Source organism: Longirhabdus pacifica (assembly GCF_004115085.1).
Classification (GTDB): domain Bacteria; phylum Bacillota; class Bacilli; order Paenibacillales; family DSM-105158; genus Longirhabdus; species Longirhabdus pacifica.
In genome coordinates this window covers 173015-230685 of sequence record NZ_QXJP01000004.1, presented here as the reverse complement: position 1 = coordinate 230685, position 57671 = coordinate 173015, and the positions used below count along the sequence as shown (strand labels likewise).

General features: G+C 37.6%; 32 protein-coding genes (2 of these 32 running past the window's edge). 27 read left to right on the top strand and 5 right to left on the bottom strand.

Going from position 1 to position 57671, the window contains the following annotated elements; translation table 11 throughout:
• Positions 1-490, top strand: partial view of a hypothetical protein gene (locus D1Z92_RS04940; protein ID WP_128894550.1) — the 3' end only. 1292 nt of this gene lie to the left of the window's left edge; only the last 490 of its 1782 coding nucleotides appear in the window; its start codon lies off the left edge, out of view; its stop codon occupies positions 488-490.
• A 163-nt stretch (positions 491-653) separates the two neighbouring features.
• On the opposite strand, the gene D1Z92_RS04935 is transcribed toward D1Z92_RS04940, so the two are convergent.
• Complete coding sequence (locus D1Z92_RS04935) at positions 654-1334, bottom strand: hypothetical protein (RefSeq protein ID WP_128894549.1); 681 nt, start codon at positions 1332-1334, stop codon at positions 654-656.
• Positions 1335-1694: 360 nt separating this feature from the next.
• On the opposite strand from D1Z92_RS04935, the gene D1Z92_RS04930 reads away from it, so the two are divergent.
• Positions 1695-2366 (top strand): tetratricopeptide repeat protein, encoded by a 672-nt coding sequence (locus D1Z92_RS04930; RefSeq protein WP_128894548.1) that lies wholly within the window; start codon positions 1695-1697, stop codon positions 2364-2366.
• Between the two features lie 226 nt (positions 2367-2592).
• Complete coding sequence (locus tag D1Z92_RS04925) at positions 2593-3336, top strand: amidohydrolase family protein (RefSeq protein WP_128894547.1); 744 nt, start codon at positions 2593-2595, stop codon at positions 3334-3336.
• A 35-nt stretch (positions 3337-3371) separates the two neighbouring features.
• Here D1Z92_RS04925 and D1Z92_RS04920 read toward each other — a convergent pair whose 3' ends face one another.
• A complete protein-coding gene (locus tag D1Z92_RS04920) occupies positions 3372-3650 on the bottom strand; it encodes a DUF2627 domain-containing protein (protein WP_128894546.1) in 279 nt (92 codons plus the stop codon).
• A 269-nt stretch (positions 3651-3919) separates the two neighbouring features.
• Between D1Z92_RS04920 and lpdA the strand changes: the two genes are divergently transcribed.
• The 4 genes from lpdA to D1Z92_RS04900 all read left to right on the top strand — a co-directional run bounded on the left by lpdA (position 3920) and on the right by D1Z92_RS04900 (position 9112).
• Complete coding sequence (lpdA, locus tag D1Z92_RS04915) at positions 3920-5347, top strand: dihydrolipoyl dehydrogenase (protein ID WP_128894545.1); 1428 nt, start codon at positions 3920-3922, stop codon at positions 5345-5347.
• 383 nt (positions 5348-5730) lie between these two features.
• Complete coding sequence (locus tag D1Z92_RS04910; protein ID WP_128894544.1) at positions 5731-6744, top strand: thiamine pyrophosphate-dependent dehydrogenase E1 component subunit alpha; 1014 nt, start codon at positions 5731-5733, stop codon at positions 6742-6744.
• A gap of 35 nt (positions 6745-6779) precedes the next feature.
• Entirely contained in the window at positions 6780-7763 is a 984-nt protein-coding gene (locus tag D1Z92_RS04905) for an alpha-ketoacid dehydrogenase subunit beta (RefSeq protein ID WP_128894543.1), read from the top strand.
• A gap of 11 nt (positions 7764-7774) precedes the next feature.
• Positions 7775-9112, top strand: a complete 1338-nt coding sequence (locus tag D1Z92_RS04900; protein ID WP_128894542.1) for a dihydrolipoamide acetyltransferase family protein — start codon at positions 7775-7777, stop codon at positions 9110-9112.
• Positions 9113-9224: 112 nt separating this feature from the next.
• Here D1Z92_RS04900 and prli42 read toward each other — a convergent pair whose 3' ends face one another.
• Positions 9225-9332, bottom strand: a complete 108-nt coding sequence (gene prli42, locus D1Z92_RS17220) for a stressosome-associated protein Prli42 (protein ID WP_164931457.1) — start codon at positions 9330-9332, stop codon at positions 9225-9227.
• A gap of 227 nt (positions 9333-9559) precedes the next feature.
• Here prli42 and D1Z92_RS04895 point away from each other — a divergent pair, with 227 nt between their 5' ends.
• Both D1Z92_RS04895 and D1Z92_RS04890 read left to right on the top strand, forming a co-directional pair.
• Positions 9560-10687, top strand: coding sequence for a M20/M25/M40 family metallo-hydrolase (locus D1Z92_RS04895; protein ID WP_128894541.1), 1128 nt, complete (start codon positions 9560-9562; stop codon positions 10685-10687).
• Between the two features lie 139 nt (positions 10688-10826).
• A complete protein-coding gene (locus tag D1Z92_RS04890; protein ID WP_276318862.1) occupies positions 10827-11273 on the top strand; it encodes an NUDIX hydrolase in 447 nt (148 codons plus the stop codon).
• Positions 11274-11315: 42 nt separating this feature from the next.
• Here D1Z92_RS04890 and D1Z92_RS17215 read toward each other — a convergent pair whose 3' ends face one another.
• Together D1Z92_RS17215 and D1Z92_RS04885 are read right to left on the bottom strand one after the other, a co-directional pair.
• Positions 11316-11492, bottom strand: coding sequence for a hypothetical protein (locus D1Z92_RS17215; RefSeq protein WP_164931456.1), 177 nt, complete (start codon positions 11490-11492; stop codon positions 11316-11318).
• A 142-nt stretch (positions 11493-11634) separates the two neighbouring features.
• Positions 11635-12024 carry a hypothetical protein gene (locus tag D1Z92_RS04885; RefSeq protein ID WP_128894539.1) on the bottom strand — a complete coding sequence of 130 codons (390 nt, stop codon included), beginning with the start codon at positions 12022-12024 and terminating at the stop codon, positions 11635-11637.
• A 191-nt stretch (positions 12025-12215) separates the two neighbouring features.
• On the opposite strand from D1Z92_RS04885, the gene D1Z92_RS04880 reads away from it, so the two are divergent.
• The 18 genes from D1Z92_RS04880 to D1Z92_RS04795 form a co-directional block, all read left to right on the top strand.
• Positions 12216-13484 carry an MFS transporter gene (locus D1Z92_RS04880; RefSeq protein ID WP_128894538.1) on the top strand — a complete coding sequence of 423 codons (1269 nt, stop codon included), beginning with the start codon at positions 12216-12218 and terminating at the stop codon, positions 13482-13484.
• Between the two features lie 104 nt (positions 13485-13588).
• Complete coding sequence (locus tag D1Z92_RS04875; protein ID WP_128894537.1) at positions 13589-20620, top strand: non-ribosomal peptide synthetase; 7032 nt, start codon at positions 13589-13591, stop codon at positions 20618-20620.
• A 24-nt stretch (positions 20621-20644) separates the two neighbouring features.
• Positions 20645-28276: a non-ribosomal peptide synthetase gene (locus tag D1Z92_RS04870; RefSeq protein WP_128894536.1), complete on the top strand. Its 7632-nt coding sequence runs from the start codon at positions 20645-20647 to the stop codon at positions 28274-28276.
• Between the two features lie 111 nt (positions 28277-28387).
• The gene (locus D1Z92_RS04865) at positions 28388-35932 is read left to right on the top strand and encodes a non-ribosomal peptide synthetase (protein WP_164931455.1); all 7545 of its coding nucleotides are present in this window, start codon (positions 28388-28390) and stop codon (positions 35930-35932) included.
• A gap of 104 nt (positions 35933-36036) precedes the next feature.
• A complete protein-coding gene (locus tag D1Z92_RS04860; protein WP_128894534.1) occupies positions 36037-36774 on the top strand; it encodes a response regulator transcription factor in 738 nt (245 codons plus the stop codon).
• A complete protein-coding gene (locus D1Z92_RS04855) occupies positions 36752-37879 on the top strand; it encodes a sensor histidine kinase (protein WP_128894533.1) in 1128 nt (375 codons plus the stop codon). Before D1Z92_RS04860 ends, D1Z92_RS04855 begins: the two co-directional genes overlap by 23 nt.
• A gap of 220 nt (positions 37880-38099) precedes the next feature.
• Positions 38100-40820, top strand: coding sequence for an alpha-mannosidase (locus tag D1Z92_RS04850; protein WP_128894532.1), 2721 nt, complete (start codon positions 38100-38102; stop codon positions 40818-40820).
• Positions 40821-40856: 36 nt separating this feature from the next.
• Entirely contained in the window at positions 40857-42182 is a 1326-nt protein-coding gene (locus D1Z92_RS04845; RefSeq protein WP_370741215.1) for a glycoside hydrolase family 125 protein, read from the top strand.
• A 261-nt stretch (positions 42183-42443) separates the two neighbouring features.
• Positions 42444-45104: an endo-beta-N-acetylglucosaminidase gene (locus D1Z92_RS04840; RefSeq protein ID WP_240666572.1), complete on the top strand. Its 2661-nt coding sequence runs from the start codon at positions 42444-42446 to the stop codon at positions 45102-45104.
• 103 nt (positions 45105-45207) lie between these two features.
• Positions 45208-45807, top strand: coding sequence for a YesL family protein (locus D1Z92_RS04835; RefSeq protein WP_128894530.1), 600 nt, complete (start codon positions 45208-45210; stop codon positions 45805-45807).
• A 53-nt stretch (positions 45808-45860) separates the two neighbouring features.
• Positions 45861-48995, top strand: coding sequence for an alpha-mannosidase (locus D1Z92_RS04830; RefSeq protein ID WP_128894529.1), 3135 nt, complete (start codon positions 45861-45863; stop codon positions 48993-48995).
• Between the two features lie 180 nt (positions 48996-49175).
• On the top strand, positions 49176-50906 hold the full coding sequence (locus tag D1Z92_RS04825) for a sensor histidine kinase (protein ID WP_164931454.1): 1731 nt from the start codon (positions 49176-49178) through the stop codon (positions 50904-50906).
• Positions 50907-50911: 5 nt separating this feature from the next.
• A complete protein-coding gene (locus D1Z92_RS04820) occupies positions 50912-52456 on the top strand; it encodes a response regulator transcription factor (RefSeq protein ID WP_128894527.1) in 1545 nt (514 codons plus the stop codon).
• Positions 52457-52646: 190 nt separating this feature from the next.
• The gene (locus D1Z92_RS04815) at positions 52647-53585 is read left to right on the top strand and encodes an ABC transporter permease (RefSeq protein WP_128894526.1); all 939 of its coding nucleotides are present in this window, start codon (positions 52647-52649) and stop codon (positions 53583-53585) included.
• A gap of 65 nt (positions 53586-53650) precedes the next feature.
• The gene (locus tag D1Z92_RS04810; RefSeq protein ID WP_370741222.1) at positions 53651-54526 is read left to right on the top strand and encodes a carbohydrate ABC transporter permease; all 876 of its coding nucleotides are present in this window, start codon (positions 53651-53653) and stop codon (positions 54524-54526) included.
• A 32-nt stretch (positions 54527-54558) separates the two neighbouring features.
• Positions 54559-56025: an ABC transporter substrate-binding protein gene (locus tag D1Z92_RS04805; RefSeq protein ID WP_128894524.1), complete on the top strand. Its 1467-nt coding sequence runs from the start codon at positions 54559-54561 to the stop codon at positions 56023-56025.
• 142 nt (positions 56026-56167) lie between these two features.
• Entirely contained in the window at positions 56168-57592 is a 1425-nt protein-coding gene (gene gmuD / locus D1Z92_RS04800) for a 6-phospho-beta-glucosidase GmuD (RefSeq protein ID WP_128894574.1), read from the top strand.
• A gap of 16 nt (positions 57593-57608) precedes the next feature.
• Positions 57609-57671, top strand: the 5' portion of a protein-coding gene (locus D1Z92_RS04795) for an ROK family protein (protein WP_128894523.1). Its footprint extends 885 nt past the window's final position; the window shows 63 of its 948 coding nt (coding positions 1-63); its start codon is at positions 57609-57611; its stop codon lies beyond the right edge, outside the window.

Here is a 57671-nt window from a genome sequence, read left to right as displayed (position 1 = left end):
TATGGTTATGTACCCTGTTTCCATGAGAGACCAGGGGGAATTCGTATATATTACACTCAAAGACGAAGCGATGAACGACGTTCATTACATGTATGATTGGTCAGAAGACAGTATCACACCAATGACCTTTCCCATTCCATATGACGATCACATTGATTTCAGTGCTTCGAGTGATGGGAATTATACACTTTATCAAGCTGATTTCAGCGAGTGGCAATTGTTTGAAGCAAATGAAGCAGGGGAAACGTTGTTAACGGCGTTTTCTTCTTACAGAAATGCACCACCGCTTTGGATAGAAGGGACATCACAGTTTGTTTATATGATGGAGACTGAACAAGGGCTAGCCATGAAAGTTTTTGATGCCCAGAATAAAGAAGAGTCTATATTGGACAATTATTTTTTTGAAAAGTCTAATTATAATAGTTTTGCTTTTATTTTGAGTGCGAATGAACAATACGCATATGTGGTAGAAACCGTTTCAGAAAAATAATGATACTGATTTATGAAAAAAATGCAGTTGGTAGGCACAAAGTTTTTCCACCCCAATGATCGAAATAGGGGTGGAATCTACTTTATGTAAAATTATCAAAGATATGCTGATCACTTCATTCATGCGTAAGATGAATGATAGAAAATCATACACAAGTAAGTTGTTATTCTTTTACTGTACCGTCTTCAAACACACGATATTCTTTCACTTCGCCATTGTTGTTATAGTAGATTGTAAATGTACTTATAGCCCCTTCGTTCCACTTCACAAATAACTGGGCTTCCATATCTCCATTCATAATACCCTCTGTATCTACCGTATCAACAACTTGATTTTCTCCGTCTACTAGCGGGTCAGTGTACGTGTAACCTTCCGTAAGGGTGAAATCATAACGCCAAGTGTCTGTATCATTCATTGCATCTTTACCTATTGCATTTGGATCAGATAGTAATGTTGTTACTTCTTCTTCCGTCATGCCGATCCATAAACTATTTTTCAAGAAATAGAACGGTGTATTTTCTTCGTCTGCTACTTCTTCATTAGCCAAATCTTCTAAAGTATCATCCAAAGTGTTTTCTTCCATGCTATCTTCCGTAGTCATATCCTCTTCCATATTTTCATCCGAATTTAGATCAGTTCCTTCTTCGGTTTCTTGTTCCTCATTCATGGCTTCATCTTCAGTCATTTCTTGCTCAGCATCTGTATTGTTCTCTTCTACAGATTGTTCAGTATTTACAGGAATCGTTTCCTTATCTTCCATTGTGTCTTTTTCATTAGCACATGCCGTTAAAATAATGGCGGACATCGCTAATAAATAAAATGGTTTTCGCATTTGTTTTTTCATTTAAAAATCCCCTTTTTCTTCTGTTTTCTATTGATCTCTAGTTGGTAGGCATCTATTCATTGCTTTGCATGAGATGCTTTGAAAGAGTATAGCAAATGGAAAAAACGAAGTCAAATTGGCAATTAACAATAAAAATACGTATACAGTAAAATAAAATGATGAACATGTCATGCCAAATATGAATGCATGACAATTTATTTGTATTTTTTTTCATATGACAATATAATATGGAATGAACATCTCCTCTTTCCAGCAACTATATAAGTTAAATGAACTTGTTCAACCAACTTATTACCACTAAGCATAAGATGGAGAATTCACACTAACATATGAAATAACACAATGAGAAAGGATGTAAATATGAGTAAAAAAAGTTTTAATGTATTGTTGTTTAGTAACGCCATCATAAGTTTTTCTTTAAGTTTCTTTCTTCTTCCTGCGTTATCTATTGAATCCAGTTGGGTGATATTTTATTTTATTATCTCCACTGTGTTACTTTTTTTTGTTTTTTTCTATACAAATCTAGCTATATTTCCTACTAATGATATGGAAAAAGTGGAACGTATAATTAGAAAAAGATGTGAACCTTTATACATGGCCTTGAACGCTATTGAAAAGGGGGATTTACAAGAGGCAAAACATTATTTGCAACAAATAGATGAACAGAGTATCGATATGTATAATAGATATTCGATATTAGCATGGATACACGTAATGGAAAGTAATTATGAAGACGCAAAAACAATAGCAAAAAAATTGCCCTCCCGATTAATTAAGTATTATGACATGATCATACATATGGTAAAAGGAGAAAAAGAGCAATATCAACAAATGAAAACGTCAGTGAAAAACAAAAAGATGCTGTTTCAATTGGACATGGCAGAAGCCGCGTATGATGGAAACATAGATAAATTAAAAGAAGGATTAAATTCATATAAAGGAATGGAAAGATATGCATTCCTGAAGACGATGAATTATGGCATAAAACATTTTAAACATCATAAAGAAGCTATAAACGTGACAAAATCATGAAAAACGTTTCATTAAAATTATTTTTAACAAACTATATTCAATTGGCAATGTTAACGATACTTTTATACGTAATCTTGGGATCATCTCCAAACACCTCTTTACCTTTTATTCTTATTTTAAATTTGCCAATAACAGCTATCATTCTTTTTACAGGATTGGATGAAAAGTTAAAAAAGCATTTACCTTAAAACCAAAGAGTTAATCCCATGGGAGGTAAACCACTAACATGAAAGTATTTGATGCACATTTTCATATTATTGATCCAAGATTTCCTTTAGTAGAGAACCAAGGATATCTACCTCCTCCTTTTACCGTAAATGATTATGTTACACGCACGCATCACTTTGATATGGTGGGAGGGGCTATCGTTTCCGGCTCATTTCAGGCACTTGATCAACGTTATTTAGTAGATTCGCTTCAGCAACTAGGAAATTCATTTGTGGGTGTCACACAATTACCTGCTACGGTTTCTGACGAACAAATCCAGACATTGCATGAGCATGGGGTTAGAGCTATTCGCTTTAATGTAAAACGAGGTGGGTCAGAACATATATCCCAATTAGAGTATATGGCGAAAAGAGTACACGATATCGCGGGATGGCATACGGAATTGTACATGGACGCAAAAGAAATATGTAATATTTCATCCATGCTTTCTAACGTTCCTTCTATTTGTATAGATCATTTAGGACTGAGTAAAGAAGGTTTTCCTCTTCTATTGAAATGGATAGATAAGGGAGTGCGTGTGAAAGCGACAGGATTTGGGAGAGTAGATTTTAATATAAAGGAAGCATTAAAGTCTATTGTGAGCGTAAATCCTAATGCTTTAATGTTTGGTACAGATTTACCTTCTACGAGAGCTCCTATTCCGTTTCAGGATGAACACATTCAGCTCATAATAGAGACACTAGGAGAAGATCTAGCTAGTAAGGTGTTGTATAAAAATGCAATGGATTGGTACAAAAAATAAAATAACAAATAATAAATAACAACGATTAATGAAAACTAATCGTTGTTATTTTTTTGAAATCTAGGTTGTAAATAATTGCGTTTTTTATCGCGAAAAAAAATCCATCCCCCGATAAATCCGACACCAATGGCAAATAATACGAAGCCAAACAAAAATTGAAGCCAATCAAATGAAGGTGAAATAATGGATTCGTCTCCAAATTGAGAGAAATAATCAAATGTACTATTTTTCATTTTTAGAAAACCCCATGTTGCGGACAAACCAGGGATGACTAGCAGCAATATCGCAATAAATCTTGACGCTGTATGCTTCATAGGATGTAAACCTTCCTTTTGTTCTAATAGATAAGTTGAATGAACAAGTTCAGTCAACTTATTACCTCTATACATAAGATGGAGAAATTACAATATCACAACCTTTACGCCTGGCTACTGAGGCGTATACTTGTATTCCATCATTTTTTCATCTTATATAGCTTTTTTTATTTTAGCCTATATTTGTGCAAAGAGAAAGGCTACAATAGAGATAGTTGTGATTTTTTTTGTCATAATATAGTGATTAATTTTTGGGGGTGTAGGATGATATGTCAGTTGAAAATTATGATATTGTCATTTTAGGCGGTGGTATTGGTGGGTATACAGCAGCAATAAGAGCATCGCAACTCGGCAAAAAGGTGGCACTGGTGGAAAAAGAGAAGCTAGGTGGCACTTGTTTACATAAAGGATGTATTCCTAGTAAATCTTTATTGCGGAGTGCAGAAGTATATTCAACGATAAAACAAAGTGAACAATACGGTATTGTAACAGAGAGTGCCACTTTAGACTTATCACTTGTTCAAAAAAGAAAAAATGATATTGTGGACAAATTGTATACAGGACTACAGTCATTGATGAAAAAAAATGAAATACATATATTTGAAGGTTCAGGTCGTATTATCGGTCCTTCTATTTTTTCACCAAAAAGCGGTGCAATTGCAGTGGAATTACCAGATGGAGAATCTGTAACATTAGTTGGAGAATATACTATGATTGCCACAGGCTCCACTCCACGTACGATCCAAGGTTTAGATATAGATGGTGAAACCGTGATGACGAGTGATGAAGCGTTAGAAATGGATACACTGCCTAAATCGATTATCATTGTTGGTGGTGGTGTCATTGGCATTGAATGGGCTTCCATGTTAAGTGATTTTGGTGTGCACGTGACAATCATAGAGAGCTCAGATCGTTTGCTCATACATGAAGACAAAGATATTTCTCGGGAAATAACCAGATTACTTAAAAAGAGAGGAATAAAAGTTTTAACCAATACATCCATAGATTTTTCTGAAACAATAGTAGAAAAAGGGAAGCAAGTTACTCTCTTCATGACAAAAGGAGAGAAAAGAACGGAAGTACAAGCAGAAAGAATGTTATTGAGCATTGGAAGAGTAGGAAACGTGAATCACCTAGGATTGGAAAATACAGATGTGAAAATAGACCACAGTTTTATTACGGTAAACGAACACTTTCAGACGACGGAATCTCACATTTATGCTATTGGTGACTGTATTGGAGGAGTGCAGCTAGCACATGCCGCGGGTCATGAAGGGATTGCGGCTGTTCATCACATGCTAGGGGAGGAAGTACATGTGGTAGATGAACCATTTATTCCACGTTGTACGTATTCTCATCCAGAAGTGGCCAGTGTAGGGTACAGTGAAGAACAAGCGAAAGAACAGGGACGAAAAGTGAAAGTAGGAAAGTTCCCGTTTCAAGCGATTGGCAAGGCATTAGTACAAGGCAATGCAGATGGATTTGTAAAAGTCATTGCCGACAAAGAAACGAATGATTTAATTGGTGTGCATATGATAGGTGCTCATGTAACAGATTTAATTTCCGAGGCAGCTTTAGCACATGTATTAGATGCGATACCTTGGGAAATTGGTAATGTGTCTCATCCGCATCCAACGTTATCCGAGGCGTTAGGCGAAGCCATGCTGGCTGTAGATGACAGTGCAATAGGGATGTAGTAAATATAAACAGATGGAGTGATGCACTTCATCTGTTTTTTTATATGGATTTTTTTATAGAATGTACCGTGAAAAGTTAAATGCTTGAAAACAATAGCTGACAGCTATATAATAATGATATGTTCAAAATTAGTACCTGGTCATAGATGTTGATATTATATATAAAAATGCTGAATAACAGATTAAAGATTGAATTATTTGAAATTTTAACGTGAAAAATTCAAAATACTGATGAATTTATCAAAAAAAGCGGTTACAATTAAATTGCAGGAAATTAATTAGGATGAATCTGTCTAGTATATGTGTCATGCTATGGTGTAGTTTTATGTGCTGGACAGCCTTCTATGTAACGCACGGATTAAATGTATGGAGGGATGGCTTAAATGAGTGAGACTATCGTGCAAGAAAATAACAAGCACAGAAATTTAGGCATAACAGATGAACAAGTGATTAAAATGTATCGAACTATGGTACTTGCAAGAAAGTTCGATGAAAGGGCACTGTTATTGCAACGTTCAGGAAAAGTTAACTTTCACGTTTCTGGCATTGGCCACGAAGCTGCACAGATTGGTGCTGCATTTGCACTTGAAAAACAAAAAGATTATTTCTTACCTTATTATAGAGACTACGGAATGGTACTTTCTATTGGGATGACAGTGAGAGATTTAATGCTGTCGATATTCGCTAAAGAGGAAGATATTACGAGTGGTGGAAGACAAATGCCAGGACACTTTAGTGCAAAACAATACCATATTGTAACGGGTTCTAGCCCCGTAACGACACAAGTTCCGCATGCAGTTGGTTTTGCACTAGCTGCAAAAATGAAAAAACAAGATTTTGTCTCCATCGTTACATTTGGAGATGGATCGAGTAATCAGGGTGATTTTCATGAGGGGCTAAATTTTGCGGCCGTGCAAAAATTACCTGTTATTTTTATGGTAGAAAATAATCAATATGCGATATCTACGCCATTACATAAACAAGTGGCATGTGAACGACTTGTAGATCGTGGATTAGGGTACGGGATGCATAGTGTGCAAGTAGATGGTAATGATCCATTAGCGGTATACAAAGTTGTCAAAGAAGCGAGAGAACGTGGTATTAAAGGGGAAGGGCCTACTTTTATAGAGGCAAAAATGTACCGACTGTCTCCTCACTCCACTTCAGATAATGACTTAGCATATAGAACGAAAGAAGAAGTAGAAGAAAACTGGAAGAAAGATAGCATTCCTCACTTTAAAACTTACTTAGAAGAATGCGGTTTATGGACGGAAGAGCAAGAATTAAGGATGCAAGAAGAAATTAAACAGGAAGTGAACGAAGCGACAAAATATGCTGAGCAAGCACCATTTCCAAAACCTGAGGAAGCACTAACACATGTATTCAAGGAACAGTAACATTGAACTTCACATAATGGGGAGGAGAATCAATCGTGGCAAAAATAAGTTATATTGATGCGATTTCAGCAGCAATGAAAGAAGAGATGGAAAGAGATGAAAATGTCTTCGTATTAGGTGAAGATGTTGGAGTCAAGGGCGGTGTATTCGGAACGACAAGAGGATTGCATGAACAGTTCGGTGAGATGAGATCGATGGATACACCACTTGCTGAATCTGCTATTGCAGGGGTTGCCATTGGTGCAGCAATGTATGGCATGAGACCCATTGCGGAAATGCAATACGGGGACTTTATGCTGCCGGCAACGAATCAGATTATTAATGAGGCAGCTAGAATACGTTATCGTTCGAATAACGATTGGGAATGTCCGCTCGTGATTAGAGCTCCCATTGGTGGTGGAATTTTTGGCGGCTTATATCATTCACAATGCCCAGAATCGATCTTTGTCGGTACACCGGGTCTAAAAATTGTCGTACCTTCTACTCCATATGATGCGAAGGGATTACTCAAAGCAGCGATTCGGGATGAAGATCCAGTGCTGTTTTTTGAGCATAAAAAATGCTACCGTATGATCGTAGATGAAGTTCCTGAAGAAGATTACATCGTTGAAATTGGGAAATCCGATGTGAAGCGTGAAGGGGAAGACGTTACGGTCATCACTTATGGACTAACGGTTCATTTTGCTTTACAGGCAGCAGCAGAACTAGAACAGGAAGGAATTAGTACCCATGTATTAGATTTGCGAACATTGCAGCCTCTAGATAGAGAAGGAATATTAAAAGCAGCAGAGAAAACGGGAAAAGTACTTATTATACATGAAGATAATAAAACAGGTGGTGTGGGAGCAGAAGTTTCAGCAATCATTGCAGAAGAACTTGTCTTCGACTTGGATGCTCCGATCAAACGTTTTTGTGGTTATGATGTACCAGCGATGCCGATTAGCCCGCCATTAGAAAAATTTTATATGCTCAATAAAGATAAGGTGAAACAAGCGATCAAAGAAATGGCGTTATTTTAGGGGGAATATAGATGAGCGAAACGAATACTTCTATACAAATTGTAATGCCAAAATTGGCAGAGAGTGTTGTCACAGCAACGGTAGCGAAATGGTTGAAGCAACCAGGTGATTTCGTAGAAGAGTATGAACCCATTTGTGAGATGATTACAGATAAAGTAACCGCAGAACTGCCAAGCACGGCTACGGGAACATTGAAGGAAATATTAGTAGAAGAAGGAGATACCGTCGAGGTAGGTACGGTATTATGTATGCTGGTAGATGAAGCAGCAGGCAGCACACCAGCTGTTGCAGATAGCAGCAAGCAAGATGTACAAAGCAGTACCAGCACAGCTACAACGAAAAGTGATGTAGCTAGTGTAACAACAAAGCAAGATAGCGCAATGAAAAAGCGTTACTCACCTGCAGTAAGAAAACTAGCGGATGAACATGACATTGATCTTTCTCTTGTTACTGGGACAGGAATGGGTGGAAGAGTAACGAGAAAAGATGTAAAACAATACATAGCTAGTGGTGCATCATCAGCTTCTATACCTCGAAGAAGAGAAGAAATCATACAGGCAGCTCCTGAAGCTATGGCATCACCAACTGTTGAGCCAACTCAGGTCCAGTCTGTTGTGCAGTCACCTACAGAACATCATGGCGAAGTGATAGATGGTCAATACGAAGTACCGATTCACCCCATTCGCCGTATCATAGCGGAAAGAATGAAGCAATCCGTTACAGAAATTCCTCACGCTTGGACGATGGTGGAAGTCGATGTAACGAACCTCGTTCAACTACGCAGCAAACATAAACAAACCTTTTTGGAAAAAGAGGGTGTACCACTTTCTTATTTAGCATTTGTCATGAAAGCATTGGTTCAAGCTACTAAAAAATATCCTATGCTTAATGCTACATGGTCAGAAGAAAGTATTAAAGTAAATAAAGATGTTCATATTTCATTAGCAGTAGGTACGGATGACACCGTGTCTGTTCCTGTTGTCAAACATGCTGATCGTAAAAATATTGCTGGACTAAGTCACGATATTTATGAACTTACGATGAAAGCTCGTTCCAACAAATTATCCCCTAGTGATGTACAAGGTGGAACGATAACACTAAATAATACAGGTTCTTTTGGAGCGATTATGTCGCAACCTATTATTACCTACCCACAAGCAGCAAATGTGACGTTTGAGTCCATTGTGAAACGTCCTGTTGTCATTGATGATATGATTGCCATTCGCCATATGGTGAATGTATGCTTGTCTTTGGATCATCGTATATTGGATGGGGTTATATGTGGTAAATTCCTGCAAGAAATAAAGCACCAGTTAGAATCTTATGATGTAAATACGAATATTTTCTAAATCTTAAATTAGAAAAGAATAGAATAGAACATACAAAATTACGCCTCACATATGGGGCGTAACCATTTTTTTATGAGAGTGAGCTGAAGCAGCTTATCAAGCTGCATGAGGTTTAAAAACTACTAAATATAGTTAAGCTCATCGTTACAGTAGTCAAAAGCATAGCAGCGATGATCATGTAAATAACGAATTTTTGAAATTTTTTATGTTTGCGCTTCATACTATACAAAACTCCTTTGCTAATCATTAATGAGACATGTATAGGCTAAGTGTAACATAGATCGAAAAAAGAAACTATGTATATAAAATAAAGAAATGATGGGATATAAGTTTACGGCTCAGTAGCCAGGCGTAAAGGTTGGGATGTAGAAATTTGTGTTCCACTATATTACCATATATAATGATGGAAAAAGTACTGAATAAACAATGAAACTTGGAGGAAAAGACATGATTAATGAAAAACGTATCGTTGATGAGTTCATGGAACTTGTACAAGTAGATAGCGAATCTAAATTTGAGCGTCAAATCTGTGATCTTTTAACGAAAAAATTTAAAGCTTTTGGTTTAGATGTAATGGAAGATGATGCTGCAGAAAAAACGGGACATGAAGCGGGAAATTTAATTGTAACCATGAATGCAACGAATGGCTATGAAGATAAAGACATGATCTATTTTACTTCTCATATGGATACGGTTGTTCCTGGGCGAGGAATTAAACCTCAAATTGATGATGATGGATACATAAGAAGTGACGGTACTACGATTCTAGGCAGCGATGATAAGGCTGGTATTGCATCCATATTGGAAGCGATAAAAGTATTGCAGGAAAACAACATTCCTCACGGGCCACTTCAATTTATTATTACGATTGGTGAAGAGGGCGGATTGTTCGGAGCAAAAGCATTGGACCCTAGTCACGTAAAAGCAAAATACGGCTATGCATTAGATTCCAATGAAATTGTTGGAAACGTGGCATGTGCTGCGCCATCGCAATCCAAAATTGATGTAACCGTGCTTGGAAAATCAGCACATGCAGGAGTGAATCCTGAAAAAGGTATTAGCGCTGTCGTTGTTGCTTCTAAAGCTATCGCGAACATGCCGTTAGGTCGTATCGATCACGAAACAACGGCTAACATCGGTGTCATTGAAGGTGGTAAGGAAACGAATATCGTAGTAGACGAAGTAAATATTAGAGCAGAAGCACGTAGTATTGATAGTGAGAAATTAGATAAGCAAGTCGCAGCAATGAAAGAAGCATTTGAAAAAGCTGCAGAAGAAGCGGGAACAAAAGTTAATTTTAATAGTGAAATTATTTATCCAAGTTTTCTTCATGATGAAACATCAGAATTAGTACAAGTGGCGGAGAAAGCCATTCAAAAAGTAGGTAGAGAAATGCATTTGTTCCATAGTGGAGGGGCAAGTGATGCTAATATCTTTAACGGTATGGGTGTACCAACGGTGAACTTAGCACTTGGGTATGAAAAAATTCATACGACAGAAGAACAGATGCCGATCAAAGAATTATTGAAATCTGCAGAACTTGTTGTAGCAATTATTGAGGAAGTTGCGAAATAAAGTAATCTGTTGATAGTATACAGCGAATAGGAACAGCTTGGTAAAGTTAATAAAGCTCTATCTAAAATGTAATGATTTTAGGTAGAGCTTTTTTCATGGTATTATATGATGGTGAAACAAGCACATATAACAACTAGAGGTGATAAAGTTGAAATTTGCATACTCATACTATTGTTCTATACATATTTTAGTATTAAGAAATGATGAAATACTTCTGATGAAGAGAAAAAATACAGGCTATGAAGATGATAAGTGGAGCGTTGTTTCTGGTAAATTAGATGGTAATGAAACCGTCATCGATGCGGCAATTCGAGAAGCAAAAGAAGAAGTAGGCATTACCGTGTCTCCTTCCGATGTTCGTGTTATTGGTGTAACTCAACGGAAAGAAATGACAGAGTGGATTGATTTTTATGTAACCTTAAATACATGGGAAGGAGAAGTAACTAACGTTGAAGAGGATAAATGTGAGCAATTAGCATGGTTTAACCAAGAGGAATTACCTGAGGGTATGATTGAACATGTGAGACAAGCATTGGAACAAAATCGTGACAGCATGTGGTTCCGAACATATGGGACGTTTAAGTAAATCTAGTTTATTTTTTTTCCTGAAATCTCTACATCATAACCATCATTTCTTCTTCTTATTTCTATTCATGGAGAATAGTAAAAGAATAATACAAGATAAATCCAGATGGATGATCCATAAAGCGACTCTACCTTCCAAATCAGTAAGAATAAAGTAGGAGGACAAAATTAGAATAAACACAAAAATAATAATGAGCAGCTGGTAATCTGATTTTCCCATAAAAAAGAACTCCCTTGGTACAAAGTTGCAATAAGTATACCATATAAGCAAAATGCATTAAAATTTAAAGCTAACGCTTCCATTTGAGGGAACAAAACGGAAGCGTATTTTTTGCTGTAATACTAGTGAAGAAATAAAAAAGTTATGACTTTCTTGGACGCGGAACGCATACAGGAGTAAACACTCTTGATGAATTCGGTCTTAGAGTAATGACTTGAATATTTCTAGCTCTCTCTCCGGGTGCAATATTTGTAATGATAGTTTGTCCTAATCCACGAGGTGATCGAGAAATAACAATCGTTAAATCCCTCATTCCAACATGAATAGGACCTTCCAGTATATTTCTTCCATTTCCATTAATGACTAAAATAGATCCAGCTATTTGATATATATTATGGACACTAATATTATCTGTGTTAAATCTAACAGGTCTTAGAGTAGTGATTTTTTTTATTGGTTCTTTTTTCGTGATTTTTACTTTCTTCATTATTCTTTTAATAAGTGCTTGTCGTTGTTTATTTGTAATAGCCATACTTTCACCTCTTTTCACATACTTTTATTTAACATATGCGGAAAAGCATGAGGAGGTGTGGACTAGTTTTTTTAAATTTTTCTTAAAAATAATTTAAAATTTATACAAAATTAACTTTACTGTTTTGGCAAATATTGATAAATTATATGATAGAGCTAACAATTAAATTTAAACAATTAAGGGGGAAATGAGTGGAAATATTTAAAAATCGCCAATTTTTAAAATTATTTGCTGCTTCTTTTACTTCTCAAATGGGTACAGTGGTTGGTAATTTTGCGATTGCGTTTTATTTACTAGACCAGTTTAGTAATCAACCTTATTTAACGACACTTGCAGAATTGATGTACTCATTGCCAACTTTGTTTGTCTTTTTGTTTATTGGCGTTGTTGCGGATCGAATGGACCGGCAGAAAGTAGCATTATATTCCGATTGGATTCGAGCAATCATTACCATTTTCATTATTGTTGCCGTCATGATGGGATCTTTAGTACTAGTGTTTTTACTATTGTTTATAAGGTCAGGAATTTCCAAGTTTTTCATGCCTGCTCAAATGGGAATGTTACAAGGTGTTGTAGCTAGAGAACAATACCAGACTGCAGCTGGGCTTAATCAAATTATTTATAGTATGTTCATGTTATTCGGTGTGGGACTTGGGGCTTTTACTTACCGTACGATTGGTATTGAAGGGGCTCTGCTCATAGATGGCATCAGTTTTATTATTTCTGGTCTTTGTATTAAAGCGTGCAAAGTTCCGCTGGAAACGAGACAACCAAATGGCAAAAATCGTTGGAGAGATATAAATTTTCGTTCCTCCTGGAAAGATTTTAAACTTGGTGTCGCTTATGTACTTAAAAGTCGTTTGTTGGGAACGATATTGCTTGGTTTTTTAATTTTTGGCTTCGTAAATGGGGCTTTCGCAATACTACCTTTGTTTACGATGAAATTTAAATTAGCTCCTGACAATTACGAGTGGTATGCATCGTTGTTTGCTATTTTTATTGGTGCAGGCATGCTTGCAGGGAGCATCTTTGGAGCCACCATGAATCAAAAAATAAAACCGTACGTCGTTGTTACGTTTGGACTGTTAATAGCGGCTTGTTTTACAGCTACGTTAGGGTATGTTGGAAACGTGTGGTTGTATCTGTGTTTCATGTTTGTGATGGGAATGGTGCTAGCTCCTATTAATATTGCGCTAGCTGGTTGGCTACCAGAATTAGTGGAGCCAAAATTTTTCGGTAGAATTGAAGGGTTGATTGATCCCTTATTAATGTTGGCACAATCCATCATGCTCGGCAGTATTGCAGTGACTTATCCAAACTTAATAAAAGAAGTTGACTTTATTTACTATATAGTAGCTGGATTATTATTCGTAGTAGGGTTGTTCTTTATGAATACATTACCAGCATTAGCGAAAAAACACGCAAATCAAGAAAAAGCGCAAAGTAATGCAGTGCTATAAGATCATACAACGAGACATAAAAAAATAAGTAATATTCTTTTGGCTGTAAGGTAAAATTTTCTTAATTTAAAAGTAAATTCTAAGTAAATTTATAGGAGGGGAATATGAAAACTTTTATTTCAGATTCCAACGATCTTTCTTTATTCGAAACCGAAAAAATAGATAGTTACTGGAATGCATACTTAAGGGGATACGAACAGCATGTAGACATACCCAAATTAAGAAGTAAGGGGGCGGAGGAGAATACTTCATGGCAAGAAGTTGCTATATCTTTCTCTCTCTCCCAATCACGTCAATTGAAACAGTTTGCTCATTTTTGCAAAACATCCAAACAAAATATTTTACGAACGGCGTGGGGAATATTACTACAAAAATATAACGACGTAGAGGATTGTGTATACGGGGAATTAGCATATGAAAAGGAAGAGGATAAGTATGCAGAAGGTAATCCACTGATATGTCCTGTTCGTATTCAAACTGATCAGGAAATAACCACTCATCACATAATTCAGAATGTACATCAGCATGTTGCATCATACGGTCTAACACGATATTTGAAAATAGATGTGCTTTCCTCCGTTCACCATCTCTTATCTAATGCAGTGTTAACCTTTGCTGATAAAGCAATAGTAAATACGTGGCTAGCACAAGCGAAAGAACACTCCAGCGATGATCTATACTGTGTGATACAAGATGACGAGCAAATATCTTTTTCCATTGTTTATCGTGAACAAGTATATGCTATTTCATTTATCCAACAATTAACACAACATTTTATGTATCTTCTAGAGCAAATGGTAGAAAAGCCTTTCTCACAACCACGAGAGTTAGAACTAAACACATACTTACAAACAAATACATTACTGCAGTGCAATCAAAATGCAGCGGATTATCCCAAGCATAAATCGATTGTAGAACTATTTGAGCAGCAAGTGAGTCAACGGCCCAATCATCCTGCACTTTATTTTGAACACCAACAGTTAACCTACGAGCAGCTTGATCATGCATCGAATCAATTAGCTAGGCATTTGCTCGCTCATGGCGTATCAAAAGGAGATTTCGTGTCGGTGATGATGCAGCGTTCACCGATGATGATCATTACCGTATTAGGTATTTTAAAAACAGGCGCTGCCTATGTACCGATTGATCCTATTTACCCTCAAGAACGTATACAGTACATTTTATCCGACAGTATGGCTCCCTTTTTTATTGTTGACAAGGAAGTTGGAATTGTAGATTTGGAATATGAAGGACAAATCATATCGATAGATGCATTAACGTTAACTTCTTACGGTACGGATAGTATAGGGAGACGGAATGAACCAGAAGATGTGGCCAATATCATTTACACGTCAGGGTCTACAGGTAAGCCTAAAGGGACACTCATTACACACCAAAATATTATAAAAACAATGATAAACGGTGGCTATGTTGACATTACACCAGAAGATAAGTTGCTACAGCTTTCTAGTTTTGCTTTCGATGCTTTTACCTTTGATATGCACGGTGCACTTTTAAACGGTGCACAGTTAGTGCTAATTAAAAAAGAAGTACTATTATCACCGACAAAACTTTCCGCGCTCATCAAACAAGAACAAATTAGTGTCATGTTAGTCACTACGGCTTTATTTCATGTCCTTGTTGATGTCGATGTTAGTTGTTTAAAAGATGTTCGAAACATTTTATTTGGTGGGGAAAAGTGTTCCATAGAGCATGTACGCAAAGCATGGGATATTGTAGGGCCAAATCGTCTCGTCAACATGTATGGTCCAACAGAAACAACAGTGTATGCGACGTATTATCCAATCCAACATATTGATGCATCATGGGAAAGCGTACCGATTGGAAAACCAGTGCACAACACGAAAGTATATATTTTAAACAAACAGCAGCAATTACAGCCGATGGGAATACCAGGAGAATTGTACATTGGTGGAGATGGAGTAGCTAATGGCTATCTTCATAGAGAAAGTTTAAGTAAGGAAAAGTTTATGAAAGATCCGTTTATTCCAGGAGCAGTGATGTATCGCTCAGGAGACAGAGCTAGATGGCTCCCTGACGGAAGCATAGAATTTATGGATCGATTAGATCAGCAAGTGAAAATTAGAGGTCACCGGATTGAAATTGGTGAAATTGAAAAGCAGCTGCTTGTTCAACCTATGGTGCAGACAGGTGTGGTGATGGTTTCTAAAGATGGGCATGAGCATTCCTTTCTTACTGCTTATGTTGTACTTCACCCGGATGCTTCTATGGATGATGTGAAACAAAACTTGGCAAGAACATTACCACCATATATGATGCCAACGTATTTTATTAGCTTGCCATCCTTACCGTTAACAGCCAATGGCAAAGTAGATAAAAGGGCGCTTCCTGATCCAGAGCAGCATACAGAGAACACTCCACGTGTAAAACCATCAAATGCAACAGAAGAAATGTTAGTGGCGATGTGGAAAGAGGTATTGCATCTATCCACAATAAGTACGAACGATCACTTCTTTAAAATAGGCGGTAATTCATTAAAAGCAATGCTGCTACTAGCAAAAATAAATCAACAAATGAGAGTGGAACTTACCATGAGTGAAGTGTTTGACATGCCTACTATTCAAGCGCTTGCGAAACGAATACAACATGTACAAAAAACAAATGCTTCTTACATTCAACCCGTTCTTAAAACGATAGAAGAGCAAGCGTACTACCCTGTTTCTTCTGCGCAAAAGCAAATGTATGCAATTCAAACATTAGATGAAACCAGTTGTAGTTATAATGTACCGTTGTTGTGGAAAGTAGAAGGAGTAATAAATAAACATAAGTGGTTACATGCATTACAATCTATCGTCAATAGACATGAGATTTTACGAACTTCTTTCCATCTAATCGAGGGTGAATTGATGCAAAAAGTGCACCCTTCATCTGAAATCTCTTATGCTGAAGTGCATGTGAAGTGTGAGGAAGAAATAGATGAAGCAATTGCTAGTTTTATTTCCCCATTCTCATTTCATACGCCAAAGCTACTGCGAGCGGGTTTTATATATGTAAACAATAAGCTGAACATGTTGATCATTGACATGCATCATATGATTACAGATGGTACGTCGATGGAATTGTTTAAAAAGGAGCTTTCTGCAATATATGAAGGAAAAGAAGTACCATCTTTAGCACATCAATATAAAACGTACGCTGTGTGGCAGCATGACATGCTGCAAAGTGAAAGATTACAAAAACAAAAGCAGTTTTGGTTAGAACAATTTGAAGGTGAACCTCCTATTTTACAATTACCTACTGATTTTCAAAGGGGGATAAGACAAACATTTGAAGGCAGCACTTTCACATTTCAGTTAGAGAAGTCACTGACTCAAAGCATATATACAACGGCAGCAAAATATGACGTAACAACGTACATGTTATTATTGGCCGCTTATCATGTACTGTTATCCAAATGTACTGGTCAACATCATATTGTTGTGGGAACTGCAGTTGCCGGCAGATCGCATAGTGAGTTAAACGATGTCATCGGAATGTTTGTAAACTCATTACCTTTACAAATTAAATCAGATAAAAAGCAGTCGTTTGAACAGTTTTTAAAAATGGTGAAAGCCAATGTCTTGCAAGCATATGACAATGCGGACTATCCATTTGAACGACTTGTAGAGGAACTAGGGCATGTAAGAGATGCTAGCCGTAATCCACTGTTTGATACGATGTTTATTTTACAGAACATAGATAGAACCCCACTGCATATTTCTGGGGTGACATTACAAGAACAGAAAATAGATAGTAAGCATGCCCGATTGGATTTAACTTGGGAACTAATAGAAACAGCAAATCATATAGATGTCACCTTGGAGTACAATACAGCTTTATTTACAGAAGACACTATTGCTAGGATGGCAGAACAGTATCGGTATGTATTGCAGCAATTGATAAATAGTCCAACAACTTCTTTTGTTGATATAGAACTCGTACCACCACGTCAAAAGAATCAAATAGTAGAACAGTTTAATGATACAAAGACACCTTTCCACGAAGATAAGACCATTCAGCAAATGTTTGAGCATTATGCCCAGACGATACCTGAAACGGTTGCTGTCGTATTCAAAGATCAGCAGTTAACATACCGTGAGCTGAATAGAAGAGCCAACGATGTGGCATTAGTGCTGAGAGAGAATGGGGTTAAGGTAGATCAATTTGTTGGTGTAATGGTTGAAAGATCATTAGAGATGATCGTATCTATTTTCGCAGTACTAAAAGCTGGTGGTGCATACGTCCCAATAGATCCTACTTATCCAGCAGAACGTATACAGTACATGCTGGAAGATAGTGAAACAAATTATTTGCTCACCCAATCCCATATATCAGTCCCTTCCACATTTAAGGGGCAAAAAATACTAGTAGACATAGAGCGGTTTAAGCGAGGGAGAACGGATATTATAGAGCACTGGAATACACCTCAAGATTTAGCTTATATGATTTACACCTCGGGTTCTACTGGGAAGCCAAAAGGGGTAATGATAGAGCATCAAGGAGTATGTAGCTTTCAGCTTATTCATTCCATCTTCGGTATGGGCAGAGGCAACCGAGTGTTACAGTTTGCTTCTTTAAGTTTTGATGCTTCCGTAGCGGAAATATTTTTAACCTTATTGTCTGGTGGAACCTTGTATGTGGAAGAAAAAAACGAGCTAATTTCTAATTTAGTAGATTATATGGAACGGAATGAGATTACCAGTGCCATTTTGCCACCGAGTATGCTGCGTAATTTGGAATATAGGGATTTACCTCATTTAAAGACGCTAATTACGGCAGGAGAAGCTTGTTCTCTTCCACTTATTAAAACATGGGGAAAAGGTAGAACCTACGTTAATGGATATGGTCCAACGGAAGGGACAGTAGGGGCAACGAATGCAATATTCCCAAATGGGGAAGGTAGTCTATCCATCGGCAAGCCAGTGCCCAATATGAAAATTATGATTCTTAACGAAGACAACCAACTGCAACCGATCGGTGTTACCGGAGAACTTTGTATCGGTGGGGTTGGGCTTGCAAGAGGTTACTGGAAACGCCCGGATCTAACGGCAGAAAAATTTATTGATAGCCCTTTTAATAGTAATGAAAAAATATATAAAACCGGGGATCTTGCTCACTGGCTTCCTGACGGTAATATTCAGCTGTTGGGACGTATGGACCACCAAGTGAAAATAAACGGTCATCGCATAGAATGTAATGAAATTACCGAGGTCATATTAAAACATCCAGATGTCCATGAAGCGATTGTCATGGATACAAAAGAGAGCGATAGCGTTTACTTGTGCGCCTATATTGTAGTGGTTGATACCGGCAGCATAACAGCAATAAGAAAATATGTTTCTGACATACTGCCACAATACATGGTTCCATCTTACTTTGTACCGATAGAAAAACTCCCACTCACAGCAAATGACAAGGTGGATCGCAAGGCACTTCCAGACCCAAAACAACAGATGTACATGGACTCGTCGTATAAACCACCAACTAATGCAATGGAAACAAAATTAGCATCCATTTGGGAGGATGTTCTAGACGTTGAGAAAGTAGGGGTAAATGATGTTTTCTTGGCGTTAGGTGGAGATTCCATCAAGGCAATTCAGATTGCAGCTCGCTTAAATAACGAACAATACCACATTGATATTAAAGATGTATACGAGTACGCGACCATCGCTGAGCTAGCACCGATGGTAAAACGAAGAAATATGACATCTGAGCAATGTGCGGTAGAGGGGCATGTTCCTTTAACTCCAATACAAACTTGGTTTTTTGAGCAGCACTTGCCAATATGTAATCACTGGAATCAAGCGGTTATGTTACAACATGAACAACGCTGGAATGCGGAAAAAATAAATGAAGTTTTCTCTCATCTTGTGAAGCATCATGATGCGCTTAGAATGTGTTATACGTTAGATGCTAAGGTGAAACAAATGAACAACGGAGTGGAGCATCAACCTTATTCCTTGCATGTTTATGAGCATGATGCATGTGATGATGTACAACAAACCATTGCACAGGAAGCAAATCGTTTGCAAAAAATGCTGAACATAGAAAAAGGACAGTTGATGCAGCTAGGTCTATTTCACAGTCAGGAAAAAGATTATTTGCTCATTGTCATTCATCATTTAGTTATCGATGGCGTATCTTGGCGTATTTTACTAGAAGATTTTCACACCGCGTATGAGCAGCTTAGGAATGGAAAGAGCATTTCGCTTCCGAAGAAGACAGACTCCTTTCAAGCATGGAGTCAACAGTTAATCCAGTATAGAAGGAGTAAAGAGCTAGAACAAGAAAGCGTGTATTGGAAGGCAGCAGAAGGAAGAGATGTCCCTTCACTACCTAAGGATAGGAACGGAAATACGATTTGCTACTTGAAAGATAGTAAGACTGTTTCTATTCATTTGAGCGAAAAGGACACAAATGACCTACTTACCAACATTCATGGTATTTATCATACAGAAATGAATGATGTATTGCTTGCTGCGCTGATTATGGCTTTACAAAAAAGTATGCACATTACTACTTCTTCTATCCTGTTAGAAGGTCATGGACGAGAAGAGATTGGCTTGCAGATGAACGTTTCCAGAACCATTGGTTGGTTTACTTCTATGTATCCTGTGCATTTCACTTTACCTTCAGATAAGGTTGCAGACGTCATTATGCATGTGAAAGAAACATTGCGAAGTGTTCCGAACAAAGGTATTGGTTATAGTGTGCTGAAGTATTTATCTTCTGCAGAACATTCATTGCAATTTAAGCATCAACCAGAGATAAGCTTTAACTATTTAGGTCGGTTTAATCAGCACGAAAGTGAAGGCGGACTTCAACTGGATACGACGTTGACTGGAGAAGCTTTTCACCCATTGACCCCATTAACAGCAGCTATAGATATCAATGGCATGATAGAGGATGACAAACTGAAATTTGTTCTACGTTACAACCCGCATCTATTTTTAGAAAGTACGATGACGGCATTTGCCACACGATATGAGCAATCTTTACTGGATATATCACAACATTGCATGCAGCAGGAACATCGTGTATACACACCTAGTGACTTTACTGCGGAAGACATAAGTGTGGAAGAACTAGACAATTTTTTAAACATGTTGGATTAATGATAAGGAAGAGGAGTGTGCAAGATGATACAGAAAGATGATATTAAGGATATTTATGAATTATCTCCATTACAAAAAGGAATTTTATTTCATTATTTAAAAGATCCTAGTTCACATGCTTATTTCCAACAAATGACGCTGACTATACAAGGAAAATTTCAAGTTGATGATATGGAAGACAGTCTCAATGCTTTAATTAAAAAACATGATATTTTACGCACCGTTTTTATGCATAAACAGTTTAAAAATCCAATGCAAGTCGTATGGAAGGAGAGAAAAGCAAACATTTCGTTTCAAGATATCTCTTCCTTACAAGAAAAAGAAAAGCAAGCTTATGTTGATCGGTTTTTGGAAGAAGATAAACGTAAAGGATTTGACTTGTCATCGGATTTACTTCTTCGTTTCTCTGTCATTCAAACTGGGGAAGAAACCTATCAAATGATCTGGAGTCATCATCATATTTTGATAGACGGTTGGTGTTTAGGCGTTTTATTCAAAGAGTTGTTTGACTTTTATGAACAAAAATATCATGGGCAGCCTATATCGACAATAGAAGGAATACCTTATAGTGTATATGTAAAGTGGCTTCGCAAACAAGATAAGCAGCAATCTATTGATTTTTGGAATGAATATATAGCTGGCTATGAAGAAGTAAGAGGTCTACCCCGTCAATCCAATTACGAAAAAGAAGAAAATTATGAAAGAGGAACACATCGATTTCGCTTAACAGAACAAATGACTTCTTCTTTTTCTCAATGGGCTAGACAACATGGTGTCACGATGAGTACCGCATTTCAAACGATATGGGGTTTACTATTGCAAAAGTATCAAAATACTTCTGATATTTTATTTGGCAAAGTGGTAGCGGGTAGACCTGCACAAATAGAACATATTGAAAAGATGGTGGGTTTATTTATCAACACCATTCCCACTCGAATGCATACCGATCCCAATGATACTGTCATTGATGCAATGAAAAAAATGCAGCAGCAAGCCGTTGATGCCGATGCACATGAATATATTTCATTATCGGAAATGAAGACAGATCAGCAACCATGCAGTCAACTCATTGATCATATTATGGTCATTGAAAATTATCCGCTTGATTTAGAAACTTTAAATCGTGAGACGTTACCATTTCAAGTAGTGAATTTACAAGCATTTGAGCAAACAAACTACAATCTATGTGTGACCGTGTATCCGATGGAGCAATTAGAAGTGGACCTTACTTATAACCAAAAAGTATATGACACGGAATTTATGCAACATATACAGCTCCATATCGAGACGTTAATTACTACACTTCTTGCTCATCCTTCCATTTCTATACAAGAGATAGAAATAACTTCTGAGAAGGAAAAAGAGCAGCTACTTCATACATTTAACCAGACTGAACAGGATTATCCAAGAACGATAACAGCACAGGAAATGTTCGAACAGCAAGTATTGCGGACACCAAATCATGTCGCTTTAGTATTTGAAAATGAACAAGTGACGTATGCGGAGTTGAATGAGAAAGCAAATCAGTTGGCAAGGCATTTAAGAAAAAGAGGGGTAACTAAAAACGAATTTGTGGCGATCATGTCGGATCGCTCGATTGAAATGATAGTAGCCTTACTTGCTATTCTAAAAGCAGGTGGAGCCTATGTTCCGATCGATCATACGTATCCTGTAGAGCGTATCACGTATATGTTAGAAGATAGTGGAGCTCGTTTACTATTAAAACAAAGCGCACTTCCAAGCGTGGAAAGTTTTAAGGGAGAAACGATGAACATAGAAGATGCTCCATGGTATACAGGAGATGTAGAAAATGTAACACCAATCAATACTGCACAAGATTTAGCGTATATGATCTACACATCTGGTTCAACAGGGAAGCCCAAAGGGGTTATGATTGAGCATCAATCGTTATGTGGGGTTTCGTTGATGTGTCATACTTTTGATCTCACCGTTGGAACCCGGGTCTGTCAGACCGCTTCCATAAGTTTTGATTCTTCTGTCTTTCAAATATTTTGCAGTTTGTTTAATGGAGCAAAGCTCTATTTAGTAAAAAAAGAGTTTATGTTATCGGGTGCTTCCTTTGTACAGTGGATGAAAGAGAAGCGCATTCAGCTTGTTGATTTTGTACCTTCGTTCTTAAGGGCCCTTCCTTACGAGCAATTACCAGACTTACGTGTGATAGGTGTGGGTGGGGAAGTGGTAACAAAGGACTTGGTTTCTTTATGGGGGCAGGGTAGAAAATTTATCAATTCGTATGGTCCAACAGAAGCGACGATTGATTCGACTACGGCGGTTGTTACACCAGAGATGGATCAAGTTTTCATTGGAAAACCAATCTCTAATAAAAAAGTATACATTCTCAATGATCAATTACAACTTCAGCCGATAGGCGTAGTAGGGGAATTATGTATTGGTGGGGAAGGATTGGCAAAAGGGTACTGGAAACGAGAAGCATTAACCAAAAATAAATTTATTGATAATCCATTTGTTCCGAATGAAAAATTGTATCGTAGTGGAGACTTAGCCAAGTTTCATCCTGATGGAAACATCGAATACGTGGGAAGAAAAGATCATCAAGTTAAAGTAAGAGGTTTTCGAATAGAAACAGAAGAGATAGAAAAGGTGTTGGCAAGTCATCCTGCACTGAGTCATGTCACGGTGAAAGTGTATACAAATGAGGGAACGAATGAACTGTGTGCATATGTTGTGAAGAACACGTCCTGTTCTACTTCTGAGCTTAAGCAGTATATGAAGCTTAAACTCCCGTCTTATATGGTTCCACTATATTTTGTTGAGTTACAAGCAATTCCTTTAACAGCGAATGGGAAAGTAGATAGAAATAAACTTCCAGATCCCATACTAGTAAGTACCGATGAAATGGTAAAACCCAAAAATGAAGTCGAAACACAGCTGTTGGACATATGGAAAGAAGTGTTATCTATTAAATCCATCAGCACGACAGATAACTTTTTCGATCTTGGTGGAAACTCGATAAAAGTGATGACACTTCATGCTCTTATGTATAAAAAGTTTCAAATTGATATTCCGTTCAAAGCTATTTTTGAGCATCCCACTATCGTGAAACTGGCATCTAGAATGAAATCCATGCAAACTTCTTCTTACGACATGATTCAGGCTGTAGAAGAGCGAGATTTGTACCCTATATCTTCTGTACAGCAACGAATGTATGCCATTCAGCAAATAGACGGAGTAGGTACCAGTTATAACATTCCTTATTTATTGCATCTACATGGCGAATTTGACGTTAACAAGTGGGAAAAGGCGATGATGCAGTTCATACAAAGACATGAGGCGCTTCGGACTTCATTTCATGTGAACGATGGACAGTTGTGGCAGAAAGTACACGAATCTATTCCGTTTCATCTAGATGTTAGAGAAGTGGAACAACATCAATTGAATGATGTCATTTTATCTCTTATTCAGCCTTTTACATTAAATATAGCACCGTTGTTTCGAGCTTATCTTTTTAAAATTTCAGAAAAACATCATGCGTTTTTTATAGATATGCACCACATTATATCTGACGGTGCATCTGTAGATATCTTGTTATCTGAACTGATGAAACTGTATGAAGGTGAGACATTACAACCACTACCTATTCAATATAAAGATTACACAGCATGGCATCAACAATATTTACAGTCTGAGAAGGTGAATGAGCACGAAGCATTTTGGTTGAATCAGTTTAAATATTCCGTTCCAACATTGCAGCTTCACACTGATTTTCCTCGTCCGTCCATGAAGCAGTACGATGGAGATATTGTTACTTTTTCATTGAGTCAGGATCTGAGTAGCAAACTAAGGGCGGTCATGCACCAAGAAAAAATTTCATTATTTTCGATACTACTAGCAGCATATAATGTTTTTTTATCCAAATACACTGGGCAAGAAGATATTGTAGTGGGTACGCCAATATCAGGACGTTATCATCCTGACGTGAACAATATTTTCGGTATGTTTGCCAATACGATTGCACTCCGTAATTATCCTGAAGGTAGTCAAACGTTCCAACACTTCATGCAAAAAGTGAAGCAGATGGTGATCGAAGCATTTGACCATGCTGATTATCCATTTGAACAGCTGGTTGAAAAATTGAAATTACCACGTAATGTAAGTCGCAGTGCATTGTTTGATACGATGTTGATTGTCGTAAATGAAACAGAAAAGCATACACACTCCCATAATCTCACATACGAAAAGCAAAATACACTGTGGAAAAATTCCAAATTTGATCTGTCATGGTATGTAGAAGAAAAAGATCAGCTTGAAGTGACGGTAGAATACAGTACGCATTTATTTCATCGAGAGACGATTGAACGGATGACGGTTCATTTTGAGCATATACTTACCCAATTGCTTCAACATCCAATGCAACAGTTACAACATGTTCAGATGATAACAACAGAGGAAAGCGAGCAAATTTTATTTTCGTTTAACAACAACGAGCCTGTATACTATCCGGTGCACCAACCTTTACATTACATTTTCGAACAACAAGCAACCAAGACACCATACAAAACAGCGTTGATTGCAAACCATGAGCAGCTAACGTATAAGCAAGTGAATGAAAAAGCGAATCAGTTGGCCCATACATTGCAGCGTAGAGGTGTAGGTAGAAATACGGTGGTTGGTTTATGTGTGGAACGATCTATCGATATGATGATTAGTATTTTAGCTATTTTAAAGGCTGGCGGAGCATATATGCCGATATCTCCTGATTATCCAACTGACCGCATCCAATACATGATCGAAAATAGTGAAGTTCGACTTGTTTTAGTCCATCATCACACCAATACATTCCTATCATCATTACCAGTCGATGCCGTTCATGTGAATGACGAGACATCTTACAGTCAACACACTCATAATCTACCTCATCGTAACGAACAGCACGATTTAGCATACGTACTCTATACATCAGGTTCTACAGGAAGACCTAAAGGTGTCATGATTGAGCATCATACAGTAATAAATCGAATCGGTTGGATGGTCAAACAGTATGACATTTCAGAAAGTGATGTACTGTTGCAAAAAACACCGTTCGCTTTTGACGTCTCTGTTTGGGAAATTTTCATGTGGTTTTTTGCTGGATCAACATTGTGTTTACTGAAACATGGTGAAGAGAAATCACCGGAACATATGCTGAATACAATAGCTAAACATCATGTGACAGCCATTCACTTTGTACCTTCGATGTTAAATGGATTCTTAGACTATATGGAAATACCACACAACGTGGAAAAAGCAAGTAGTTTGCGTCGGGTGTTTGCTAGTGGCGAGGCATTACTTCCACAACAAGTAGAACGATTTTATCAGTGGCTGCCGCATGCCCATCTTTACAATTTATATGGGCCAACAGAAGCTACCATCGATGTATCACATTTTCATTGTTCACCACAAGAGAAGTTTCGTAGTGTACCCATTGGTAAACCATTAGACAATGTTCAATTATACGTGTTGAATGCAGTAGAGCAACTACAGCCTATTGGCGTTGCAGGAGAACTTTGTATCTCTGGAACTTGCTTAGCTAGAGGGTATATGAATAGAGAAGATTTAACGGCAGAGAAGTTTGTCAATAACCCATTCAAAATAGGGGAAAAAATGTATAAAACGGGGGATTTAGCTCGTTGGCTGCCAGATGGAAATATAGAGTATTTAGGTAGAATAGATAATCAAGTAAAAATAAGAGGTTTACGAATAGAACTCGATGAGATTCATTCTGTTTTGCTGCAATGTGATCAAGTGAAGGATGGTGCTGTAGTTGCAGTAAAAGATGATAGTGGAACGGATATGCTTTGTGCATATATCGTGCCGTCGCAAAAAAGATTTAGTATTCAAGTCATTCGGGAGCACCTAGGCAAAACGTTGCCTGAATACATGATTCCTGCTCATTTTATGGAAATAGAGCAACTTCCACTTACGCATAACGGGAAGTTGGATAGAAAGGCCCTGCCACGTGTTGTCATGCAGCAACGTGATTATGTTGCACCAGACAATGAGATGGAAAGTGTGCTATTACAAACTTGGCAAGAAGTCCTACATGTAGAGTCTGTCGGAACGACAGATAATTTTTTTGAATACGGTGGAGATTCAATCAAAGCCATTCATGTCATTGCTTCGTTAAGTAAGCGTGGTTTGAAATTAGATATGAGCAACTTATTTAAATACCCAAGTATAAAACAGCTAGCTCCTTTCATTCAGCAGAAAGATCATGACATACACCAAGGGTTAGTAACAGGAGAAGTAGAGTTAACTCCAATTCAACATTGGTTTTATGAGAAGAAGTTGTTAAATAAACATCACTGGAATCAGTCTATTTTATTGCACAGTGAAGATGGAATTGACATGGAAATATGTGAAAAAGCTTTCCTGCATTGTATTGGACATCATGATGGACTTCGACTTATTTTTCCTATCGTGGATGAACAAGTAAAGCAAGAGCATCAACCAGTGACAAGAGAAGTATTTCATGATCATTCGTTTCACATAAAAGCAGATGAAAATATTTCAGAGCGCATCGAAATGGAAGCAAATACACTGCACAGAAGTTTAAATATTGAAACAGGACCACTGCTCGCTATGGCACATTTTCATACGGTACAAGGAGATTATTTGTTGTGTGTTGTTCATCATTTAATCGTGGATGGAGTATCCTGGCGTATTTTAATCGAAGATTTTAGCCAATGTTATGAGCAGTTGGAACAAGGAGAGGACGTTAGGCTTCCAGACAAAACGACGTCATATCAAGATTGGGCTAAGCAAATACAAACGTATGCAAATAGTGATGCAATGGTAGAAGAAATAAGCTATTGGCAGCAACTAGAACAAGTCAAACTTACACATTTGCCACAGGAAAAAGTAGAGCAAAAGGTGGGTGTAAGTGAACAGTATAAAGTAGTGTCTATTGAATTTGATAAAGCTTTAACTGAACAGCTCTTAACGAATGCCAATCAGGCTTACCATACTGAAATTAACGATTTATTGTTATCGGCATTAGCGATAACGATGAAAGATTGGACGGGGGAAAGGCAACTAGGTATTCACTTAGAAGGACATGGACGTGAAGACATTATAGATGGGGTAGATCTTACACGTACAATCGGTTGGTTTACGTCGTTATATCCTGTTGTAATTCAATGGAGCGATGATGAAAGTATATCTAATGTCATCAAAAGCGTAAAAGAAACACTGCGCCGCATTCCGAACAAGGGGCTGGGATACGGTATTTATAAATATCTTATGAATAAAGAGCACTTTGATCAAAAGGAGTCTACACTACAACCTAACATGCTGTTTAATTACTTAGGTCAATTTGATCAACAAAATGAAAACGACCGTTTCCATCTTTCAAACTTGCCTACAGGAAATGATAGTAGTGTAGAAGTGGAGGATGCTCATGTACTAAATATCAATGGTGCTGTCATACAAAATCAATTGGTGTTTCACTTTCAATATGATGCACTGCGTCTAAGTCAACAGAGCGTACTTCAATGGAGCGAAAAATTTAAACATCATGTAAAAAATCTCGTGCATCATTGTGTAAACAAAAAAGAGAGTGAAGTAACACCAAGTGATTTTAGTGCAAAGAAGCTTTCTTCTGAAGAATTGGATGACGTGTTTGAGCTATTAGGTTAGTTATAGGAGGTAAGTAAAAAGTTGGAATGACAAATTGTAAGGTGTGTTGCTGTGGAGATGTATGTCTCCAAAGTACCACACCCATTTGAGAGCATAAAGGGAGGAAGAGGAATGAATAAGAAAAACATTAAAGATATTTATGAGCTAACTCCTATGCAAAGTGGGATGTTGTATCATGCCATCCAAGATAGTAAAGCAAATCTTCATATTGTTCAAGGTTGTGTCAAGTTAAAAGGCGTGATGCACGCCGAGCTGCTTGAGCAGAGTTTTAATCATATCATTCAGAAATATGATGTACTAAGAACGGCCTTTGTTTATGAAAAAGTAAACCAACCTCTACAAATCATTTTCAAAGACAGACCCGCAAAACTTGAATTGGTAGATTTGTCCTATTTAGAAGAGAAGCAGAAAGCATTAGTACAGTATAGGACAAGTGATCGAAATCGTGCTTTTGATTTAACGAAAGATGTACTCATTCGACTTCATCTCGTTAAATTGGGTCATGAAAACTATGAGCTAATTTGGAATTTTCACCACATGTTAATGGATGGTTGGTGCTGGAGTATTGTTTTTGATGAACTAATTACCGTATATGGTCAGTTGCTGAAAGGTGAAACACCTTATATAGAACAGGAAATTCCGTACAGCCAATACGTACAGTGGTTGCAACAGCAACATTATGATCGTGGTAGACAATTTTGGCAAGAAAGCTTACAAGGCTTTGAAGATGCAACGACCATACCAAACCAAAAAAATCCGGCGGATCAATTTACATATCGTGAATATCAGTGGCAGCTAGATGCTGAATTAACCTCACAGTTGTCTACACTAGCAAAAACATATCAAACAACGGTAAACAACGTTTTTCAAACTGTATGGGGTATTTTGCTGCAAAAAGTAAATACAGTTAACGATGCTGTTTTCGGTGCTGTAGTGTCTGGACGCTCACCGGAAATTCCACACGTGGAAAAAATAGTTGGCTTATTTATTAATACTGTACCTGTAAGAATACATACACAAGTAGGAGATACATTTGCTACTCTATTACAACGAAATCATGAATGGGCAATACAAGCGAAGCAACAGGAGCACGTTTCCCTTGCAGACATTCAAGCTGATTCCGCATGTGGTGATAAATTAATAGATCATATCGTCGTATTTGAAAACTATCAATCCACATCGGATTCTGTGCAAGAGAAGTTCAATCAATTAGGTCTTTCTTTTGCACGTGGTGAATCCTATGAACCTAGCAGTTATGGCCTAACTATAGTGGTGGAGCCTAGTGATCGACTCCATGTCACATTTGCCTTTAACGAGGAGCAATATACATCAGAATTTATACAAAACATCTCACAATATATGGGTAACATTTTTAACTGTGTAATTGATAACCCTCAATTGGAAATACAGCAAATACAATGGTTAACGAAGGAAGAGGAGCAACACATCCTGTCAGACGATGACCAGCTATATGTCGATTATCCGAAACATAAGACAGTACATCAGTTGTTTGAGGATCAAGTACAACGCACACCTGATCGCATCGCGGTTACATATGAAAACAAGCAGTATACGTATGCCCAATTGAATGAAAAAGCAAATCAATTAGCGAGAATATTACAAAAAAATGATGTGCAGAAAGAGACGATCGTTGCCATCTGCATTGATCGTTCATTAGATATGATGGTGAGTATGCTGGCCATATTGAAGGCAAACGGTACGTATTTGCCAATTGACCCTCATTATCCTGAGGAAAGAATACAGTATATGCTTGCAGACAGTCAGGCGCAAGTGTTGATCGTAGAACATGCTTCTATGGTCTCGCCGAAATATGAAGGAACAACGATTGTACTGGCAGAACAGCATTTAAAACAAGAGGATCATTCTAATTTACAGTTGCAAGTTGACCCTAACGATGTTGCATATGTCATTTACACGTCTGGTTCCACTGGAAAACCTAAAGGCGTAATGGTGGAGCATCGTAATGTCGTTCGTTTGCTATTTCATGAACAAAATCTTTTTGATTTTAATGAGCATGATACATGGACGATGTTTCACTCTATGTGTTTTGACTTCTCTGTATGGGAGATTTACGGTGCACTGCTTTACGGTGGTAGACTAGTTATCGTCTCACTACAGGTAGCACAAGATACAAAGCAATTTTACGATGTAGTGAGAGACCAACAGGTCACGATTTTAAATCAAACGCCCGCGGCATTTTATTTGTTCATAGAACAGGCGATGTTAGAGCAGGGGCAACCGTTAAGTCTTCGTAAAGTTATATTTGGTGGAGAAGCTTTATCCCCAATAAAGTTAAAAGACTGGAAACGTAAATACAACGATACGATGTTAATTAACATGTATGGTATTACAGAAACGACCGTACATGTAACATATAAGGAAGTAACGGATGAGGATATACAATTAAATGTAAGCAATATCGGAAGAACCATCCCGACGTTGAAAACTTATGTTTTAGATCCCGACCAGCGTATATTACCAGATGGGGTGCCTGGAGAACTATGTGTAAGTGGCGAAGGGGTAGCTCGTGGATATTTGCATCGCAGTGAGTTAACGAAAGAGCGTTTTATAGATAATCCTTTTATTAGCGGATACAAATTGTATCGCTCAGGTGATTTAGTGAAAAGACTGCCAAATGGGGAAATGGAATATTTAGGACGCATGGATCACCAAGTGAAAATACGGGGACATCGTATTGAGTTAGGTGAAGTAACTTCTAAACTTTTGCAATTGGATGATGTGAAAGATGGTATTGTGATCGCGAAGCAAGACCAGCAAGGGATATATTATTTATGTGCGTATTATGTAGAGGAAAAACCAACCTCACCCTCAACGATTCGGGATGACATGGTATCTTCATTACCACAGTATATGATTCCGTCATATTTCATAAAATTACAATCCTTACCTATAACATTTAATGGTAAAATAAAAAGAGATGCGCTGCCTGATCCACAGGAGAAGAGACAAGCAAGCGCAGCGTACGAAGAACCAAGAAATGAAGTAGAACTTAAACTGGTGAACATTTATCAACAGGTATTAGAAGTACAAAAGATAGGGATTCAAGATCACTTCCTAGAATTAGGAGGTCATTCACTAAAAGCCACCATGATTGTTTCCAAATTGCAGAAAGCATTCGATATGGATGTTCCGGTTAACGAAATATTTTTGAGACCTACTATTAAGCAGCTGGCACAATTTATGCAGCACAGTCAAGGGCGAACGTATGCTGATATTGCGCCTGCTCAAGAGAAAGACTACTATCCTGCTACGGCACAGCAAAAAGCAATTTTTGCTATTGAAAAACTAGATGAACAAGGAGTTAGTTATAACATTCCATTTGCCATAGAGATAGAAGGAGTAGTGGAACATGAACATGTAGAGCATTGTTTACAGCAATTGGTGGCAAGACATGAAGCGCTGCGCACATCATTCCATTTTGTAGATGGTCAATTAATGCAAAAAGTGGAGGAAGATATTATTGTAAAATTGCCTGCATGTCTTGTTAAAGCAGAAGCAGTAGATAAGCAAATTGAAGATTTTATACAGCCTTTTTCTTTGCATAAAGCTCCACTTTTCCGTGCCAAGTATGTGAACATACAGGAAGGCAGACATCTGTTACTGCTCGATGCACATCATATTATTGTAGATGGCATGTCAATGAATATTTTAACGCAGGAATTTATTCAACTATACGAACAACGTGTTTTACCTGTACTTCCCTTGCAATACAAAGACTATGCAGTGTGGCAGCAGGAGTGGTTCATGTCTGACGACTTTAATAAAAAAGGTGAGTTCTGGCGTAGAGAATTTGCTGATAAGGTGGAGCCGTTGGATTTACAAACAGATTATCCTAGACCTCGAGTTCAAACGTTCAAAGGAGAACATATTCGCTTTGAATTAGATGCACAGATGACACAACAGTTACGTCAGCATGCAACAGATCGTGGTGTTACATTGTATATGTGGATGTTGGCTGCTTACAATATTCTTTTATGTAAATATTCAGGACAGCAACAAATTGTTGTCGGCTCTCCCGTGTCTGGCCGCCATATGGCAAGCTTGGAACCGATTGTAGGTATGTTTGCTAATGTGCTGCCCATCAAGAATGAAGTAAAGCCAGAACAAAGTATAGAGGAATTTGTTACAGCACTAAAAAAGGTTTGTATGCTTGTCTATCAACATGGTGATTATCCGTTGGAAGAATTGTTGAGCCAATTAAACATTCGACGAGATGTGAGTAAAAACCCATTGTTTGACACGTTGTTTATATTGCAGGACATAGAAGATTTTACTTCTAACGTTTCTAGTAGACAATTCAAAGGATATGAATTAGAAGCGGGAAGTGCAAAATTTGATATGACATGGGAGATTCAGAGTGGGGAAACCCTTGGATTCGACGTCGTTTATAATGAGGGTCTGTTTAAACGTGATACGATAGAGCGAATGATTGAGCATTATAAAATGTTGTTGCAGCAGATGATAAATCAACCACAAGCGACAATAAAGGAATTAGAGTTAGTTACGACTTCGGAAAAAGAGCAGTTGCTCCATAACTTTAATCAAACTGCACTTCACGATTCTACACATCAAACGATCATGTACTGCTTTGAACAACAAGTGAAACAAACGCCACATCACATTGCGGTTGAGTATCGTAATGAGCAGCTTACGTATGCGGAATTAAAACGAAAAATAGATACAGTGGCTGCATTGCTACTGCAAAAAGAGGTAAAGCGGAGCGATGTTATTGGCGTTATGCTCTCTCCTTCTGTAGAAACGATCGTTGCTATTTTTGCAGTTTTAAAAGCTGGCGCTGCCTACTTGCCGATAGACCCCACCTATCCAAAGGAAAGAATTCAATACTTTTTAGAAGATAGCGGTGCCTCTTTATTGTTTGTAGATGATATGAAGATGAAGCCAGAGCAATACCAAGGAACGATGATAACTAAATCTATGCTGAATCATCTTGCTCCATCGTTAACCGCAGTCGAAAAAGACATGGATCCCGATGATTTAGCTTACATTATTTATACTTCCGGTTCCACTGGAAAACCGAAAGGTGTGATGGTTAAACATCACAGCGTCGTTAATTTAAGTTTAATTGCAGATACACTGCATATCAGGGAAAACAGTCGTGTGCTGCAGTTTTCATCTTTTAGCTTTGATGCGTCAGTATGGAATATGTTCCCTACGCTATTAACTGGAGCCACCCTCCTGATAGAGGATCGAGAAACGATATTAGAGGAAGGTGTAGCGCAATGGATTCATAGAAAAGACGTATCGGTTGCTACGCTGCCGCCTTCTGTAGTAAGGACGATGGAAACAATGGAGCTTCCGGCATTACGGACATTAGTTACAGCTGGAGAGCCTTGTTCATTGGATATCGTTCAACGATTTAGTAAGGGTCGGATGTTTTTTAATGCATACGGACCAACAGAAACAACGGTTTGTGCAACGATTGCAGCTTGTGATGTCCATACTGAACATATAACAATTGGGAAACCAATTCAAAATACGAAGGTTTATATTGTTAATACAGATCATCAACTTCAACCTATCGGTGTCCCAGGTGAACTATGCGTGAGTGGCGAAGGGTTAGCATTAGGATATTATAATCGTCCATTATTAACAAAGGAGAAATTCATTCCCAACCCTTTTGAACCAGGAAAGTTGATGTATAAGACAGGCGATGTTGCTCGCTGGTTGCAAAATGGAGAAATTGAATATTTAGGTCGCATCGATAATCAAGTGAAGATACGTGGTCATCGAGTAGAAGTTGGGGAAATAACAAATACACTATTAAAACATGATCAATTGCAAGAAGTGTTTATTGCACAGCATGCAGCAGCGGAAAATGAAATTTCCCTATGTGCTTACTATGTGCCGAAAAAACGTATTGCTGGATCCGATCTTCGCATATGGCTAGGTCAATATGTGCCTGATTATATGGTTCCAACTTTCTTTGTGGAAGTATCTGCTCTTCCGCTTACCGTCAATGGGAAAATTGATCATCATCAATTACCTAAACCAAGTTTAGATCAGCATGGATATCATCCACCTACAACAGAGAAGGAAAAGGTGATAGCATCGGTCTGGGAGGAAGTGCTGGAAGTATCAAAAGTGGGGATGCAGCATCACTTTTTTGAAATGGGTGGAGATTCTATTAAAGCGATTCAAATCATAGCTAAATTAAAAAAGCACGGATGGACGTTCAAATTAAAACATCTTTTTACGTATCCTACCATTGCTGAACTTACTCCGTTTGTATATAGAGATGATGCGGTGATGAATGACAGCGTAGTAGAAGGAGAAGTGCCACTTGCACCAATTCAGAAATGGGTATTTGAACTAACTGGTACACCAAATCACTGGAATCAGGCGGTCATGTTGAAGCATAAACAAGGATGGGATGTAGCTGCAATACAAGGTTCTTTCAACAAAATATTAGCCCATCACGATGCATTAAGAATGAAATATGAAATGAAAAATATGCAGCAGGTGCAAATCAATCAAGGTGTTGCAGGAGAACATTTTACATTAGACGTATACGATTATACAAAGGAGACAAAAGTAGAACAGCGAATTGAACATACTGCCAACGAATTACAACGCAGCTTTAATATTACTGAAGGGCGATTAGTTAAACTAGCTTTATTTCATACAAATGACGGAGATCATTTACTTCTTATTGTTCATCATTTAGTGATAGATACGGTATCATGGCGCGTCATAATGGAAGACTTTGAATACGCATATGATCAACTATTACAAGGAGAAGAAATCAAATTTCCCGCTAAAACAACATCCTACCAACAGTGGGGTAAAGAAATGACTTCTCTTGCCAATACACCATCTTTTGTCCAACAAGCGTTAGCATATTGGCAACCAATTTTACAAATAGAAACCCCTCGTTTACCAGCTGATGCTGAAGCTGTAGCACGGGAAGCAACTTTCGGTGAAATGAAACCGTTGAGTGTAGAGTTTACAAAAGAGCAAACGAATGTGCTACTGATGAAAGCCAACAAAGTATTTGGAACCGAAACAAATGAATTACTTTTTAGTGCATTTGTCCTTTCTATGCAACAGTGGACAGGTAAAGATTGTGTTGTTTTTGATGTAGAAGGACATGGGCGTGAACAAATGTTAGATGGTGTGGATGTTTCTAGAACAGTTGGTTGGTTTACGTCAGTCTATCCTGTTGTCATTCAAGAACAAAGTAGGGAACTTTCTGCAGTTATATCAACCGTGAAGCGAACGTTTAGAAATATTCCGAACAAAGGAATGAGCTACAGTATGCTAAAATACTTGACAGAAAAGCAGCACAAACATGCGCTATACATTAATTTGCGTCCCAATGTAATGTTCAATTATCTTGGACAATTTAAAAATGGATTTGAGCAACATACAGTATGCAGTTCAAACATACCGATGGGAGATATGGTACATCTTGATTTTCCATGGCCTTATGACTTAGACGTTAGTGCTAGTATTATGGAAGGTAAACTAAATATGACATTCCGATTCAATTCACATCGATTTTCACTTGCGACGATGCAGCAATTACTGCAAAGGTATAAGACTGCATTAAACATGATACAAGCGACATGCCAAGAAGATTACATTATTTCATGACATAAGCAAGCCAAAAGTAAGTGGTTTTCAAATGATAGTCAAAGCCCCACGATAAAAGTGGGGCAAAAGAGTCAAAAATTAACGTTTCAAAGGTGGGATAAGCCGTGTCGAGACCAGAAAAAATTTTATTAGTAGACGATGAAATTGGAATATTGAATTTAATGAAAATTACGTTAGAAAAGGAACGGTTTAGTCATATCACGACATGCGAAAGTGGAGAGGAAGCACTGTCTGTATTGAGTAAACAGCAGTTTGATGTCATTGTACTAGATATTATGCTTCCGGATATGGATGGGTTAGATTGTTGTCGAAGTATTCGTCAATTTACAGACACCCCCATTTTATTTCTTACTGCTCGTTCTAGTGATTTAGATAAGTTAACTGCATTTGGTGTAGGAGGGGACGATTATATTACAAAGCCTTTTAATCCACTAGAAATCATCGCTCGTATTCATGTACAACTGCGAAGACAAAAAAAGTTACAACCCGTTTCACATGCACCAATAAATTGCTACGACTATGGCACCTTCATTTTAAATATAGTGGAAGGTACGTTAACGGTACAAGGTGAACCCGTAACGTATACAGCGCAAGAGTTTAAATTGCTTGTATTTTTTTGTGAACATCCCAATCAAGTGTTTACTTCTGCACAGTTATATCAAAGGGTTTGGGAATCTTCCTATGCTAATGATGAAAAAACAGTAGCGATGCATATCTCCAAATTAAGAAGAAAAATTGAGCGTGATGCAAAATCACCAAAAATGATTATTACATTAAGAGGTATTGGATATAAATTTGTACCTCCGAAGGGTGAGCAGGTTGAAAGTAAATATTCGCTTTAGTGTATTTTTTATTTTGCTACTATTTTCGTTGATGTTTTCACTCGCATTCATCGTGATGATTACGATAGACTATCTTTTTCCACTCATAAACATATCAACGGAAAGCAATCAATTAACATTTGAATTATTGGTGCCGTTCATTATCGTTGCCACCGTTATATTTTTTAGTTTCATCTTTGGTTGGTATATTGGTAAACCGCTCTGGTTTATGGCATTATGGATCTCTAATTTATCTAAGGGGCAATATGAAGCTCCTTCAATTAAACAAAAGATATACAATGAGAAGAAACAGAAATGGAAAAGACCATATCATTTATATGATAAGGTTCTACTTAATATCTCAGAATTATCTTCTAGGTTGAAAGACTCAGAAACGAGGAGAAAAGAAATTGAAGCGTTGCAAAAAGAATGGTTAGAGGGAGTCACACATGATTTAAGGACACCACTTACATACATTAACGGATATGCGGCATTATTAACATCTTCTCCGTATGATTTTACGGAGGAAGAGAAGAAACAGTTTCTTCATGAAATTGAACAGAAGGGCGGTCATATTAAAGAACTAATTGATGATCTAAATTTATCTTTTAAGTTGACAGAAGCTAAAATACCATTGCAAAAAGAAGAAAAAAATATGGTTGAGCTGACACGAGTGCTCATTGCGGATATACTCAGTAATCCAAGTAAGGATCAAATAAATCTCACACTTCATGCAGAGAAGGAAGTCATTTCCTTTTGCTATGATACAAAACTAATGTATAGGGCATTACATAATCTAATTAACAATGCGATAATACATAATCCTGAACATACAAAAATTACGGTTACTATACAAATGGACGAACATTTTCATACTGTACATATTCACATCAAAGATGATGGTGTGGGAATGGATAAAAAAACATTGGACAAATTATTTGTAAAATATTACCGTGGCACAACGACAGATGCAGAAAAAGAAGGATCGGGTTTAGGTATGACGATAGCTCAAAATATTATTAAAGCTCATGAAGGAAAGGTGAAAGCAGAAAGTAAGATTGGGATGGGAACAACGATTTCTATTACATTGCCCATTGAACCTACGACCTATGAAATGTCATCATAGGTTTTTTTACTGTTCAACTTTATATTTGAAGTGAAATCATGTGTAAACAAATCCAATCGTTCTATTGGATTTATTTTAGTTATGATGAAAAAACTTCACTAGTTCTGGGCGTTTTATTGACTTTAAATCGCTTTCAAAATAATGTATTCATATAGTTACACTATTAAACATGACAGCGCTTTCATGAAATATCAAACTCATCATATTGGAGTGATACTATATGGACAAAAAAACTACAGCGCATATTGTCTCTCATTCACATTGGGATCGTGAGTGGTATATGCCTTTTGAAAAACATCGATTTGATATGGTTAAGTTGATAGATAATCTACTTGATTTATTTAAGAACGATGATCGCTTTCGTAGTTTTCATTTAGATGGACAGACTATTTTACTAGAAGACTATTTAGAAATTCGTCCTGATCGCAAAGATGAATTGAAGAAAGCCATTCAGGATAAAAAATTGTATATCGGACCTTGGTATGTATTACAAGATGCATTTTTGACTAGTTCTGAGGCTAACGTGCGGAATATGCTTTACGGTATGCAAGATAGCAATGAGTACGGACAACCTGTTATGATTGGTTATTTTCCTGATACATTTGGAATATACGGACAAGCGCCACAGCTGTTGCAACAAGCAGGTATAGAAACCGCAGGCTTTGGTCGAGGGGTAAAGCCGACAGGATTTAATAATACAGTGGGGGAAATGCAAAGTTATGAATCTCCTTTCTCAGAAATGCACTGGGTATCCCCTGACGGTTCCAGCGTTTTAGGTATTTTATTTGCGAATTGGTATTCTAACGGTAATGAAATTCCGACAAACCAAGATGCAGCGCAAAAATATTGGGAAACAAAATTAGCTGACGCAAAAAAGTATGCATCCACCAATCAATTATTGTATATGAACGGGTGTGATCATCAGCCTGTACAAAAAGACATGGGAGATGCGATTCAACTAGCCAATGAAATGTATGAAGATATTGAGTTTGTACACTCCAATTTTCCTGATTATATGGATGCTGTCAAGCAACATTTGCCAGATGGATTGCAGTCCATTCACGGTGAGTTACGCAATCAACGGACGGACGGATGGGCTACACTCGTGAATACGGCTTCTGCTCGCATTTATTTAAAACAGATGAACCAAAAGAGTCAATCTTTACTAGAAAGAAAGGCTGAACCACTATCTGTCATGGCGAGTTTGCTAGGATTTGAATACCCGAAACAGTATCTGAAATATGCTTGGAAAACATTAATGAAAAACCATCCTCATGATAGCATTTGTGGCTGTAGCGTGGATGAAGTGCATAGAGAAATGGTCACCAGGTTTGAAAAAGTAGAGCAAACTGCGGAGATGATTATTGCCGAAAATGTACAAAACATCGCTTCACTGATAGAGACGAAGCCAAGCTTTACGGATGATGAGCAAGTTATTCCACTTATTGTGTTCAACACTTCAGGTTGGAGTAAAGATGAAGTAATTACGAAAGAAGTGGAAGTAGAGAAAGTCTTTTTTGCAGATATGTCATTCGAAGAAATACCAAGTTATTTAGAACAAAAGCAACTTCCATCTTTTATCTTGAAAGATGCACAAGGTAACGAACAGTTGCTTACCGTCAAAGATTTAGGTGTTCGCTTTGGCTATGATTTACCTGATGATGGGTTCCGTCGAGCTTATTTCGCAAGAGTTGTAGAAGTGCAATTTCTAGCACAAGCGCTTCCGCAATTTGGTTATCAAACGTATTACGTCATGCCACAAGTCGAAGTATCAGAAACGCTGCTTGAAACTTCTCCTATTGCTAAAAGTGAACGGGAACTAGAAAATGAACATCTGCATGTCCATATTCATGACAATGGTGCTTATACGTTAACGGACAAGGCGTCTGGTAAAGTATTTGAGCATCTCGGTATGTATGAGGATACAGGAGATATCGGGAATGAATATATGTTTAAAATGACAGGCAATAGTGAAGCACTTACCACAAGTGATGTAACTGCTGAAATCAAGTTAGTGGAAAATACAGCCGTTCGGGCGACAGTAGAAATCAGACATCAATGGGAAGTTCCTGCCTCTGCAGATGCTGCTTTTGATGAGGAAAAAGCGCGTCTCGTGTGGCACAAAGATCGTAAGGCTGGTCGGGCTAAAGATATGAAGACAATCAACATGACTACGCTATTAACGTTAGATAAAGCGGCAAAAGGAATTTCCTTAAAAGCAACGATGTTAAACACAGCGAAGGATCATCGTATTCGCGTGTTGTATCCAACGAAATTAAATATCACGGATCACTATGCAGATAGTATATTTGAAGTGGTAAAGCGTAGTAATAAACCAGAGCCAGAATGGGAAAATCCAAGCTTTGACCATCATCAGCAAGCTTTTGTTGGCGTCTCTGATGACCATCATGGACTCACGATTGCAAATAGAGGCCTGCATGAGTATGAAGTACTTTCTGAAGACAGTACGGTAGCTGTTACGATACTAAGAGCAGTATCTGAACTTGGAGATTGGGGAGACTTCCCTACTCCAGAAGCACAATGTCTTGGAGAGAATACGGCAGAGTGGTTTGTTATTCCGCATCAAGGCACTGTTATTAACTCAGATGCAATGCAGCATGCATACCAATATCAGAGTGATGCAACGGTACTGCAAAGTGATATGCATCCAGGTTCATACGCAAGTGCTCATTCCTTTATGGAATGGGAAGCGCCGCCGCTCGCTATGACTTCTTGTAAAATGGCGGAGGAAAATGAGGATATCATACTTCGTTGGTTCAATGCATCACAGGACAAGGTGACGCTAACGCATACATTTGCTCAAGGGAAGAAAGCGTATTTAAGCAATATTATAGAACAAAAAACAACGCAACCTTTACTTGAAGAAAATAAAATAGAAGTCAATCCATATGAGATTTTGACAATCGGGTGGGAGAAGTAAACATCGTAATGAAATAAACATAAAGGAGAATGACCAATGGGTGAAAGCAATCCAAGCATACCAAAGTCAATGCAAGCAGTGATAAATAAAGTAAACGAACACTTTGCGCATGACGAAAAAATACAAAAGATGTTTCAACAATGTTTTGTCAATACGTATCAAACGACATTAAAACAACAAGAAGATGGCAGTACATTTGTGATTACTGGCGATATTCCAGCGATGTGGCTGCGTGATTCTGCTGCACAAGTAAGACCTTACCTCATCCTTGCAGAACAAGATGAGCACATGGCAGATATGATTGAAGGGGTAGTGCGTAGACAGTTTCAATACATTAATCATGACCCTTACAGCAATGCGTTTAACGAAACGAGTAACGGACAAGGACATCAGTCGGACAACACGGACATGACTCCGATGATCTGGGAACGCAAATATGAAATCGATTCATTATGCTACCCGATACAGCTTGCTTATTTATTATGGAAATCTACTGGGCGTACGTCTCACTTTGATGCGTCCTTCGTAGAAGGCTTGAACAACATACTCAAAGTATGGAGAACAGAACAACATCATGAAGAAGATTCCCCGTATCGTTTTGAACGAGAAGATGTAAGGCAGTCGGACACGTTAACGCGAGGTGGGAAAGGTTCGAAAGTAAGACAGACAGGCATGACATGGAGTGCATTCCGTCCTAGTGACGATGCATGCCATTACGGTTATCTCGTTCCTGCAAATATGTTTGCGGTTGTCGTATTGCATTATGCAGTGGAAATCTGTGAGCAAGTACTACATGATCATGATTTAGCAAAGCAATGTTTGACGCTAGCAGCAGAAATCCAAACAGGCATTGAAAGTTACAGTGTTATGGAGCATCCTGTACACGGTGAAATGTACGCATACGAAACAGATGGATATGGAAACTACAATTTAATGGATGATGCGAACGTTCCGAGTTTGATGGCGATGCCGTATTTAGGCTACTGTGATTTTACAGATTATAAATATACACGGACGCGCTCTTTCCTTTTGAGTAGAGACAATCCTTATTATTACGAAGGTAAAAAAGCAAAAGGAATCGGCAGTCCTCATACCCCAGATCATTATATTTGGCATATTGCATTAGCTATTCAAGGGATGTCAGGAACAGACAAACAAGAAAAGCTAGACATATTAAATATGTTCAAGGAAACGGATGGGGATACGGGTTTTATGCATGAGGGATTTGATGCAGATCGTCCATCTGAATTTACGAGAGAATGGTTTTCATGGGCCAATTCTATGTTTAGTGAGTTCATTCTTAGTCTATGTGGCATAGCGGTAAAAGATAGTCCACTTTATCATGCATTACAAAAGCAATGATATATCGTTTTTATGCTTCATGCTTGCTTGTTAGATGGTAATGGGTTAAACAGCCAAAGAAGCAACAGGACATCATCGTTCGCTAATAAGCAAGCATCCTACATATAAGGGGGAGATGACTTCATAAGCACAATGACTTAAAACCCAATCGGTGTTGTACTTCAGTGGAGGTAAGAGATAGAAAAATATTGTTTTTATTGTTCAACGTTGTTTGTGGATAGTAGGGAGAGAACTAGACCAACAAACAAGGAGATGAACAAATTGAACAGAACAAAAACTTTTTTTGCAACACTATTATGTATAGCTATGGTGGTTATTATTCCTCAAGCGATACAAGCAGAACAGCCAAGCTCATCGTATTGGTTTCCACAAGATTTGCTAGAGTGGACTCCTGAAAGTGATGGTGATGCAGTCTACAACCGCAGCATGATCCCATTGGCAGATAGAGAAACAGGACATGCAGTGAATGACAATGCACAGTCTGAAGCAAACCTCGTAGCATTAAGTTCTATGAATCAAGCAACGAGTGGTGTACCATCACAAGGAGGAAATACGTTCGAATCGAATACGTTCTCCTACTGGCAATATGTTGACCTTATGGTGTACTGGGCTGGTTCAGCTGGAGAAGGGATTATCGTACCACCAAGTGCAGATATTATCGATGCTGCACATAAAAATGGTGTTCCTATTTTAGGGAATGTTTTCTTCCCACCAACGGTATATGGTGGTCAACTTGGTTGGTTTGATGAAATGTTAGTGCAAGATGAGAATGGAAACTTTACTGCTGCAGATAAATTATTAGAAGTAGCACAGTACTATGGATTCGATGGTTGGTTTATCAATCAGGAAACAGAGGGTGCTACTAGCGCACAAGCAAAAAAAATGCAAGAATTCTTAATTTATTTGCAGGACAACAAGCCCGAAGGCTCCCACATTATGTGGTACGATTCCATGGTTGAAAGTGGTCAAATCGCTTGGCAAAACGCTTTAACTTCTAAAAACGATACGTATCTACAAGATGGGGACAAGCGTGTTGCAGATAGTATGTTTTTAAACTTTTGGTGGAATAACCAACAAGCATCTGGTCAAAAAGCAAAGGACATCAACAGATCTCCATATGATTTGTATGCTGGTATTGATGTAGAGGCAAATGGGGTGAATACTACCGACATTGCATGGGAAGGCATTTTCCCTCAAAATGGTTCTCCATACACTTCCTTAGGGATTTATCGTCCAGATTGGGCTTATAAAGAAAAAACATCCATGGAAGATTTCTATGCAAAAGAGCACTTGTTCTGGGTAGGACAAAATGGAGATCCATCTGACACTGCTAACAATGGAAGCTGGAAAGGGATGGCACATTACTTCACTGCCAATACTCCAATCAATAGCTTACCATTCGTTACACATTTCAACACAGGTAGCGGTAAATTCTTTGCTATTGACGGAAACGTAGAGCGTGATTTGGAATGGCATAACCGTAGTTTACAAGACATTTTACCTACTTGGCGTTGGATAAAGGAAGGCAGTCAAGGACTTGAAGTTGATTTTGATTGGACAACAGCATACTACGGAGGAACTTCCTTAAAAGTTAGTGGTTCATTAGAGCAAAATGGCAGCACGAACATTCCGTTGTACAAAACGAACATCAAAGTACAAGAAGATACACAGTTATCATTAGCTTATCAACATAATAGTGAAGATGTGGATATGAAAGTAGGAATTAGCTTTACAGACAGTCCGGAAACCTACACTTATTTAACTGTAAGTGAAGGGTCAAGTGAAGCTAGTGAGGAGTGGAAGCAAGCATTCATTGATTTATCTTCTTATAAAAATAAACATATCGCCGCAATCTCATTGCAATTTTCCAGTACAAATGGCGTAGAGAATTATATTGCCAACATTGGAGAATTACAATTATACAACCAAAACAGTAAGACAACACCGAGCGAAGTGCAGCATGTGAAAATAGAAAAAGAAATGTTCACAGATGGAACTTACGGTGAAATCGCACTGAGTTGGGAAGATGCAAACAATGACATGGTAAGTCATTATGAAGTTTATCGTGTGATGGCAGATGGTAGTCGTCAATGGGTAGGAGCAACGCCGAATGATGTTTACTACTTAGCTAACCTTTTACGAGATGGAAAAGAAGCAACAAGTGTATTTGAAGTCATAGCAGTGAGTGCAACATACGAAAAAAGTAATGCGCAAAGCGTTGAGTTGACATGGCCAGCATATCCAACACCTACGGCAGATTTTAATGTGAACAAAACACTGGCAGCACCAGGTGAGGAAATTCAATTTTTGAATTTATCTTCTGAAGTTACGGAAGAAGTGACTTGGTATTTTACAGGAGCGACAACAGAGACAAGTACAGAACAAAACCCTGTCGTTACGTATGATACAGAAGGCACGTACTCCGTTAAATTAGTCGCTAAAAATAGCGAAGGTGAAGATGAATTGATGAAAGATGGCCTGATTACCATTTCAAAAGATGCTGTGAACATCACTAACATCGCATTAAATAAGTCAGCATCAGCGAATGGAGCATGTAATCAAGGTGAAGTTGCAGCATTTGCAGTGGATGGAACACTAGGGAAGAAATGGTGTGCCCACGTTACGCCGCAGTGGTTGCAAATTGATTTAGGTCAATCGTATGACATTGCAAAATTTGTGATTCATCATGCTGAAGCGGGTGGTGAATCTGCTGGATTCAATACCAAAATATTTAACATTGAAGTAAGTATGGACGGAGAAAACTGGAGTAAAGTCGTTGACGTTGATAATAATGTGCTTGGGGTTTCTGAACATAACATTGCATTAACGGAAGCACAATATGTTCGCTTTAATATTATCAAGCCTACCCAAGGCGGGGATCAAGCAGCTCGAATTTATGAATTTGAAGTGTTTGGTTTATAAGGCTGGTATAGTCATCATCAACAGTAAGGATTGAAGTGGAAGAGAGAATATCACATGTTTGATATTCTCTCCCAACCCATTTTCACGAAGGAGGAGCTACATCATGAAATTACTTCAAGAAGCGAGTGAATGGATCTGGCGAATTGTTGCTGCCAACATACTCTGGTTTTTATTTACGATATTAGGTTTAGGTATTTTTGGTTTTTTTCCGGCGACGGTTGCTCTATTTACGTTAACGAGAAAGTGGTTAAGACGAGAATTAGAAGTACCTTTGTGGGGTACCTTTGTGAAAGTTTACAAGCAAGAGTTCCTTCGTGTTAATGGTTTGGGATTCATATTTATCGGTATTGGTATTTTCCTTTACATGGATCTAAGGATTGTAGGCAACGTAATGGATGGATTTTTGTCATTGTTGTTGTATGTGTTTATCATGGCACTTTTCATCTGGTTATTGTTAGCGGTCATTTACTTTTTTCCTCTTTATGTTCATTTTAATATGACATGGAAGCAATATATAAAACAATCTTTTATTATTTCTTATGTTTATCCTTTAACTACGATTTTTATTTTAGTAGGATTGTTCATTATTTTTTACAGTATCAGAACTTTAATGGGACTTATTCCGTTTATTAGTGCTGTTTTTCCTGCATATTGGATCACATGGATCACTTTAAATAAGTTCGATCAAATTAGTGGGAAGTAAAGGCGCTCTATTTATCACTTATATATCACTTATCATGCGAAAGGAAGAGGACGATGTTTTATACAGAAAATAAGCTGGAAAATAGAATACGCGAAATAGAAGATTATCGTTATCGAGATCGTTTTCACATTGAAAAATTTAACACCGCGGAGGATGATGGTGCAGTAGGAAGTTATCCTCCTGCCGATTTCCAAGATGGTGAGATGCGTCTTTCAGATCGTTGGAGTGGAAGAGATAAGTATATATGGTTACAAGCAGATGTTGCTGTTCCAGAGGAATGGAAGAGCAGAAAGGTCGTTGGAATTTTTGATTTCGGTGAAACGGGTGGGGGCAATAACAGTGGTTTTGAATCGCTGCTGTTTCTTGATCGTCATCCTTTCCAAGGGGTAGATTCCAATCATAAAGAAGTATTTTTTCCAGAACATACAGTTGGAAATTTAACTTCCCTGCATTTTCGTTTATGGTCTGGTATGGAAGGTGGCGGTGTACCGAGAGCGCAAGAGCATCGCATTGTTCGTGCCGAAATGGCTTGGTTAGATGAGAAAATAGATGATTTATATTACACCGCTAAGACCGTACTAGAAACAGTAAAAGAACTAAGCGATGAGCAACCAGAAAAACATCTATTGCTCAAAGCTTTAGATAACGCGTTTATGCTAATTAATTGGTCCAATCCTGGGTCAGACGTTTTTTATGCTTCTTGTGGTGAAGCCATTCATAGCTTGCATGAAGGAATAAGTAAAATAGAAAAGCAACATCCTGTCACGATTCATAGTATTGGGCATACGCATATCGATGTGGCTTGGCTATGGCAATTGAAACATACGAGAGAAAAATCCGCACGTTCTTTCTCTACTGTACTGCGTTTGATGGAACAATACCCTGAATATCTTTTTCTTCAGACACAACCGCAGTTGTATGAATATATCAAAGAAGACTATCCCGAAATTTATGAACAAATGAAGAAGCGAATAAAGGAAGGACGTTGGGAAGCAGAGGGTGCGATGTGGCTGGAATCGGATTGCAATATTCCAAGTGGTGAATCCCTCGTCCGTCAAATACTATACGGAAAAAGATTTCTAGAAAAGGAATTCGGTATTACAAGTCGTTATTTATGGCTTCCCGATGTATTCGGATACAGTTGGGCATTACCGCAAATATTAAAAAAATCTGGTATCGAAACATTTATGACGACCAAAATTAGTTGGAATCAGTATAATCGGATGCCGCATGATACGTTCCATTGGAAAGGAATGGACGGGACAGAAATTTTGACACACTTCATTACGACACCGGAACCTTGGAATGGACCAGATTCTTTCCACTACACGTATAACGGTTTTGTTACGCCTCATTCTGTCAATGGATTATGGAAAACGTATCGTGAAAAAGGCGCAAACCAAGATTTACTGCTCTCCTATGGGTATGGAGATGGCGGTGGTGGTGTAAATCGCGATATGCTAGAGAGTAGAAGAAGATTAGATGACATGCCAGGGCTTCCACACGTGAAACCATCCAAGGCAGGAGCATTTTTTGAAAAGCTACATGAGAACATCAACCAAACAGATCAATACGTTCATCGCTGGGACGGGGAATTGTATTTAGAATATCATCGTGGTACGTATACAAGTCAAGCGCACAATAAGAAAATGAACCGTAAGTTAGAACTTGCTTATCGGGAGGCAGAGTGGCTTGGCGTCATGCAAGCGCTAGAACAAGGCTGGCAGCAATATGAGAAAGAGACATTGGACGCAGGTTGGAAAATTATATTACGGAATCAATTCCATGACATCATTCCAGGTTCATCCATTGAAGAGGTGTACCAGGATTCTCGTATAGAATATGAAGAGGCATGGCAAAAACATCAGCAATTAGAAAGCAAGGCCGTTACTGCGCTAACACAAACAAAGCAAAAAACATATACCGCTTTTCATGCTTCACACTTTCAACAAGGCAATATCGTAAGTATTGCCATCGATGAAGATAACAAGCAAGAAGGTACATGGGAGCATAAGGGACAAGCATTAGTTGCACAGCAATCAGGAGATCAGTGGATGGTATACGTTCCTGAGTTAGCGTCCTTCTCTGCTGTAGAACTAACCTATAGTACAAATAAACAACCAGCGACAACGGAAATGACTACCTTAGTAGCATCCTCTGTTGAGCAAGGGTTGGAAACTGATTTTTATATCGTCAAGTGGAATGAGCATGGACAATGGACTAAGTTATGGGATAAAAAGGCGCAGCGAGATGTACTAGCTGCAGGTGAACGTGGAAATACACTACAAGTATTTGAAGACAAACCGATGGCACATGAAGCATGGGATATAGATATTTTCTATCAAGAAAAGATGGAAGAAATCGTAGATTTGTGTGAAGTAAAAGTCATAGAAAATGGTCCACTGCAAGCGGTTGTATACTTTGAATGGAATTATGGACAGTCCAAATTAAAACAAACAGTGAAATTTTACCGTGATAGTAAACGCATTGATTTTGATACGAATGTAGATTGGCATGAACAAAAGCAATTGTTGAAAGTTGCTTTTCCAGTAGATATTAGATCAACGGAAGCGACGTATGACGTGCAGTATGGGAATGTGAAACGCCCTAACCATTGGAACACAAGTTGGGATATGGCGCGTTTTGAAAGTGTTGGTCATCAATGGGCAGACTTATCAGAAACAGGATATGGTGTAAGTTTAATCAATGATTGCAAATATGGCTACGATATTTTTGGTCATGTGATGCGCCTATCTTTAATTAAATCCGCTACACATCCTGACCCTCATGCAGATCAAGGGCATCATCAATTCACATATGCTTTACTGCCACATGAAGGGGATTGGAAGCAAGGGGAGACCGTACGTGAGGCATGGAATGTCAACAGCAAGTTGCAAGCGATCCCTGGTGTAGTTCAATCGCCTGGTTCCTTTTTAACGGTATCCAATGAACATATTCATATTGATGCAATTAAGAGAGCGGAAGAGCAAGACAAAGTCATTGTTCGTTTGCATGAAGTAGAAGGCAGAAGAGGAGAAGTGACACTTGGTTCTGCTTGGAACATAGAAGAGTGGCAAGAAGTGAACTTAATGGAAGAGAAAATAAGTGATCCAGTGGTAGACGAAAATATATCTTTTTATATTAAGCCGTATGAAATTAAAACGTTTATGCTAACGATAAAAAAATAAGTTTGTAAGATTTTTTAATCTTATATACCTATTAGACTTACCTTTTCATTACATGTAACATATTATATAATAGATGTGAAATATTGTGTCGAACAGTGTATTTATTTGGTGATCTGTCTCATTGTATGTATGAGGTAGATCCCTTTCTTCTTTTCTAGCATGTTTACGGGGGTATGGAGTATGCTGTTTAAAAAATGGTTTCATTCTAAGGGGAAAGTATTTCATCGTATTTTATGGATGAACTCTATCATCATGCTTGTGTTTATGCTTATACTCTTTCTTGTCGTCTGGAACTACTATAACGATGTGGTGGCACAGAGAGAACTAGATAAAAATACGCGCACATTAGAGCGGATTGAAACTTACTTTAATCATAAACAGGATTATGTAAGAAGCGTGTTTAATGGGCTACATCAAGCAGACAAAGTTGAAATCATAGAAGGAATTTCCTATTTTGTCAATCATACGTACACCGAATATTACGAATATAAACTAAACAAATATAAACAAAACCCATCTTCTATTCCTAATGATTTCGAACAATATGTATACGACTCCTTTATCGAAGAAACGGACGTTGTTGCGGTTACAATCACTGGAACGGAAAATGAAGCAAATCAATATACAGATGCTTTTCATTATTACGATTGGTCTAAAATACAGAAAGGGGAAGCACAAAGCTTTACCGTGGTGAAAGGGATAAGAAACCCTGGAACGTTAATTCCCCTAGCAGAAGCGAAGGTGTATTATAACTTCGATGGCATTCAACATTTTGTTGAAACAAGCAACGAGAGAAACGAACATATTTATATATATGACAGAGATAAAAATGTCATATTTTCTAATGGTAATGCATTGTTGGACGAGATACTTCCTGTTAGTAGTGAAACAGGTTTAGAAACACTTTCTGATCACGATTATTATGTCAATCGTTTATTTGATGAAAGGACAGGACTATTAATTGTAGGTGTCATTCCATCTGATGGACTGGTAGCCTTTACATTTGTTCATTTTACCATCATTATTGTTACGTTTACCTTGTGTATGTTTGCGATTATCGTGACGTATTTGACGATGAGAAAATATGCAAAGCGAATTGATATGATTGTACAATCCATGGAACATGTTCAACGTGGTAATTTAAAAGTACAAATACCTGATGATTCACAAGAAGATGAACTCACTACGATTTCAAATAGTTTTAATAAAATGCTCACGGATTTAAATCATTACATCAACATCGTATACGTTTCGGAAATCAAACAAAAAGAAGCTAAGATGAAAGCGTTACAATCGCAAATTAATCCACATTTTCTCTATAACACATTAGAAACGATACGGATGAAAGCTATTGCAGAAGGCTCTAAAACAACAAGTCAAATGATCATGTATCTTGGTAAAATGTTTCGCTATTCTTTACACGGTAAAGACGTCGTTAGAGTGGAAGATGAACTTGCACATGTGCATCATTATTTAAATTTATTTCAAATACGTTATCACAATACCCTACAAGTAGAAGAAATTGTTTCCGATAAATTAAAAGTGTATAAAATGCTTAAATTCACCATTCAACCTATTATTGAGAATTATTTGATTCACGGTATACGCAAAACCGAAACATCCAATGTGCTGCAAATCAAATTTGAAGAAAAAGATGAACGTTTAGTCATCGTCATTAAAGATAATGGGAAAGGTATACGCCCAGATCGACTACAGCAAATTAGAGACATGTTATCAGGAGCAAACGGAATGGGAGATTCCTTAGGGATGCAAAATGTTCACGAACGTATCCAACTCATGTACGGTGAATCGTATGGATTACATGTGGATAGTGTTCTGGATCAAGGAACAACGGTATCCATTTTTATGCCAGTACAACAAGAACTTATACAACTAACGAAAGGGTCGTGATGTAAGTGTATAACGTATTTATTGTGGATGATGAGCCTATTATTGTGGAAGGAATGAAATCTATCATTCATTGGGAGGAGTACGGGTTAAATATAATAGGTTTCGCTCATAATGGAAAACAAGCATTACAAGCTTTGCGATCGTTACAAGGCGAGGAGTGTCATATACTTATTACGGATATTATGATGCCGGAGATGAACGGGTTACAATTAATACAATCTATAAAGCAGTTATACCCAGAAATGAAATTTATTTTGCTCTCCGGTTATCAAGAGTTTGATTATGTCAAACAAGGGATTACTTTAGGAGTAGAAAATTACTTATTAAAACCTATCGATGAAGAAGAATTAGCCACGACCTTACAACAAACGACGCAACATTTAAAAAAGTCTGTGCAACGTCAAGATGACAGAAATGTACTGAGAGATAATACCGTATGGAGATGGCTAAATAAAGATGTAGATCGAAAGCAATTAGAGGAAAGACTATCTCTATATCGGATACAACAATCTTTACCCCAAGTGACCGTTGCAATTATGGAAGCTGATTTTACCATCCCCTTAACTTCAGATACCTTATTTGAATTTCGCGATGCATTAGAAATTAAAACGAATAGCTTATGTATTATTGCTCCTCACCAATACTTCATATTTGTCTGGTTTGGACATAATCGAGAAGAGGTAAAGCAAGATGTCATGTATGTGGAAGAGCAAATGAAAGCAAAGGAAGAAGTACATGATTTTTTTATTACATTAGGCAACACGGTGATGGAAGAAGAGCAAGTATTTCATAGTTTTGAACAAATACAAAAACTAAGAAAAGCTAGATTCGCTTTAACGGCGGAGACCAACGTGATCACAGAGAAATTTGCAGGACACTACTTTCTTTCATCCGATCAAAGTGTGGGGTTAAATGTAAATCTTGAACCCATAATCGGTCATGCATTACATTACGAGTATGAAGCTGTAGAGCAAAGTATACATGAAATGTACGATCAAATATTCGACGAAAATGTATCGATGGATACATGCAATATAGTTAGAGGGTTAACGATTGAAATATTAAGTAGATTGCATGCGGAGTTAGGTTCTAAACAGCATCATTTCATGAGTTTATCCACTATGGTATCCCATTTGATGACGGTAAAAACGAAAGAACAGTTAAAACAGCAATTACTGCAATATGTACAGCAGATGATGAGAGAGCAGGAAGAGCAAGAAGGGAAAATGAGCCCTATCATACAGAGTGTCATTCATTATATAAGTAATAATTTGCACGAAGAATTATCACTGAAAACGCTAAGTCAACGTTTTCACGTCAATACGAACTATTTAGGTCAATTATTTCAGCGCGAAGTCGGGAGTGTTTTTTCAGAATATGTCAATCATATGCGCATTGAAAAAGCTAAATCGTTATTATTGCAACCACAATATAAAGTAGGAGAAATAGGTAAAATGGTAGGTTACTCTGATCCCACTTATTTCTACAAACAATTCAAAAAAAGTATAGGATGCACACCAAAAGAGTGGAGATCCGCTAAATTTGCTTAAGTAAAAACCGTTTATTACCTCCCTTCTCAAGGAAATGATGTCTCTCTACACTATCTGATATGGAGAAATTACTGCTAGATGAAATTAGTCCAAGAAAACTAATATTAGTTAACTACCAAGGAATGCTAAACGGTTATACAATAATAGTGTAGAGAGAACACATACTAGAATAGGAAAGGGAGGGGGCACTATGGAGTGGTTAAGTAGGCCATTGCGCGATATTTATAAAAATAGAATATGGCTACTAATGGTATTACCGGGACTAATATGGTTTATCTTATTTGCATATATACCGATGGGTGGACAAATATTAGCTTTCAAAGATTTTAGACAAGGCCATGGTGGATTTATCAGCAATGTTATAAACAGCGAATGGGTTGGATTTGAAAACTTTGAGTATTTATTTACGAGTAACGATGCTTGGGAAATTACGCGCAATACACTAGGATATAATTTAGTTGGTATTTTTCTTGGATTAGTTTTCGCCGTAACCTTTGCCATTATTTTAAGTGAAATAGCGAACAAGAAGTTAGCGAAGATTTATCAGACAGGAATGTTATTCCCACACTTTTTATCCTGGGTTGTTGTTAGTTATTTCGCCTTTGCATTTTTAAGCAAAGATAATGGTTTGCTTAATAATATTTTTTCTTTTTTCGGATTGGAAGCGGTTTCTTTTTATTATGAGTCTGAATATTGGCCGTTTATCCTCGTCTTTATGGGACTTTGGAAAAGTGTTGGGTATAGTACAATTTTCTATTTAGCAGCTATCGTTGGTATCGATCGATCTTATTATGAAGCAGCAATGATCGATGGGGCAACGAAATGGCAGCAAGTGAAACATATTACGATACCGATGCTCGTGCCACTTATGATTATTTTAACGATTCTTGCATTAGGTGGTATTTTCAATTCAGATTTCGGTCTATTCTATCAATTGCCAAGAGACTCTGGTGCATTGTATGAAGCGACAAATGTCATCGATACGTATGTATATCGTGCTTTACAAAATAATGGTGATATTGGGATGAGTACGGCTGTAGGGTTGTACAAATCTACAGTTGGATTTATTTTAGTGTTGCTGACAAACTACATTGTGCGAAAAATTGACGAAGAACAAGCACTATTCTAATAAAGGGGGTTTTTACTATGGAGGAAAAGAAAAAACAAAAGAAGAAGGCTTACAATCCCCATCAGATGAGTAGAACCTCCAATGTTATTTTGAATGTGCTGATGGCTATACTTGCCTTTGTTTGTATTTTTCCTTTCATTTATGTCATTATCATTTCTTTTAGTGACAAAAGCAGTATTGCATCGGAAGGATTTCAACTTATACCAAGCAGTTGGAGCTTGGAAGCTTATCGATACTTATGGTCTATCAAAGACGCTTTATTTAATGCATATGCTGTGACGATATTAGTAACAGTGCTAGGAACGATCATTAGTGTGATGTTAATATCTTTTTATGCTTACGCGATTTCTCGTAAAGAATTTCAATATCGAAAACAGTTTACATTTATCGCTTTCTTTACGATGTTATTTAGTGGAGGGCTAGTTCCAACATACATTGTTATCACACAAATGCTGAAACTTCAAGACACGATTTGGGCACTCATCTTACCACTGGCAATTAACGCTTTTTGGATCATCATGATGCGAACGTTTTTCAAACAATCGGTTCCAGAAGGTGTGTTGGAGTCAGCACGAATTGATGGCGCAAGTGAACTTAGAATTTTCTTTCAAATTGTGTTGCCGTTATCTTTACCAGCGATTGCAACTATCGCATTATTCAGTACATTAGGTTATTGGAATGACTGGTTTAATGCCTTATTGTATATTGAAAATCCAAATCTAGTACCATTGCAGCATTTCTTAATGAAAATTGAGAATAACTTAGAATTTTTACGTAACAATCCATTGATTTCTAACCAGGTACAATCGACAGCCAGTATACCGAAAGATACAGCACAAATGGCGATTGTCGTAGTATCTACATTGCCGATTGCACTAGCCTATCCATTCTTCCAACGTTATTTTGTTGCAGGTTTAACTGTTGGTAGTGTGAAAGAGTAGGGCAAAAATATATAAAATAAAAGGGGTAATGAATGATGAAAAAGACATTAGTAATGATGCTTGCATTGATCATGAGTTTTTCTGTTTTTCTTGCTGCTTGTGGTGGTAACGACGATGACAGTAGTAACAGTGGCAATTCAGGTAATGATGGCGATGAGCCGTATGAAATCATTTGGTATACCATTGGTACACCGCAAAAAGATACGGACAAAGTATTCGAACATTTGAATGAGTATTTAGTAGATAAAATTAATGCAACAGTGAAAATGACCCAAATTGATTGGGGAGACTACATGAAAAAAATGCAAATCAAAATCAACTCTGGTGAGAAGTTTGATATTGCATACATTGCTGGATCAGAATATTTATTAAATGCACGTAAAGGTGCTTTTCTTGACATGGGAGAATTACTAGATCAATACGGTCAAGAAACAAAAGCGATTCTAGATCCTGCTTTTCTTGAAGGACCTCTAGTAAATGGTACATTGTATGGACTTCCAGCAAACAAAGAAATTGGACAACAAAGTGTATACCTTTTCAACAAGTCATTAGTAGAAAAATATGAAATGGATATTGCTTCTATCAACTCGCTTGCTGACTTAGATCCTTACTTAGCAGCAGTTCAACAGAATGAGCCGGATTTTCAACCGATGGCAACATTCAAACCTTACTTACCATTTGACTATATTTTAGGAGATGAACTTCCATTTGCTATTCGTTTAGATGGAGATCAAACTAAAATTGTCAACTTCTATGAAGAGCCTGAAACGATGGAAATCTTAAAAGTAATGCATGACTACTATGACAAAGGTTATTTAGTAGGGGATGCAGGAACAAGTGATGATCCATGGCCATTAGAAGTAGAAAACTGGTTCGTAAGAAAAGAGATGTACCAACCTACAGCAGAACTTCAATGGGCACGTAGTGCTGGCTATGACCTTGTCATGCAACCGATGCATCAGCCTATTACATTTAACGGTTCATTAATGGGGTCGATGCAAGCAATCTCTAGTACTTCTGAAAATCCACAAAAAGCGATGGAATTTTTGAACTTATTGAATACAGATCCATATGTACGTGCAACCGTAGATAAAGGTATTAAAGGGGTTCACTATGAAGAATTAGAAGGTGGAAAAATTAAAGATATAATGCCAGCTCGTGATAACTATCGCGTACCGACGTATTCTTTAGGAAACCATTTCATTCTTCCATTGTATGAAAATGATCCGGAAAACAAATGGGAATTGTTCCAAGAGTTTAACGACGACTCTATTGCTGCACCGACAATTGGTTTTTACTTTGATGCAGAAAATGTAAAAAATGAAATTGCAGCAATTGAAAATGTTAGAGGAGAATTTGCAAAAATCATTTTACACGGTGCAGTAGATCCTGAAGAATTTATTCCAATGGCTACAAAGAAATTTGAAGATGCTGGTATGAATGTAGTCATGGAAGAGATGCAAGCACAATATACTGCATGGCTAGCAGAGCAAGAATAAGTAATTTTCATTTCTTCTATAAATAAGAACAATGATAGTTGTGCGGGTGATCCATGTATCATCCGCACTGCTATAATCAAAGCGAAAGGAATATATCATGTTGCATAATAGTATAAAAAAAGATACAGCTTTACGAGATAAGATGTATGAGATTGTAAAAGCGAAGCCAGACCATGAAGTAAAATATACATTTCCAACTGATTTTTGGTGGGGATCTGCTTCTTCTGCAACGCAGATGGAAGGAGAAGCGAATAAAGACGGTAAAGGACCGAATATATGGGATTATTGGTATGAAACAGAGCCTGAATTATTTCATAACAAAGTAGGTCCTCAACATACGTCAGATTTCTATCGACGGTACCGTGAAGATATTGCCAACATGAAATATATTGGTCATAATAGTTTTCGTTTTTCCATTTCTTGGTCTCGATTATTTCCCAACGGTTTCGGAAAAGTAAATTCCCATGCGGTTGTTTTTTATAACAATGTGATTAATGAATTGATTAAAAATGATATTGAGCCTTTCGTTAATTTATATCATTTTGATATGCCGCTAGAATTGCAAAAGATTGGTGGGTGGGAAAACCGATCCGTTATCGAAGCATACGAATTATATGCGTATACGTGTTTTGAATTGTTCGGAGATCGAGTGAAAAAATGGTTTACGCATAATGAACCGATTGTACCTGTAGAGTGTGGTTATTTATACGGATTTCATTATCCAGCTGTTGTGGATTTTCAAAAAGCAGTACAAGTAGCGTTTCATTCCATGCTTGCTAGTGCAAAAGCCGTACAATCATACCGTAAAATGCACAAGACCGGCAAAATCGGCATTATTATTAATCTAACGCCTTCGTACCCAAGAAGTGATAATCCTGAAGATGTTAAGGCCGCTCATATCGCTGACTTATTATTTAATCGTTCATTTTTGGATCCTTCTGTAAAAGGAGTATACCCGCAGGATTTGATTGATTTGTTGAAAAAATTGGATTATATGCCTGAAATACAACCAGGTGACCTAGAAACGATTCAGAATAATACGATTGATTTGTTAGGCATTAATTATTATCAACCACGGAGAGTAAAGGCGAAAGAAAAGCTTATTGAAGAGGGGTCGCCGTTTTTACCAGAGCATTTATTTGACCACTATGAGATGCCAGGACGGAAAATGAACCCTTACCGTGGATGGGAAATTTATGAAAAAGGAATGTATGATTTACTTATTAATATTAAAGAAAACTACAACAATATTGAATGCTTCATTGCAGAAAATGGTATGGGTGTAGAGGATGAAGAACGTTTTCGTGATGAACAAGGGGTTATTCATGATGATTACCGCATTGAATTTATGAAAGAGCATTTAAAGTGGCTTCATCGTGCTATAGAGGAAGGCGTAAATGTAAAAGGATATCACCTTTGGACCTTTATGGACAACTGGTCTTGGTTAAATGCGTATAAAAACCGATATGGATTTGTATCTGTTAATTTAGACAAAGATGGAGAACGAACGATTAAAAAAAGTGGGTATTGGTTTAAATCCGTAGTTAGTCATCATGGCTTTAATTAAGTTAAGATGAAGGAGGATGCGACAGGACATCATGACATACTATGCTGTATTTGATATTGGTGGCACTTCTGTAAAACAT

Bases quoted from the DNA above. Each gene is read 5' to 3' on its own strand.
- D1Z92_RS04815 (WP_128894526.1), top strand. From the start codon at position 52,647: ATGGAGTGGTTAAGTAGGCCATTGCGCGATATTTATAAAAATAGAATA.
- D1Z92_RS04830 (WP_128894529.1), top strand. From the start codon at position 45,861: ATGTTTTATACAGAAAATAAGCTGGAAAATAGAATACGCGAAATAGAA.
- gmuD (WP_128894574.1), top strand. From the start codon at position 56,168: ATGTATGAGATTGTAAAAGCGAAGCCAGACCATGAAGTAAAATATACA.
- D1Z92_RS17215 (WP_164931456.1), bottom strand. From the start codon at position 11,492: ATGGGAAAATCAGATTACCAGCTGCTCATTATTATTTTTGTGTTTATT.
- D1Z92_RS04935 (WP_128894549.1), bottom strand. From the start codon at position 1,334: ATGAAAAAACAAATGCGAAAACCATTTTATTTATTAGCGATGTCCGCC.
- D1Z92_RS04810 (WP_370741222.1), top strand. From the start codon at position 53,651: ATGAGTAGAACCTCCAATGTTATTTTGAATGTGCTGATGGCTATACTT.
- D1Z92_RS04825 (WP_164931454.1), top strand. From the start codon at position 49,176: ATGCTGTTTAAAAAATGGTTTCATTCTAAGGGGAAAGTATTTCATCGT.
- D1Z92_RS04910 (WP_128894544.1), top strand. From the start codon at position 5,731: ATGAGTGAGACTATCGTGCAAGAAAATAACAAGCACAGAAATTTAGGC.
- D1Z92_RS04870 (WP_128894536.1), top strand. From the start codon at position 20,645: ATGATACAGAAAGATGATATTAAGGATATTTATGAATTATCTCCATTA.
- D1Z92_RS04920 (WP_128894546.1), bottom strand. From the start codon at position 3,650: ATGAAGCATACAGCGTCAAGATTTATTGCGATATTGCTGCTAGTCATC.
- D1Z92_RS04900 (WP_128894542.1), top strand. From the start codon at position 7,775: ATGAGCGAAACGAATACTTCTATACAAATTGTAATGCCAAAATTGGCA.
- D1Z92_RS04895 (WP_128894541.1), top strand. From the start codon at position 9,560: ATGATTAATGAAAAACGTATCGTTGATGAGTTCATGGAACTTGTACAA.
- D1Z92_RS04835 (WP_128894530.1), top strand. From the start codon at position 45,208: ATGAAATTACTTCAAGAAGCGAGTGAATGGATCTGGCGAATTGTTGCT.
- D1Z92_RS04850 (WP_128894532.1), top strand. From the start codon at position 38,100: ATGGACAAAAAAACTACAGCGCATATTGTCTCTCATTCACATTGGGAT.
- prli42 (WP_164931457.1), bottom strand. From the start codon at position 9,332: ATGAAGCGCAAACATAAAAAATTTCAAAAATTCGTTATTTACATGATC.
- lpdA (WP_128894545.1), top strand. From the start codon at position 3,920: ATGTCAGTTGAAAATTATGATATTGTCATTTTAGGCGGTGGTATTGGT.
- D1Z92_RS04845 (WP_370741215.1), top strand. From the start codon at position 40,857: ATGGGTGAAAGCAATCCAAGCATACCAAAGTCAATGCAAGCAGTGATA.
- D1Z92_RS04885 (WP_128894539.1), bottom strand. From the start codon at position 12,024: ATGGCTATTACAAATAAACAACGACAAGCACTTATTAAAAGAATAATG.
- D1Z92_RS04925 (WP_128894547.1), top strand. From the start codon at position 2,593: ATGAAAGTATTTGATGCACATTTTCATATTATTGATCCAAGATTTCCT.
- D1Z92_RS04875 (WP_128894537.1), top strand. From the start codon at position 13,589: ATGAAAACTTTTATTTCAGATTCCAACGATCTTTCTTTATTCGAAACC.
- D1Z92_RS04865 (WP_164931455.1), top strand. From the start codon at position 28,388: ATGAATAAGAAAAACATTAAAGATATTTATGAGCTAACTCCTATGCAA.
- D1Z92_RS04930 (WP_128894548.1), top strand. From the start codon at position 1,695: ATGAGTAAAAAAAGTTTTAATGTATTGTTGTTTAGTAACGCCATCATA.
- D1Z92_RS04805 (WP_128894524.1), top strand. From the start codon at position 54,559: ATGATGAAAAAGACATTAGTAATGATGCTTGCATTGATCATGAGTTTT.